This window comes from Exiguobacterium sp. s145 (assembly GCF_018618835.1).
Taxonomy (GTDB): Bacteria; Bacillota; Bacilli; order Exiguobacteriales; family Exiguobacteriaceae; genus Exiguobacterium_A; species Exiguobacterium_A artemiae.
The window spans coordinates 1-55779 of record NZ_JACSMV010000020.1 but is presented as its reverse complement, the minus strand read 5'-3'; the positions used below and the strand labels follow the sequence as shown (position 1 = coordinate 55779).

General features: G+C 44.9%; 45 protein-coding genes. 26 read left to right on the top strand and 19 right to left on the bottom strand.

Annotation, left to right across the window (positions count from 1 at the left end):
- Window positions 1-549: 549 nt before the first annotated feature.
- From KNQ07_RS13210 to KNQ07_RS13190, 5 genes are all read left to right on the top strand, one after another.
- Window positions 550-1929 (top strand): PepSY-associated TM helix domain-containing protein, encoded by a 1380-nt coding sequence (locus KNQ07_RS13210; RefSeq protein WP_012369198.1) that lies wholly within the window; start codon window positions 550-552, stop codon window positions 1927-1929.
- Entirely contained in the window at window positions 1922-2407 is a 486-nt protein-coding gene (locus tag KNQ07_RS13205; RefSeq protein ID WP_214767208.1) for a FixH family protein, read from the top strand. The genes KNQ07_RS13210 and KNQ07_RS13205 overlap by 8 nt, the downstream gene beginning before the upstream one ends.
- A gap of 192 nt (window positions 2408-2599) precedes the next feature.
- Window positions 2600-3973, top strand: coding sequence for a copper amine oxidase (locus tag KNQ07_RS13200; protein ID WP_214767206.1), 1374 nt, complete (start codon window positions 2600-2602; stop codon window positions 3971-3973).
- A 70-nt stretch (window positions 3974-4043) separates the two neighbouring features.
- Window positions 4044-4598 (top strand): copper resistance CopC family protein, encoded by a 555-nt coding sequence (locus KNQ07_RS13195; protein ID WP_214767204.1) that lies wholly within the window; start codon window positions 4044-4046, stop codon window positions 4596-4598.
- Entirely contained in the window at window positions 4526-5614 is a 1089-nt protein-coding gene (locus KNQ07_RS13190) for a copper resistance D family protein (RefSeq protein ID WP_214767202.1), read from the top strand. The genes KNQ07_RS13195 and KNQ07_RS13190 overlap by 73 nt, the downstream gene beginning before the upstream one ends.
- Window positions 5615-5658: 44 nt before the next feature.
- Here the strand turns inward: KNQ07_RS13190 and KNQ07_RS13185 are convergent, their stop codons facing one another.
- The gene (locus tag KNQ07_RS13185; RefSeq protein ID WP_214767200.1) at window positions 5659-7452 is read right to left on the bottom strand and encodes an acyltransferase family protein; all 1794 of its coding nucleotides are present in this window, start codon (window positions 7450-7452) and stop codon (window positions 5659-5661) included.
- Between the two features lie 134 nt (window positions 7453-7586).
- Window positions 7587-8153 (bottom strand): sensor histidine kinase, encoded by a 567-nt coding sequence (locus tag KNQ07_RS13180; RefSeq protein ID WP_012369202.1) that lies wholly within the window; start codon window positions 8151-8153, stop codon window positions 7587-7589.
- Between the two features lie 168 nt (window positions 8154-8321).
- Between KNQ07_RS13180 and KNQ07_RS13175 the strand changes: the two genes are divergently transcribed.
- The 3 genes from KNQ07_RS13175 to KNQ07_RS13165 are packed head-to-tail and all read left to right on the top strand — an operon-like array spanning window position 8322 to window position 10749.
- Window positions 8322-9374 carry a bifunctional transcriptional activator/DNA repair enzyme AdaA gene (locus KNQ07_RS13175; protein ID WP_214767198.1) on the top strand — a complete coding sequence of 351 codons (1053 nt, stop codon included), beginning with the start codon at window positions 8322-8324 and terminating at the stop codon, window positions 9372-9374.
- Window positions 9371-10426, top strand: coding sequence for a DNA alkylation repair protein (locus KNQ07_RS13170; protein WP_214767196.1), 1056 nt, complete (start codon window positions 9371-9373; stop codon window positions 10424-10426). The genes KNQ07_RS13175 and KNQ07_RS13170 overlap by 4 nt, the downstream gene beginning before the upstream one ends.
- On the top strand, window positions 10423-10749 hold the full coding sequence (locus KNQ07_RS13165) for a hypothetical protein (protein ID WP_012369205.1): 327 nt from the start codon (window positions 10423-10425) through the stop codon (window positions 10747-10749). Before KNQ07_RS13170 ends, KNQ07_RS13165 begins: the two co-directional genes overlap by 4 nt.
- A gap of 238 nt (window positions 10750-10987) precedes the next feature.
- On the opposite strand, the gene KNQ07_RS13160 is transcribed toward KNQ07_RS13165, so the two are convergent.
- Both KNQ07_RS13160 and KNQ07_RS13155 read right to left on the bottom strand, forming a co-directional pair.
- Window positions 10988-11323, bottom strand: a complete 336-nt coding sequence (locus tag KNQ07_RS13160) for a hypothetical protein (RefSeq protein WP_251139554.1) — start codon at window positions 11321-11323, stop codon at window positions 10988-10990.
- Window positions 11281-11865, bottom strand: coding sequence for a DEAD/DEAH box helicase family protein (locus KNQ07_RS13155; RefSeq protein WP_214767194.1), 585 nt, complete (start codon window positions 11863-11865; stop codon window positions 11281-11283). The genes KNQ07_RS13160 and KNQ07_RS13155 overlap by 43 nt, the downstream gene beginning before the upstream one ends.
- 138 nt (window positions 11866-12003) lie before the next feature.
- On the opposite strand from KNQ07_RS13155, the gene KNQ07_RS13150 reads away from it, so the two are divergent.
- Window positions 12004-12528 carry an NUMOD4 domain-containing protein gene (locus tag KNQ07_RS13150; RefSeq protein ID WP_188005045.1) on the top strand — a complete coding sequence of 175 codons (525 nt, stop codon included), beginning with the start codon at window positions 12004-12006 and terminating at the stop codon, window positions 12526-12528.
- A 44-nt stretch (window positions 12529-12572) separates the two neighbouring features.
- Here KNQ07_RS13150 and KNQ07_RS13145 read toward each other — a convergent pair whose 3' ends face one another.
- Both KNQ07_RS13145 and KNQ07_RS13140 read right to left on the bottom strand, forming a co-directional pair.
- Window positions 12573-14228, bottom strand: coding sequence for a methyl-accepting chemotaxis protein (locus KNQ07_RS13145; RefSeq protein WP_214767192.1), 1656 nt, complete (start codon window positions 14226-14228; stop codon window positions 12573-12575).
- 117 nt (window positions 14229-14345) lie between these two features.
- Complete coding sequence (locus tag KNQ07_RS13140; protein WP_214767190.1) at window positions 14346-14531, bottom strand: hypothetical protein; 186 nt, start codon at window positions 14529-14531, stop codon at window positions 14346-14348.
- Between the two features lie 157 nt (window positions 14532-14688).
- Between KNQ07_RS13140 and KNQ07_RS13135 the strand changes: the two genes are divergently transcribed.
- The gene (locus tag KNQ07_RS13135; RefSeq protein WP_214767188.1) at window positions 14689-15777 is read left to right on the top strand and encodes a GGDEF domain-containing protein; all 1089 of its coding nucleotides are present in this window, start codon (window positions 14689-14691) and stop codon (window positions 15775-15777) included.
- Between the two features lie 51 nt (window positions 15778-15828).
- Here KNQ07_RS13135 and KNQ07_RS13130 read toward each other — a convergent pair whose 3' ends face one another.
- From KNQ07_RS13130 to KNQ07_RS13120, 3 genes are all read right to left on the bottom strand, one after another.
- A complete protein-coding gene (locus KNQ07_RS13130; RefSeq protein WP_214767186.1) occupies window positions 15829-16821 on the bottom strand; it encodes a DNA/RNA non-specific endonuclease in 993 nt (330 codons plus the stop codon).
- A 229-nt stretch (window positions 16822-17050) separates the two neighbouring features.
- Complete coding sequence (locus KNQ07_RS13125) at window positions 17051-17461, bottom strand: NUDIX hydrolase (RefSeq protein WP_214767184.1); 411 nt, start codon at window positions 17459-17461, stop codon at window positions 17051-17053.
- The gene (locus tag KNQ07_RS13120; protein WP_214767182.1) at window positions 17446-18117 is read right to left on the bottom strand and encodes a Type 1 glutamine amidotransferase-like domain-containing protein; all 672 of its coding nucleotides are present in this window, start codon (window positions 18115-18117) and stop codon (window positions 17446-17448) included. The genes KNQ07_RS13125 and KNQ07_RS13120 overlap by 16 nt, the downstream gene beginning before the upstream one ends.
- 147 nt (window positions 18118-18264) lie before the next feature.
- Between KNQ07_RS13120 and KNQ07_RS13115 the strand changes: the two genes are divergently transcribed.
- Window positions 18265-18642: a hypothetical protein gene (locus KNQ07_RS13115; protein ID WP_214767180.1), complete on the top strand. Its 378-nt coding sequence runs from the start codon at window positions 18265-18267 to the stop codon at window positions 18640-18642.
- Window positions 18642-19019, top strand: a complete 378-nt coding sequence (locus KNQ07_RS13110; RefSeq protein WP_214767178.1) for a hypothetical protein — start codon at window positions 18642-18644, stop codon at window positions 19017-19019. The genes KNQ07_RS13115 and KNQ07_RS13110 overlap by 1 nt, the downstream gene beginning before the upstream one ends.
- Before the next feature lie 38 nt (window positions 19020-19057).
- On the opposite strand, the gene KNQ07_RS13105 is transcribed toward KNQ07_RS13110, so the two are convergent.
- Complete coding sequence (locus KNQ07_RS13105; protein ID WP_214767176.1) at window positions 19058-19447, bottom strand: RidA family protein; 390 nt, start codon at window positions 19445-19447, stop codon at window positions 19058-19060.
- 110 nt (window positions 19448-19557) lie between these two features.
- On the opposite strand from KNQ07_RS13105, the gene KNQ07_RS13100 reads away from it, so the two are divergent.
- The 5 genes from KNQ07_RS13100 (at window position 19558) to KNQ07_RS13080 (ending at window position 28498) form a co-directional block, all read left to right on the top strand.
- A complete protein-coding gene (locus tag KNQ07_RS13100; protein WP_214767174.1) occupies window positions 19558-19881 on the top strand; it encodes a nucleoside triphosphate pyrophosphohydrolase in 324 nt (107 codons plus the stop codon).
- A complete protein-coding gene (locus tag KNQ07_RS13095) occupies window positions 19878-22190 on the top strand; it encodes a DEAD/DEAH box helicase family protein (RefSeq protein WP_214767172.1) in 2313 nt (770 codons plus the stop codon). Before KNQ07_RS13100 ends, KNQ07_RS13095 begins: the two co-directional genes overlap by 4 nt.
- Window positions 22191-22497: 307 nt before the next feature.
- On the top strand, window positions 22498-24087 hold the full coding sequence (locus KNQ07_RS13090) for a type I restriction-modification system subunit M (protein ID WP_214767170.1): 1590 nt from the start codon (window positions 22498-22500) through the stop codon (window positions 24085-24087).
- On the top strand, window positions 24080-25312 hold the full coding sequence (locus KNQ07_RS13085) for a restriction endonuclease subunit S (RefSeq protein ID WP_214767168.1): 1233 nt from the start codon (window positions 24080-24082) through the stop codon (window positions 25310-25312). The genes KNQ07_RS13090 and KNQ07_RS13085 overlap by 8 nt, the downstream gene beginning before the upstream one ends.
- 24 nt (window positions 25313-25336) lie before the next feature.
- Entirely contained in the window at window positions 25337-28498 is a 3162-nt protein-coding gene (locus KNQ07_RS13080; RefSeq protein WP_214767166.1) for a type I restriction endonuclease subunit R, read from the top strand.
- Between the two features lie 52 nt (window positions 28499-28550).
- Here the strand turns inward: KNQ07_RS13080 and KNQ07_RS13075 are convergent, their stop codons facing one another.
- The 3 genes from KNQ07_RS13075 to KNQ07_RS13065 are packed head-to-tail and all read right to left on the bottom strand — an operon-like array spanning window position 28551 to window position 36283.
- Entirely contained in the window at window positions 28551-33227 is a 4677-nt protein-coding gene (locus KNQ07_RS13075) for a DEAD/DEAH box helicase (RefSeq protein ID WP_214767164.1), read from the bottom strand.
- Window positions 33224-34033, bottom strand: a complete 810-nt coding sequence (locus KNQ07_RS13070; protein ID WP_214767162.1) for a hypothetical protein — start codon at window positions 34031-34033, stop codon at window positions 33224-33226. Before KNQ07_RS13070 ends, KNQ07_RS13075 begins: the two co-directional genes overlap by 4 nt.
- A 36-nt stretch (window positions 34034-34069) precedes the next feature.
- A complete protein-coding gene (locus tag KNQ07_RS13065; RefSeq protein ID WP_214767160.1) occupies window positions 34070-36283 on the bottom strand; it encodes a hypothetical protein in 2214 nt (737 codons plus the stop codon).
- Between the two features lie 328 nt (window positions 36284-36611).
- Here KNQ07_RS13065 and KNQ07_RS13060 point away from each other — a divergent pair, with 328 nt between their 5' ends.
- Window positions 36612-39317: an immunoglobulin-like domain-containing protein gene (locus KNQ07_RS13060; protein ID WP_214767158.1), complete on the top strand. Its 2706-nt coding sequence runs from the start codon at window positions 36612-36614 to the stop codon at window positions 39315-39317.
- Between the two features lie 82 nt (window positions 39318-39399).
- On the opposite strand, the gene KNQ07_RS13055 is transcribed toward KNQ07_RS13060, so the two are convergent.
- The 3 genes from KNQ07_RS13055 to KNQ07_RS13045 form a co-directional block, all read right to left on the bottom strand.
- Window positions 39400-43584 carry an AAA domain-containing protein gene (locus tag KNQ07_RS13055; RefSeq protein ID WP_214767156.1) on the bottom strand — a complete coding sequence of 1395 codons (4185 nt, stop codon included), beginning with the start codon at window positions 43582-43584 and terminating at the stop codon, window positions 39400-39402.
- 186 nt (window positions 43585-43770) lie between these two features.
- Window positions 43771-45597: a DUF262 domain-containing protein gene (locus tag KNQ07_RS13050; protein ID WP_214767154.1), complete on the bottom strand. Its 1827-nt coding sequence runs from the start codon at window positions 45595-45597 to the stop codon at window positions 43771-43773.
- A gap of 1 nt (window position 45598) precedes the next feature.
- Window positions 45599-46924: a DUF262 domain-containing protein gene (locus KNQ07_RS13045; protein ID WP_214767152.1), complete on the bottom strand. Its 1326-nt coding sequence runs from the start codon at window positions 46922-46924 to the stop codon at window positions 45599-45601.
- A 135-nt stretch (window positions 46925-47059) separates the two neighbouring features.
- Between KNQ07_RS13045 and KNQ07_RS13040 the strand changes: the two genes are divergently transcribed.
- Window positions 47060-47908, top strand: a complete 849-nt coding sequence (locus KNQ07_RS13040; protein ID WP_214767150.1) for a P-loop NTPase family protein — start codon at window positions 47060-47062, stop codon at window positions 47906-47908.
- 61 nt (window positions 47909-47969) lie between these two features.
- Here the strand turns inward: KNQ07_RS13040 and KNQ07_RS13035 are convergent, their stop codons facing one another.
- Entirely contained in the window at window positions 47970-48398 is a 429-nt protein-coding gene (locus KNQ07_RS13035; RefSeq protein ID WP_131503338.1) for a VOC family protein, read from the bottom strand.
- A 211-nt stretch (window positions 48399-48609) separates the two neighbouring features.
- Between KNQ07_RS13035 and KNQ07_RS13030 the strand changes: the two genes are divergently transcribed.
- The 3 genes from KNQ07_RS13030 to KNQ07_RS16355 all read left to right on the top strand — a co-directional run bounded on the left by KNQ07_RS13030 (window position 48610) and on the right by KNQ07_RS16355 (window position 50181).
- The gene (locus KNQ07_RS13030) at window positions 48610-49623 is read left to right on the top strand and encodes a LacI family DNA-binding transcriptional regulator (protein ID WP_214767148.1); all 1014 of its coding nucleotides are present in this window, start codon (window positions 48610-48612) and stop codon (window positions 49621-49623) included.
- A gap of 205 nt (window positions 49624-49828) precedes the next feature.
- Window positions 49829-49951, top strand: a complete 123-nt coding sequence (locus tag KNQ07_RS16265) for a hypothetical protein (protein WP_256442214.1) — start codon at window positions 49829-49831, stop codon at window positions 49949-49951.
- A gap of 80 nt (window positions 49952-50031) precedes the next feature.
- Window positions 50032-50181, top strand: coding sequence for a hypothetical protein (locus tag KNQ07_RS16355; protein WP_312846456.1), 150 nt, complete (start codon window positions 50032-50034; stop codon window positions 50179-50181).
- A 71-nt stretch (window positions 50182-50252) separates the two neighbouring features.
- Here the strand turns inward: KNQ07_RS16355 and tnpB are convergent, their stop codons facing one another.
- A complete protein-coding gene (tnpB, locus tag KNQ07_RS13020; protein WP_012369233.1) occupies window positions 50253-51425 on the bottom strand; it encodes an IS200/IS605 family element RNA-guided endonuclease TnpB in 1173 nt (390 codons plus the stop codon).
- 91 nt (window positions 51426-51516) lie between these two features.
- On the opposite strand from tnpB, the gene KNQ07_RS13015 reads away from it, so the two are divergent.
- Window positions 51517-52464 carry a carbohydrate binding domain-containing protein gene (locus KNQ07_RS13015; protein ID WP_214767146.1) on the top strand — a complete coding sequence of 316 codons (948 nt, stop codon included), beginning with the start codon at window positions 51517-51519 and terminating at the stop codon, window positions 52462-52464.
- A gap of 157 nt (window positions 52465-52621) precedes the next feature.
- Window positions 52622-53095, top strand: coding sequence for a hypothetical protein (locus KNQ07_RS13010; RefSeq protein ID WP_214767145.1), 474 nt, complete (start codon window positions 52622-52624; stop codon window positions 53093-53095).
- 60 nt (window positions 53096-53155) lie between these two features.
- On the opposite strand, the gene KNQ07_RS13005 is transcribed toward KNQ07_RS13010, so the two are convergent.
- On the bottom strand, window positions 53156-54427 hold the full coding sequence (locus KNQ07_RS13005; RefSeq protein WP_214767144.1) for a M20/M25/M40 family metallo-hydrolase: 1272 nt from the start codon (window positions 54425-54427) through the stop codon (window positions 53156-53158).
- Window positions 54428-54585: 158 nt separating this feature from the next.
- Between KNQ07_RS13005 and KNQ07_RS13000 the strand changes: the two genes are divergently transcribed.
- Together KNQ07_RS13000 and KNQ07_RS12995 are read left to right on the top strand one after the other, a co-directional pair.
- Window positions 54586-55461 (top strand): tetratricopeptide repeat protein, encoded by an 876-nt coding sequence (locus KNQ07_RS13000; RefSeq protein ID WP_251139553.1) that lies wholly within the window; start codon window positions 54586-54588, stop codon window positions 55459-55461.
- Window positions 55454-55636, top strand: a complete 183-nt coding sequence (locus tag KNQ07_RS12995) for a hypothetical protein (protein ID WP_214767140.1) — start codon at window positions 55454-55456, stop codon at window positions 55634-55636. Before KNQ07_RS13000 ends, KNQ07_RS12995 begins: the two co-directional genes overlap by 8 nt.
- Window positions 55637-55779 lie beyond the last annotated feature (143 nt).

The window sequence follows — 55779 nt, the reverse complement described above, 5'->3', positions numbered from 1 at the left end:
TCCTGGTAATACGAGTGCTGCTGCCATGGCTGTTGCTGCGAATTTTTTCGTGTTTTTCATCTTGTCTCATCCTCTCAAATTTGGGTGTTTATTTTAACCAATCTGGTAATTCATTTCCTCATCGTTCTGAACAGCATACGCACCCGGTTTTGAATTGGATTTAAAAAAGATTAAAAAATATGAAAAAAATTCAAAATCATTTAACTCACTTGCAAAGAAACTAAGTGTTTTCTTATTATATGTACGAAATTATTGTGTGGAATTTAACGAAGCAACTACTTAATTAACACGCAGAGATATCACCGGATTGGCAAAAAATCGCCATAGTGTCAGCGGTCCGCAAATTGTGTAACCGCTTATACTTAATAAGCGTTCACCAGCTGGACATATTTTTCACGGATGTACGGAAAACTGAACTCACTGAAGGGGTGGGGAGAGAAAAGAACACGTAGAATAAGACAGCAGACTCGTGACAACACGTGTGCCATCATAACTCATCTTACATATTGTCATGAGAACATCTACTTAACGAAGAAGCGGGGATTGAACATGAATCAACTCGAGACGAGGGGAACAGAACAGAAAACGGAAAACCGTTCCGCATCATCATTTTACCGGACGGTTTGGCGCTGGCACTTTTATGCCGGACTGATTTTTGCACCATTTCTTGTCATGCTTGCCGTGACGGGATCGATTTACTTATTCAAACCACAAATCGAGAATGTGTTATATCAGAAGTATTATGAAGTGACACCGCAAGAAAACCGGATTTCAGCGACGGCACAAATCAATGCTGTCAAAGCAAACTATCCGGACGCAAGTATTACGAAGTACCGCCCCGGAGAAACCGATGCACGGTCGAGTGAAGTGAAGATTGCGACGGCAGAGGCCTCGTCGACGGTCTTCATCAATCCGTACACCGGAAAAATTATCGGCGAACTGGCGGATGATGACCGGATCATGAATAAAGTCGAAGAAATCCACGGCGAATTGATGGCCGGGACAATCGGAGACCGGATCGTTGAACTTGTTGCCTGTTGGGCGATTGTCTTAATCGTAACAGGATTATTTTTATGGTTCCCGCGTAAAAAAGCAGCCGGTTGGAGTGGTGTCTTGATTCCGCGTCTGCGCCAGGGGAAAAAAATCTTCCGACGTGATTTGCACGCGGTGCCGGCCTTTTGGATTACGGCCGGGATGTTATTCCTGATTTTGACGGGATTGCCGTGGTCCGGTTTTTGGGGCGCCAATTTCCAATCAGTTGCAACCAATCAAGGACTTGGTTATCCACCATCGATTTGGGGAGGAGATGCGCCGGTATCAGCCGTTCAAACGAAAGATGTGGCAGAAGTCCCGTGGGCAGCGGAGACGCTTGACGTGCCGAAATCAAACGTCGAAGGACTTGTTCCGGCATCAATCGATGACATTGTATCAATCGCCAAACAACAGGGGATGGATCCAAGCTTCGCGATCAGCATTCCGAGTGATCCGGCAGGTGTCTACACACTGTCGGCCTACCCGGCGAAAGCGGAAAATGAAGCGACGATTCATCTCGATCAATATTCTGGTGCTGTTTTAGCGGATTACCGGTTTGCTAACTATGGGCTTGTCGGTAAAATCGTTGCACTCGGTATCACGCTGCACAAAGGAACGGAATTCGGTCTGATCAATCAATTGATCAGTTTAGCCATTTGTCTTGGAATCATCTTGGTAGCGGTCAGTGGATTCTATCTATGGTTGAAACGGAAACCGGGCAAAGGGATGGGGGCACCGAAAGGACCGCCGGCGAAATCCATCAAATGGTTTATTCTCGTGCTGATTATCCTCGGTGTCTTGTTCCCGCTGGTTGGTCTGTCGTTAATTGTGGTCTGGCTGGTGGATTTCATCATCATCCGGCGAATTGCGGTTCTAAGGAGGTTTTTGAATGCGTAAGTCCATCCAAGGTCTTTTAGTAAGTGGACTGATTGTCACCAGTACCGGTCTTGCAGGATGTAGTGTTACGTCTGACGCGGCAGAACATTACGCAGTCTCAGCACCGCTGTCTGTAAAGTTTGAAATTCCGAAAGTACTGAAAGCTGATCAGGAAAAACAGTACCGATTCGGAGCGACACTGTGGCAGGATCAAAAAGCAATTAAAGAAGCGGAATATGTCCATTTTGAAATCTGGAAAGCAGATGGAACACTTCGGTACAGTATGGAACCGGCAGATGAAACGAAACCGGGAGTTTACTCGATTGAGAAGAAATTGCCGAAGGAAGGTCTGTATTACATCAAGGTCCATGCCAGCAGTAACGGGGCGATGATTATGCCGACCAGACAGTTTATTGTCGGTCAACTGTCCGCCAACGACTTAAAAATCTTGCAAGGCGGTGCGAAACCGGCTGGTGGAAGCAGCGGGCATCATCATTAAAAAAATAGAACAGTCAAACAGGGTAATGGATTTGAATCCATCATCCTGTTTTTTTTTATGGAAATCTGAAGTTAAAAGTATTTGTTTTTCGAATAAAAATATTTAGAATAAAAAAATTAAAAACATAAAACTATTTGTGAACTCCTTACGTTATCTGTGTGTAGTTTAAAAAAACAAAGGGGTGTTCATAAGATGAAGATGAAAAAGTCGTATCTCGCCGTCCCACTCAGTGCCGCATTATTGATTCCGGCAGCAGGCGTCAGTGCCCATGGTCATGAAGATCATAGCAAGATGTCCCACAGTTCAGGCAAAGTATCTCTAGATGTCTCGTCTCCCGCATCGGATTTGCGAGCGACGCTCGATCAGCTTCTATCTGAACATGCGTATCTCGCTGTTGTCGCCATGCAAAAAGGCATTGACGGCAAAAAAGATTTTGATCAGGCAGCTGCAGCGCTGAATCAAAATACGGATGACTTATCGGCCGCTGTCGGATCCGTCTACGGGGATGAAGCCGGCGAAGCGTTCAAAAAGATTTGGTCGAGCCATATCGGCTACTTCGTGGATTATGTGAAAGCAACAGGCGCTAAAGATGAAGACGCGAAACAAAAAGCGTTGAAGGAACTCGATGAATACCGCGTCGAACAGGCCGCTTTCCTCGATAAAGCGACGGAAGGCCGCTTGAAAGCAGCAGATCTAGAAGGTGGATTAAAAGTCCATATCACGCAATTGTTGACTTCATTCGACAGCTACGTCGCCGGTGATTATGACGCTGCCTACAGCAACATGCGAAAAGCGATCGAGCATATGTACATGGTCGGAGAAGGATTATCGGGCGCCATCGTTACGCAGTATCCGGATAAATTCAAAAATACAAAAGTCGATACACCGGCTGCCGACCTCCGTGCCGGACTGAACCGGAACTTCTCGGAACATGCGGCACTCGCTGTCCTCGCGATGCAAAAAGGAATCGACGGAGCGAAGGACTTTGATGCGGCAGCAGGAGCACTTGGTGAAAACACAGACGATCTGACAGCCTCAATCGGCTCTGTCTACGGCAGTGAAGCCGCGCAACAATTCAAGAAAATCTGGTCGAGTCACATCGGTTACTTTGTGGATTACGTGAAAGCAACAGGTGCGAAAGACGATCAAGCCCGCGACATGGCCGTCAAAGAACTGGATGATTACAGTGTGGAACAGGCCGCCTTCCTGGATGCTTCTACAGAAGGTCGTCTGAAATCAAAAGATCTCGAAGAGGGATTAAAGGTCCACATCGATCAATTGTTACTCGCCTTCAACAGCTACAATGAAAAAGACTACGACAAAACGTACCCGGCGATCCGTGAAGCATACGGTCACATGTACGGAGTCGGTGAAGGAACGGCGACAGCTATCGTCGATCAGTTCCCGGATAAATTCAAAGGTGCGCCGGCCGGTATGCCGAATACTGGTCTTGGTGGAACAGCGGAATCGCAATCTTCAAACGGTATCCTCTGGTCATTACTTGGAATCGCAGCTGCTTCAATCCTCGGATTCTTTGGACTCCGCGGACGTCGCTCACAACACTAATCGGACAACCGAACCCGCTGGAAACAGCGGGTCTTTTTCTACACATTTTCGGTCAAAGGAGGAGTTTACGATGAAAATCAAATGGTTTGTGCTGTTTATTCTGGTTTTATTCGTCGTTCAGCCGTTTTCGGTCTCGGCTCACACGAGTCTAAAGAATTCAAATCCTGCAGAAGGGGAAGTCATCAAAGGAGACTTAACAAAAATCCGTTTGAATTTCGATACGGCGATTGAAAAAACCAGTACGGTCGAACTGAAAACAGCTCAAGGTGACGTGATTTCACTTGAGAAACCCCTGATCATCGGTAATGAATGGAGTGCAGCCGTTCAACAAAAACTCGAAAGCGGAACGTATCTCATACGCTGGAAATTGATTTCGGAAGATGGACATCCGGTCGGAGGCACCATTCGTTTTGACGTAAAAGCAGCTGTTGCGTCAAGCGATGCGACGGACGATCAAGTGGAAGCAACAAAACCAGAACCGCAACAATCAAGCATCGTTCCAACCGAATCAACAGAAACCGTCGAACCGGGACTGTTCCCGACGTTCTTACCTTGGCTCGTGGCTGTTTTGGTTTTGGCAATCATCATCACGTTCTTCCTGCTCCGTCGTCAAAAACGATCATGAGTGGCATCATCAGTGAACTGCTCATCTATATTGGTGGGGCACTTTGGGCAGGTCGGCTCCTGCTTCTGTTTGTGGCAGAAGATAAAAAACCGACAATCGGTTCATTAGACGGTCTTGCGTGTGCCGCTCTCATCAGCATTGTAATTGGATCCGTCCTTCCGTTGTGGCGTGTATATTCTTATTTTCAGCAGGAAATGGACTTATCCTTCCGTGAAGCGTTACGGGCAAGCTTATTTGATGTCCGGATCGGTACGTATTTTTTGATGGTGTATTTTTCAGCACTCGTGGCACTCATCATCGTGTTCATGAAACGAATCCGGCTCATCAAACGGTGGTTGCTGCTCGGTGTGACAATCCCGCTGTTTCTGGGAATTTCCGGAACCAGTCACGCCGCAGCGAAGCATGGCCTGCCGGGGCTTGTGTTACAGACCAGTCATTTTAGCCTGATGGCGTTGTGGGTTGGAGTCGTATTCGTCATCGGTTGGTGTGCCCGGGACTCTAACCACTGGTTGTCGTTTTTACGCTGGTTCAGTCCGTTCGCCCAATTGACGTTTTTAGGGGTCATCGTGACCGGCTTCTTCGTGATGCGTCAAAGTGTTCCGTTAAGCGAGTACAGCAATGCCTGGAACGTTCCGTACGGACAGGCATTGCTGTGGAAACACTTGTTGCTGATTCCTTTGCTCGGTTATGCGTTTATCAACGGGACACTCGTCAAAAGGCGGTTACAGAAGGAACCGGATGTTGATCCGCGGCACGGTCTACGCTTTGAGAGTCTGATCCTCTGTTGTGTGTTTCTTGCGACAGCGACCCTCAGTAATCTAGAACCGCCGGATTTGAACACGCTTGGAGCAGTCAAGCCGATTCTTTGGTCGAACCGTGTCCTGCTCTTATCGGGTTGCGTCAGTATCGGATTGTTGCTGTTGACCTATCAAAAACGCCTGCCGTTTCTGCTCGGCAGTCTGTTCTGTCTCCTTGGTGTCAGCCTGCTCTACATCGGACTCGTGTATACGCTCTAAAACAGCCACCTTCTCAACGATCGGAGAATGGTGGCTGTGTTCTGTCATTTTGTGGTGGTCGCGCACCCTGTCGCTTTGGCAAGCAGCTTCGAGTAGGCCCGGGCACCTTTGATGTTCAAGTGGACACCGTCCTGTTCAAAGTACGACGGATGCTTGACGGCGACGGCATGCCAGTCAATGAGTGATACTCGTTTGCGTTCGGCTGCTTGTTTCAGCATCGTGTTGACCTCCTGTTCCCAGGGACGCGGCACCCGCGTCGTCACGAGGTACACCTGATCGGCATGTGCGAACCGGTCGAGCAGCTCCTCTAATTGCTCGGGACGGAAACTGCCGTTTGTCCCGAGGTGCAGGATGACTTGATGGTCGGTTTGATTGTACGCCGCATACTTCGTGCTGAGCGGAATGGCTTCCCGGAGCTGACGTCCGAGCTTGGCATCGACTGTCACGTGTTGAAGTGTACTGCCGAGATAATCTTCGACCCCGAGCAGCACCGAATCGCCGATCGCAAGGGTCGGGCGGCACATCGAGCGTGTGCGTTTCTCAGGCACCGGATTCGTCGGTTTTTTGATAAGCGATGCCGGTTTTTTATGCGGCGCCGCGACTGTCGGAATCGATTGTTGAGCCGGTTCGTCCGATACGGCAAGAATCGATAAATTCCCGATGAAGCTGAGGAGAAGCAGACTGGCGATGGAAACAGAGACCCACTTCGTCCGGGAAAACTGCCGGAAGGTCCGCGGGTGAATCTGAAATTGTCGGATGTATCCAAGCAGACCAAGCCGGCGGACCGGACGTTCGACGAACTGATAGGACAGTTCCGTCACGACGATCAGGATGACGAGAATCCCGAGACTTCGGAGCCAGGAAAATGTTCCGGTTTGTTCAACTGGCGTCATCAAGGTGATCAGCGGGAAATGCCATAAATACAGACCGTATGACCGTTTACCGATGGCGATCAGCCACTGGGCGGCGAACAACCGGCTCCAAAAAGACGCCGGATGAGCAACAACGGCGATCAGTAACGCCGCAAGAACAGCGACAAATACAAACCCGCCATAATACAGAAAACGACCGTACTCACTTGTCACGAGCATCAGCAAAACAAGCACCGGGACAATCACGGCACCGGTCACGTTCAATAACCGGACACCCCGTGACGGAATCTCTTTCTTGAACCGTTCCGGTCGCCAAGCAAAGGCAAGCAGACTGCCGATCAACAAGGCAAACAACCGGGTATCGGTCCCGTAGTAAACACGGCTTGGATCCGCACCCGGCGTAAACAGAATCGCCATCAGGAGTGCGGACAGCAGGGCAAGGAGTCCGATTCCCCGGAGCAACAGCCGTTTTGATCCGAGTCCAAAACTGAGCACGATCGGAAATATCAAGTAAAACTGTTCCTCGATCGCAAGCGACCACAGGTTTTGAATCGGCGACGGTTTGCCGAACGATTCGAAATAAGAGACGTCATGGACGATATACCACCAGTTCGTCGTATACAACAGAGCCGCCACGCTGTCCTGGCGAAGCGAATGCAACAAGTCCCGTTCAAACAACGTGACATAACTGAGGACAAGCACAAGCAGGACGAACAGAGGCGGGAACAACCGGCGGAACCGGTGCACCCAAAACCGTTTTAAATCGATGCGACCGGTCTGTTGCCACTCACTGAGCAACAAGCCGGTAATCAAGTAACCCGACAGGACAAAAAACACATCCACGCCGAGAAACCCGCCGGTCAGCATCGGTACTGACAGATGGTACAAAATGACAGCGATGACAGCGAACGCACACAGACCATCGAGTCCGGGCATATATGTGGTCGAACGGTTGAATGATTTCATAAGTAAGGAGCTCCTTCATGGCTGTGCCTAAAGAATGACATTCTCTAGTGTATCGAATTCCATTTCCGAAGGAGTGTCGAACCAGTAACAACAAAAAAAGATGAGCTCAATTTTTTTGAGTTCATCCTGTACCGTCATCCCTCTTTATAAGCATCCGGCAAGACAACCGAGACGATAAACCGGTTTTGTTCCGACGTTAGTTGCATCGTCCCGTTGTGCCGGGCAACGATTTGTTCGATGATCGACAGACCGATGCCGGATCCACCATTGGACCGTGACATGTCGGACGTGACGAAAGGGGTTGCCAGTTCCGTCAGTTGATGCGGCGTTAAGGTCTCCGGGATAGCATTGGAGCAACGGAAGGTCAAGTGACCGCTTTCTTGGAGCACTTCGAACGACAAATCACCTGTTCCGTGAAGTGTCGCATTACGTACAAGATTTTCGATCAAGCGCCGCAACAGGTTCGGGGCAGCTTGAACGCTCAAATGAGCCGGTCCTGCGTACCGATAAGTCGTTTCCGGGTGACGCGCGCGCAATAGGGCTTGGGTAATCGCCCCGTCACCGGCGCCGACTTCGATGATGACGTCCGGATGATCGGCGACTGCCCGCTGTGCCATCATTTGTGCTAAACGGGGACTGCTTGGGGCAATCGCGCCAATCGTTTTGGGTGATTGGATGGCTTCCTTTAAAAAATCAAACATATGAAACCTACTTTCTTCTTAAGTATATCACCGATGATACAGGTCATATCTTTCACAAACAGGAGAGAATTCTTAAGTTTGTCTTAAGAAAACATCCGTGCCTGATTTTCGGCGACATGACTAACGGCAAACTCGGTATACTGAGGAAAAGAAGGGGAGGGACACGTGATGAATACCTTACCGGAAACGGATTATTATGAAGCGCTCGTCCGTCGTGATGGTTCGTACGAGGGGACATTTTTTGTCGGGGTCAAGACGACGGGGATTTTTTGCCGGCCGACCTGTCCGGCACGGAAACCGAAGCAGGAGAATTGTGAGTTTTTTGAGACGGCGAAAGAGGCGTTACTGGCTTCGTACCGGCCGTGTTTACGCTGTAAACCGCTCGCTTACCCGGGGGACAGTGAGGTCATCACCCGCTTGATTGCAGCGGTCGAAGCAAATCCCGAAAAACGCTTCAAAGACGCCGACTTTCGTGAACTGGGACTCGATGCCTCGACCGCACGACGGCAGTTCAAAAAAAGATTCGGGATGACGTTCGTCGAATATGCTCGGTCACGCCGGATGGGACTGGCGATGAAGGAAATCCGGAAGGGGCAACCGGTCATCGAGGCCCAACTGGCAAGCGGTTATGAATCGAGCAGCGGTTTCCGCGATGCCTTTGCCCGCATTTTGGGCGAGACACCGAAACGTTGGAGTGGAGCCTATCTGCAGGCGAAGTGGCTCGATACGCCGCTCGGACCGATGCTGGCGATTGCCGATGAAGGAGGACTGCATTTACTCGAGTTCGTCGATCGACGCGGACTGGAACGGGAAGTGGAACGGTTGCGGCTGACAGCCCGGGCTGTGATCATTCCCGGCGACGCCCCGGTGTTTGAACAGGTGACGGTTCAACTGGAAGAATACTTTGCCGGAACGCGCGACCGATTTGATCTTCCGCTCGTTCTCTACGGGACGCCGTTTCAACGGCAGGTCTGGGAGCAATTGTGTTTAATTCCGGCGGGCGAGACAATTTCGTATCAGGAACTGGCCGTCCGTGTCGGAAATCCGGCAGCCGTCCGCGCCGTCGCCCGGGCGAACGGCGCCAATCAGCTGGCGATTCTCATTCCCTGTCACCGGGTCATCCGGCTGACCGGAGATCTTGGCGGGTACGCCGGCGGCTTGGCACGAAAAGCGGCTTTATTAAAATTAGAACGGACGAAGAGAGGATTGAATCATAGATGAGTTTGATTAAAGATGTCTTTACGGACGAGTGGCTCGACCGGTTGGGCAAGGCGTTAAACGCTACCGATTTCAGAAAAACGGTGCAACAGGAGGACTGGGAGGAACTGGCGTTTAAACAACGGGTCCGTCGGATTGCGACCCGACTGGAACATCATGTACCGGCTGAATTTGAACAGGCGGCGACCCGGCTCGAGACGATTGCTCCGGACTTTCCGGGATTACCTGGAATTGTGTTTCCGGATTATATTGAAATTCAGGCGAAACACGGCGACTGGGACCGGGCTATATTGGCGCTCGAACGATTAACACCGCATTCGACATCGGAATTTGCCGTCCGTCGGTTTTTGCTCGATGATCAGGACCGATTTTTAGAGGTGGCGACGCGATGGAGTCAGTCGAGTGACGAACATGTCCGACGTTTAGCGTCGGAAGGAACCCGTCCGCGTTTGCCGTGGGGACAGATGATTCCCTCACTGATTGCCGATCCGCGACCGGTCCTGCCGATTCTCGATTCATTGCTTGAAGACGACGCCTTATACGTCCGAAAAAGTGTTGCCAATCACTTGAATGATATCGCAAAGACCCATCCGGAACTCGTCATTGAACGATTGGAGCGGCTCGGAACGCATTCGCATACGGACTGGATTTTACGGCATGCCTCACGAACTCTGTTGAAACAAGGCCACCGGGATGTCTTAAAAGCCTTTGGTCTCGTTACGCGGGGAACCGTGACCGTCGACGAACTGACGGTCACACCGACACTGGCAATTGGCGGAGAACTGGCTTTTTCCTTTCACGTGACGACAACCGAACCGCAAGTCCTACGGATTGAATATGCGATCGACTACGTCAAAAAACGGGGGACGAGTCAAAAAGTCTTTCGGATCAGTGAGCGGCAGGTAACGGGACGGGAGACGTTTGCGAAGCGGCAGTCGTTCCGGAATTTGACGACACGGGTCCATTATCCGGGAACACATCAAGTGACGATTTTAATTAACGGAGAAGCCTATGCGACGACGGAGTTTGATGTCACGAAGGAGGAAACAACATGAAAGGTCGCCATCCGGACTTTACGACATCCCGGTTATCGATTACAGCTACGGATACTGCCAACGGATGTATCTGGGTACTGAAGAAAAGAGAGAACGAACAGGTCGCTCTGATTCAATTAACCGGTCAGCAGCTCAGCTCTGACGCAATTGATCCGTCCGACCGTGACGGCTATATCCAAGAAGCCTTGACCGTCATCCTTTCGTATCTCGCGCGGACGTTGCTGTTGCCATTCGTGACAGGAGAGGGCGGAGAAGCAGAGATTTGGCTTGAGAATGGATTTTATAAGGACGGTCCAGTCTTTCGTCGTGACTTGACGCATTGAAGTGGTGAAAATCATTAAACAAAGAGAGCCAAGAATCGTCTTTCCACCACTCGCTTTTCTCAGGCGGAACGCAAGCCGCGGTCGTCCTCGGACGACCGGGTCTCGCCTGTTCCTGACGGAAGCGCGCTTCCTTTTCCTGTAGAAGTCGAGTGGAGTCGACGATTTTTTTGAATCGATCAAAATAAAACCGTCTCTTCAGAAAATAAGCTTCTGAACAGACGGTTTTTCGTGTGCAGTATTAAGGCTCTGAAATGCCGTTTGCGAGTAACAACATAAAGGTGATGACGGATAACGACAGTAAAAAAGCAATGTTCGCTAAGATGCTAAACCATTTGACGTAGCTGTTCTCCGATCGAAGCCCAAGCACCAGTAAAACGATGTATCCGATTCCGACCAGGAGGTTGAGTCCGATCGGTACCCACAGGCTGAGATTCGGGAAAAACCGTCCACTCAGCAGGTAGGAAGTCAGCATATTGAACAGAAGCAAACCAAGCGTCAAGAAAACCGGCAAATACGTCTGCTTGGACTGGGTCATTGTTCGACCAAACGTGTCGACCAGTTGAAGTGTCGGCAAATGGCGTCGGCACTATCGGCGGCTGATCGTCCCTCGGTATCGAGCCTTAAGTAATTCGGATACGGCAACTCTCCCGGGAGTGAGTGCGTCCGGTATTGTTCAGCTGTTTCGAGCAAGTTCGCTTCCGACGCGGCAATATCCCGTTTCGTAAACTTATGTAGTAAGCGGTTTTCCGTCTGATTCCGGGCAAGACGGGTCGACAGGGCAGCTTCAAGTTCAATGATGAAGACCTCGGCACCGGCTTCTTCAAACAGTTGAACGGTCTTTTCGATGAATTCGATACCTCCGCCTTCGACGCCGAACAGGCACAAAAATGTAAAGATCACCCCTTCGAGATCACTGACGGCCATCTCTTTAAACATCTCCCGCCGGATCAAGTCCTTCAGCTTATGGTGCGCCGGCTTCGTAAAGTCAAAGTACGGATGCAACAGGTCAATCGTCTGATGGTTATGGAATAATTTCATGCTCGTTTTTTGTTCGAGTTCCTGACCAATCGTCATCTTGCCGACGGCTTGCGGACCAAGTAACATCACAAACTTCATCCCTGACACCTCTTCCTTTTTTTGTTAATACTAGCACAGAAATCCGGAGTGTTCCTATTAGAACGTTTGTTCGTAAAATGATATAATGGCAATAGGAAATGTTGCTGTTTTTTCGACCGAATGGAGGTCATTGATTATATGGAACACTGGAAGATGGTAGACGGTTATGAAGGGATGTATCAAGTTTCAACAGCGGGGAATGTCCGCTCGCTCGACCGGATCATCGAGACGAGTCGTGGTGTTAAACAACGGCGACATGGCGTTGTCTTGCGACCGCGGATCAATCAGGAAGGCTACCGGAAAGTGACGTTGTACAAACAAGGACGGGGAGAACGGTTTTATGTTGCCGAGCTTGTCGCCAAGGCGTTTCTCGATTCCGAGGCCGTGCACGACCGGATTATCCGGGCGGACGGTGATCGTCTAAACGATCAGATCGATAATCTGACCGTCAAACCGTCTGTGAGTCAAGCGTATGCGTCGCTCCTCGACGAGTTCGACTTGTTATTGACGCAACATATCGAATTGTCGCCGCGGCAGATTCGGGACATCCGCTACCGCTATCAAGCAGGACAGTCGATTCGCCGGTTAGCGATGGCGTATCAGGTGACGGAAAACCGGATCCGTAACATCATCGATAAGAAGGAAGCCCAGTATATTAGTTAAACAAAAAACAAACCCTGTGCTTTTGGCACGGGGTCTGTTCGTCTTTACTGGGACGGACCGACAATCGTCCTGTTAAGAGACTCAATTTGTTCACCGATGATGTGACCGTGCTGTTTCAGTTCCTGTTGCCGGGTACTGTTGGCCTGAATATTTGCTTCGAGTGATTGGCTGTAGTGGGTCAGCTCAAGCAGAATCGTTTCAATCAGTTGGAAGTGTTGCCGAATCTGCGGCTGTACCGAATAGACGAGCGTACGGTCCGTCTCGACCTGGACGAGCGCGGCTTCAATCTGTTGGGCATGATCAAGGACGGAAGCAATCCGTCGGGTGCTCTGTTCAAGCTGTTCGTGTGTCGTCTCGATTTGGGTCGTCATCTGGACAACATCTTGTTCGATCTGCCCGATGCTGGCCGTCAAATCCCGGTTCGCCTGGTTGATGTGATCGATACTTCGTTTGATGTCGAGCGCAAGTGACTCGACTTCCTTGGCGACGATGACGAAACCGCGCCCTTCTTCGCCTGCTCGTGTTGCTTCAATCAAGGCATTCAGCGATAAGCGGCGTGTCGCTTCCGCCACCTGTTGGATGTAGAGGATCGAGGCATGCATTTGTTGATTGCGTTCGGTCGCTTCTTCCAGTGACTGTGACGTGTTGACAGACAGGGTCCGTAATAACGTTGTATCCTGTTGCAATGAGTCGAGGATTCGATGACTCGTCGTCGCTTCGTCATTAAAGGAGCTGACCCGTTGATGGCTCGTTTGGATCGACTCGTCCATCGTCGCGAGTGCTTCAATCGAGGTCGTCAACAGTTGCCCGGATTCCGTGATGATTTGTTCCATCTGCGTCGACTGGTCCGTCAACGACGTCGCCACTTGATGGACGTCAACGATAGATTCATCAATCGATGCGAGTTGGGACGAAAAACCGGGTTGAGTTGCCTCCAGTCGTTCGCTCGCAATTGCGATTTCTTGCGTCAAGTTCCCGACTTGCTGCATCAGTTGGTTGTATTGGTGCGTCAATTGCTGTAATTCAAACGTCGTCGTTTTGATGCTGATCGGTTGATAGGTCCGCCGTGCATATGCCTCTTCAATCTTTAAGGACAAGACCGACAGCGGAGCCAGTTGTTTTTTGATTCGGGCACGGATCAACAGACTGACGAAACAGAGGACAATGATTCCGAGCACACCGAGTTTCAAGGCCAGTGCCTTAGCGGGTGCGACCAACCGTTCCTGATCGACCGATAAGAACAGGACATCATTTACTTCCGGAATCGACATGGCGAGAACGAACCGGTCGTTACTCGTAAACGTCATGACGCGTGCTTTCTTCAATTGTTGCGTCACGTCTTTTTTTTGTTGTGCCGTCAACGCCAACGGTTGAATAGCTACGTTTTTAGTTGCGAGCGACTGAATGGCCGCATCGTACTCGTCCCTTGCCATATCGGCGAGCTGTTGATTTTTTAATCGTTTGATGGCGCGTGTCCGTTCCTGTTCGTCTTCCGGATACGCCAAGTAGATGGAGCGGATATTGGCATCAAGCATCGTCATTTCGCGTTCAAACCGTTCGCTGACGGACTTCGTCGACGCGCGGTAGAGTTCTTCAACGCTTAAAGCACTGATCAGTAACAGTCCCGCCGCGACGATCGGGATCAGCCAGTTGTTTAATTGTTGGGCCAAGAGTCTTTTTTTCTGTGTAGGTTGCTTCATTTGTTTTATCGCCTCCATGCTTCCTATCGGAAAGGAAGGAGGCATAATTTATGAAGGTAACGTAGCGTTCTTGTAAAGGTTCAGCGCACAAAAAAGGACATCCGAGGATGTCCACTGTCAGCTGGCATGCGACAGGTAAGTCGAGACGAAACTGGTCGTCATCTGCAGGAGCTGTTGTGTTTCTTCTTTTGGTTCTGACGTGACATAAATAATCAGGGCAGCGGCGACGGCGACAAAAATGATAATGACAAGAATGACGAAGAACGGCATCTTGCTTTTCTTTTTTTCCTCTTTCATATCCATGATGCGATTACCCCCTTATGAAGTAGAAACGGTCTCTTTGAAGTGATTCCCTGATGAAAAAAATGGAAACCTGTTAAGCTACTTGAAACAGGTAAGAAACAGTCCGATAAAGAACTATAACGTATAAGGAATTTGTTTTACGTAAGGAGCGTACAGCATGTTGAGTCAGTTTAATCAGTTTCTGTTAAATTTTTCGTTATTGATCACCTCACTGTTATTTGCCTTTTTACCATTACGCCACGTCAAACGAATTTCACCGGCTTCACCGGTCAAGCTTCGTATTTTGGTCGGATTCATTGCCGGATTTATCAGTGTATTGCTTGTCCTCAACAGCATTACGTATGATGGCGCCAAAATTGATTTACGGCTTGTCGCGCTTGTCACGGCGTTTTATTACGGGGGGTGGGTCAGTGGCGGCATTACGACGCTAGCGATTATTGGCGCCCGGTTTGCCGTCACGCCGCCGGGGGCTTACGAAGGGTTGCTCCTGACCGGTTTAATTTGTATCGCTTTACTTATCACGGCAAGCATTTACCGTCGATTTGCGTCGCATACACTCAAAGATTATTTAGTCTTGATCGGTATTGGGATCGGCTACAGTTTACCTGCTCTTTATCTATTAACGGAGACGTTTAACCGGTTTCTTGAAATCGCCTTGGTCTACATCATTTTCATGTTATTGGGCGGCTACGTGACGTATCGTTTCCTGCAGGAACTACGGAAACATTTCCAGTTCGTTCAGATGCAACAGGAACTTGCTTTGACGGATGGCCTGACGAATCTTGCCAACCGGCGGAAACTGGATGAGACGCTGTCTCACTATGACAAACATGGATTTGCGTTTTCCGTTCTGATTGTCGACATCGACTTTTTTAAATCGGTGAACGATACGTACGGACATGACGGGGGTGACGTCGTCTTGCGTCAACTTAGTCATCTGTTGCAACACTGTAGTCCCGACGAAGCCGTTGTCGGACGTTACGGCGGCGAAGAGTTTGTTGTCCTGTTACCGGACACACCGCTTAAAGAAGCCGTTCGGCTTGGCGAAACAATCCGTTTGGCCTGTGCCGATCAGCATTTTGTCTTCAGTACGTATCCGGCGTTTCATGTCACGTTATCGATTGGTGCAGCATCGTCGGATCAGGCGGACACATCGTTTGAAGTCGTTCAAAAAGCTGATCAGGCATTGTATCAAGCGAAACAGACGGGACGGAATAAGGTCGTCGCGCATAGCGAAGAAAACTAAACAAACAGGCGGGCTCCTCGGAGTCCGCCTGTTTCATGCTGCACGTAAAAATTATTCGCCGACCATCCCGTCATGGTCATTGTCCCGCATGTACGGATAGAGCCAATGATCATCCGTGATTGGCATCGCGAATCCGGCGTCTTTTGCTTCCTGGATTGTAACTTGTCCGTTGCCGTTCGCGTCGACGGTTGAGACGTCACCCGTTGCGTCCGAAGCTGGTTCCGGATCGGCAGGAGCTTGTACCGGTTCTTCTTTGTCTTCGGTCAGACCGAGTTCGGCATTCACTTCATCCGGATTGACGTTATCGAAATCATCGACGATTTTATTTCCACGTAGCGTATACGTATAGTGATAATGCGACGGGATTTGTGTGTTCGTATCCGGATACGTAATCGTCGCTTCGAAGTCCGTCACCTCACCGGCTTTACGGATAGTGTTTTCCATATAGGCCTGATCCCCGTGTCGGTTGAGCGTGCTGTCCTGCGGGGTGATGTTGTACGCATTTGAGACCCCGCCGAGCGAATCGGCGATGACGTGTCCCTCATCAAGTTGAGGACTCTCGACGCCGGGGACTTTTGCTTCGTCTGAATAATAGCGACCGGATGACGTCGTCTCCTCCGTATCATTTTGTAAGATGATTTTTTTCGCGATTACTTTAACGAGTTGGGCATGTTCGTTCGTAAACGCCCAATATTTCCGGTTGCCGAATCCGATATTGACGACAGCATTCGGTTCCCGATCACCGGACAGATCGCCCCCGTCGACGTTCAATTTTGTATAGCCCGAAAAAACGGAGTTCTTCGAAGACTTGGCTGTCGCCTCAGCAGTGGCCGTTTCGGTGTTCGCCGGTTTTTTCGTGACGGGTTTCTCAGAGGTTTGGTCTGCTTCGGCCGGTTTGGTTTCTGTTTCCGTCTGCTTCGGTGAATCCTTCTGAATGGTTGATTGGTCGGTCTTTGGTTCTTGCGAAGCTGTTTCTTCACCGGCACATCCCGTTAAGAGAAGGGTAGCCAGTGGTAACGCAAAGTAAGTAAAGGATAGTTTCATAGGTAGACTCCTTAAATGGCATGACATACTTGTTCATTTTAGGAATCTTTTATCCTGAATACAAGCTGATTTTAAATATCTAACTAAATGAGAGATATATTGGCAGGTAATTTATCAAAAGTAGTGTTTCAACAGATAGACATTTCATAATAAAAAACACGCCACTAAAAGTGACGTGTCCGGACGGATGACTGGAATGAAATGGTCAGTTCCATAGGAAGAACTGTCTTTAAGAGGAAATCAACTGTGGGAAAATCTGATACCGCTCAAAATCAGCGAGGATATTGGGTGCAATCTGTTGGCGGAGTGTCGATTCATCTGCCCACATGTAGGCGTCGTGCTCATCGGACAATTCGACGGTCCGAGTCGTGGCGGTGCAGAAGTAGACCAGCAAAATGACTTGGCGGTCCGGGTGCGTCATGAGACTCGAAGCATACGCAATCCGGTCGACGGTGACCGTTAACCCTGTCTCTTCCTGGATTTCCCGAATCAGGCTGTCTTCCGGCAGCTCACCGAAATCGATTTTTCCACCTGGGCATTCCCACGTTCCGCCACCGGAGTCGGCAGCGGCGCGTTGAACGATTAAACTGTGAGTGCCGTATTGAACGATCCCTTTGACGGCAGTTACGATGGTCGGCATGATATCTCTTCCTTTCTTTGCAGGAGGACGGGCGAAGGTCCTTCCTGTTGGACCAGTTGATTGTTCTTCAGATGAATCCCGGCTCGTTCCGGTAAGCCGTAACCGAAGGTGCTGTTCGTTGAACGGAACGCTTGTCGTAAGTTTGCCTCTTCCTGCCACGCGTCGTAATGGACGGAAACTACAGCATCCGTAAGCAGTCCGAGCCCGTTCAAGACAAGTGCGTTCCCGTCCCGTTGATCAATCGCAGGAATCCGGCATTCGTCCGGTGTCAGTAAGGCACCGGCGGAAAAGCCGGCGACCGGAACACCATGCTGAAACCGTTCCTGAATGAGAGCGCCGATCGGTGTGCCGACGATGAACTGTTGGTAACGCTCCGTTTCACCGCCCGAGATGACGATACCGGAGCTTGCTACAAGCTCGGCGAGTTGTTCGTCTGTCGGACTATCCGATAACGGCAAGTGGAAAAACGCTTTCGCACCACATGCTGTTAAGGCATCCGTATAAGTCGGTGCATAATCTGCCCAGGACGAGCCGGGACGCGGAACATAGAGTAATACAATCGGTCCTGTCCCGTTCGAACATGAGACAAACGTTTTACAGAGTCCGGATGTAAACGGGGGACCGCCGCCAAATAAAAAAAGCTGTTGATTGATCATGAATGCTACCTCCTTGCTAAAATCATTCTTTTATCCTAAAAGAAAATTCAAAACAAAGGTACCTTAATCTTTTTTTGGGATAGGTAGAAAACGGAAAATGAATTATACTGGGAATACTAGGGAGAGTTCGAAAAGGAGTGAAGTGAGATGGAGACCATACAACTGGAAAAAATGATATACCGGGAGTCAGGCATGGGGGAGGAACAAACATTTTTGTGGACAAAAGCGACACGAGAACTACGGTTGGAAGATGCGAGGAATAAAGAAAAAAGTGAACAAATTCGCGTCTTGTCGCAGTCGGAGCAAACGGAGCTGGAACAACGTTTTCGTCAAGCAGACGTCATCCACTGGGAACCGGTCTACACGACGGAATGGTTGATTCTCGACGGGACATATTGGGAAATCAGTTGGAGCGAATCAGACAGGAACAGAACGTCTCAAGGTAGTAATGCGTACCCGGACGGCTGGGAATTACTTCGGGATTGGCTGTACCGTCAGTTTGAAAAGGGTGAGGGGGAGTTTTGATGAAGAAGTGGTGGATTGGACTCGTTGTCTTAGCGGGATACAGTATTCCGTTCGTCTATTTGGCATTGCTCGAAGACTTCAAGACAGGAACGTTACTCGGTTATGTCGCGTTACTCATTGGATTCACCGTGCTTGCTTTCATCGGACAGCGGTGGGGTCATCTGCTGTTTGTGGTTGCCGGTAATATCGTGTCCTATTTCGTATCGATATACTTTGCAGGTCAGATGGACACTTTCGGCTGGGACGGTTACTTCAAACCGTTAACCGCCGAACAACTCATCCTGCTAGTCAGCCTCTTAATGCTCATTCCACAGTTGATTGCTATTTTGGTCGCAATATCTAAAGAAAAACAACGGATGAAGAATAAGACGACATAATAAAAAACACGCCACCAAACGTGACGTGTTCCAAAATATTAAACTAATCCTAAAATTTCAACCTCAACCAAAGCACCTTTCGGCAACTCCTTGACGGCGATGCAAGATCGTGCCGGGAAATGGTTATGCGGAGCAAAGTAATCCGAGTAGATATCATTAAACGCAGCGAAATGATCCATACTCGTTAAGTAACAGGTCGTCTTAACGACACAGTCCGGTGTCAGACCAGCTTCTTTTAAGATGGCATCGACGTTTTTCATGACCTGCTCTGTCTGCTCCGTAATGCCACCGACGACCATTTCACCAGTTTCCGGATTGATCGGGATTTGACCGGAAGCGTATAACGTACCGTTGGCGATAAAACCTTGCGAATAAGGACCGATGGCAGCGGGAGCGTTGGTTGTTTCGATTTTCTGGAATGAACTCATGAAAACTCCTCCTCTAATCTAAAATAAATCGTATGTAGAACGTGCTATCTGCCTTGAACTATAGGATAATTTTTACAACACCATCACCATACTTACAAGGAGTGAATCCAATGCCTCTTTATCATAAATTAGTCCGGGATCAGATTCCAACTATCATTGCTCGGAACGGAAAAAAAGCGACGTTCCGGACACTTAACGAGGAAGAATTCCTCGTTGAAGCGAAACGGAAGTTGCACGAAGAAATAGCCGAATACGAAGAAGCAACTACGACCGAAGAAGCGGTCGAAGAATTGGCCGACTTATTGGAACTGATTCACGCGCTGGCCCGGACGCACGGAACGACACCGGAGCAACTGGAAGCAATCCGGCTTGCGAAACACGATAAGCGGGGCGGCTTTGATGACAAGCTGTATCTGATTGAGGTCGAAGATTGATTCCGGCAGCCAAACTGACGACACACGATTTGTATACGTCGTTGGTCGATGCCATTGACCAAGCTGATGAAGTCTATATCGTCGCCGCCTTCGCACAACGCTCGGGTGTTGAACTGTTGTTACCGGCGTTACGTCGCGCCATCGAACGGGGAGCGGATATTCATTTTTTGATTGGCGACTACTTACATATTACGGACCCGGAGGCGTTGGCAGAATTATTGAAACTGGACGGTCTGTCGATCCGGTTTTATCGCTCCGGCGGACGGGCGTTTCATCCGAAAGCCTATTTGTTCCGCAATGCAGAGACCGGTCTGTCGATTGTCGGCTCATCGAATATCTCTAAAAGTGCGTTCCGGACCGGTGTCGAGTGGAACCTCCATTTGCCGCAAGCTGTCGCGCCGCATATTTTGGATGATGCGATTGAGGCATTCATGGACCTTTACTTAAGTGAAGCAGCTCAAGACCTGAATCCGGTCGTCCTCGAAGCGTACCGGCAGGAACATGACGCACGGCAATATGTCGCAGAACCGGAAGTTGACTATGCGGAGCAACAGATCGTCACGTCCGAGGAGATTCTGCCGCACCGGGTGCAGGAGGAAGCATTACAGGCACTCCGGGAAACTATGGAAGAAGGACGGACGCGTGCTTTGACTGTGCTTGCGACCGGTCTTGGGAAAACGTATCTCAGTGCATTCTTTGCACGTGGTTTTAAGCGGATTCTGTTCCTCGCACATCAACGCGAGTTGCTGGAACAAGCGGAACGTTCGTTTCAAAAGGTCGAACCCAATTGGCAGACGGCTTTGTATATCGGATCAGACCGCACGAACGATGAACAGACGGACGTGCTGTTTGGATCGGTCCAGACGTTATCCCAAAACCGGCATCTCGACCGGTTTGCAAAAGACCATTTTGATTTGATCATCATCGATGAGTTTCATCATGCAGCAGCTAAAAGTTATCAAAAGATCCTGGCGCATTTCGAACCACGTTTTTTGCTGGGACTGACAGCGACGCCGGATCGGATGGATGGAGCGGACGTCTATGCACTGTGCGACAATAACGTTGCCTTTCAAATGCACTTCACGTCAGCAATCAACGAAGGATTTCTGACACCGTTCCATTATTACGGGATTCATGACGTCATCGACTATTCGCAATTGCGGCGGATGGGACGGAAATATGATGCGATGGAACTGGAACAGGCGCAGATTGATCGGGCAGTCTCGGAAAACATCTATGCCGCCTGGTCGAAGCACCGGCAGACGAAGACGATTGGCTTTTGTTCGTCAATCGGCCAAGCCGAATACTTAGCGCAGACATTCCGGGAAATGGGACACCAAGCGATCGCTTTGACCGGACAGACCATCAATCGACGGGAGCGGATCCAAGAGTTTGAACAGGGAACGTTAGAGATCGTCTTTACGGTCGATTTGTTTAATGAAGGAGTCGATATTCCGAAAGTCGATACGTTACTGTTTTGCCGGCCGACGGAATCGATTGCAATCTACACGCAGCAAATCGGACGAGGCTTACGTTTAGCGAATGAGAAATCACATTGTGTCATCATCGATTTGATCGGCAACTACAAAAATGTCGAGACGAAGTTGATGTTGCTTGGAACAGTAAAAGACAAACTCCAGCGTGGCGATACGGAGCCGATTACCCCACCAAAGGGATGCATCATCGAGTTTGATACACAAGCATTGAATATCATTCATCGGATGCGTCAACCGAATCAGCGGAAACTACGTTTGATTGAGAGTTACGAACAACTGAAGCTCGATTTCGGGCGTCGTCCGACTTACGTTGAAATCGGTCAATTAACAGCTGTACCGACAGGCTATAAACAAGAGTGGGGATCGTATGTCGGTTTTCTGAAAGAACAAGATGAGTTGACGGACGAAGAAATTGGCACATTTAATACTAACCGTGAGCTAATTGAACAGGTTGAAAAGACAGTGATGAACCGGAGTTATAAGATGGTCGTCTTGCTGGCGATGCTCGAGCGGGGCGAAGAACGCTGGATGGAACCGATTACCGCAGAGGAAGTGGCGCCGTTCTTTTATGAGTATTTGCATGCGGAGAAATACCGGGAAATGAAGGATGCACAGACAGCTGAATTAAAAGGGGCGTTTGATGCAACTAAAGTAGAAAGACTATTGAAGAAGATGCCGTTTCCAAAGATGGGAAAGCCATTTGAATTTGATGGTGACACGTTATCCATCGAAATGCAGACATCGGAATGGAAACTATTTAATGTCATCAAAGACATCATTCATTTTCGGATTCACTTGTACTTTTCAAATTAATTAATTATACAAGTTGTGAGCTGAGGATAAAAAGATTCAAATGAAAACTATTATTCGAGTACTTGATGCAGGCGGAACAATCATTTCTCTAGCAGACTACGATATATATGAAGATGAGGTGTTTTATACCGGGCGAATCATAAATTGACAATGACATAAGTTGAATGGAAATATAACTAATAGGTTCATAAATCAAATAAGGACTGTAATTAGAAGAAAATAGTAACTGATTAATCTATAATGATAGTAGAAGAACATTTTTAAATAGAGCTACTATTGGTTGCTCATGGAATGGAGAGAAATACACATGTCAGTATTGAACCAACAGCTATTTAGCGCAGCAGATAGTCTGAGAAGCAAGATGGATGCCTCGGAGTACAAAAACTACTTACTCGGATTAATTTTTTATAAGTACTTATCAGACAGAGTTTTAGAAAGAGTGGTCACGTTAGCAGATAAGTCTTTTGAGGATTATGATACGCAAGCAAAACAAACATTGTTATATATAGAACTGCTCTCTGATGAGGAGATCAAAGATGATTTAGTGGAAACACTTGTCGATATGCTCGGTTATGAAATTGCACCAGCTTATCTATTTAATGTCTTAGCGGACCAAGCGCAACAAAATACGTTTCAATTACCTGATTTAACGAAAGCGTTTAGTTATCTTTCGACGAAGTATATTCAATTCAATGGCTTATTTGATGATGTCGACTTACAGTCGAAGAAACTTGGGTCGGGTGACCAACAACGGAACATTACGATTACTGAAGTATTGAAGAAATTGAACCATGTCGAGTTGCTGGGTCAAAGTAGAGATGTGATTGGTGACGCGTACGAATACTTAATCAGCCAATTTGCCTCAGAAGCAGGGAAAAAAGCAGGAGAGTTCTATACACCGCATGAAGTTTCAGACATGATGGCGCGGATCGTCACGATCAATCATGAAGATAAAAAGTTATTCAGTGTCTTCGATCCAACGATGGGGTCGGGCTCGTTGATGTTGAATGTACGGAATTACTTAAATCATCCAGATACGGTCAAATATCATGGACAAGAGCTGAACACGACTACATTCAATTTAGCGAAAATGAACTTAATCTTACACGGTGTGAAAAGCGAAGATATGCGTCTTCGTAACGGAGATACATTGAATAAAGACTGGCCAACAGATGAACCCTATACATTCGATGCGGTCTTAATGAATCCTCCATACTCAGCACATTGGTCAGCGGATACAACGTTCTTAGATGATTCACGTTTTAATCGTTATGGAAAATTGGCACCTAAAACGAAAGCTGACTTTTCGTTTCTTCTTCACGGTTTCTATCACTTAAAAGATTCTGGATCGATGGCAATCGTACTACCACACGGTATTTTATTCCGTGGAGCAGCTGAAGGGGCTATTCGTAAAAAGTTATTAGAAGATGGAAGTATCGATGCAGTCATAGGGTTACCAGGAAACATGTTCTTTGGAACATCAATTCCGACGACAGTCGTCATCTTGAAAAAGAACCGTGAGACACGGGATGTTCTCTTCATTGATGCAAGCAATGATTTTGTCAAAGTAAAGAATCAGAACAAACTTTCTACTAAGCATATTGATCGAATCGTTGAGACGTATAAAAAACGGAAGTGTGTAGAAAAGTATGCTTATATCGCGAGTTTTGATGAAATCAAGGGAAATGATTTTAATCTTAATATTCCGAGATATGTTGATACTTTTGAAGAGGAAGAAGAAATCGATTTGGCAGTAGTCGGTAGCGAATTAAAAGAAGTTCGTGAGAAAAAAGCTAAGTTGGAAGCGGACCTATATGAGATGATTTCTTCACTTCAGTATAATAAAGAAGATGAAGAATGGATTCAAGGAGCGCTAGAGGTGTTTATAAATGAATAATTCCCCTTTAATTCGTTTCCACGGATATTCGAATTCATGGAAAAATCTTAAGTTGAAAGAACATTCTAAATTGATAACTAAGGGTACTACACCAAAAAGTAAAACTATTAAAGGTGACATAAACTATATCAAAGTAGAAAACTTACGTAGTGGAAAAATATTTGTTTCTTCAAAGATCTCTGAGAATGATCACTTCTCATTTTTAAAAAGATCTATTTTACATGAAGGAGATATTTTATTTTCAATAGCTGGTACTTTAGGGCGAGCAGCAATAGTTAGAAAATCAATTTTACCAGCTAATACTAATCAAGCTTTAGCAATAATCAGAGGTTACAATTTTAATAGTACTTTTTTGTTGACAGCTCTTTCAGGGAAAGTAGTAAGAGAATATGTTCAAAAGAATCCAACCGTAGGTGCACAACCAAACTTATCATTAGAGCAGGTTGGTAATTTAATTATTTCGTCACCCCTTATAGAAGAGCAAAACGAAATTGGTATATTCTTTGAGAAAATAGACGATACTATCTCTCTTCATCAGCAAGAACTTGATGCCCTTAAACAAACTAAAAAAGGGTTTTTCCAAAAAATGTTTCCGCAAGAAGGGCAATATACTCCTCTTCTTCGTTTTAACGGGTTTGATGGATCTTGGAAAACTAAAAATCTTGGGGATGTATTAGAATCTATTTATAATGGACAAACACCTTCAAGAGATAGAAAAGATTTTTGGAATGGTCAAATAAATTGGTTATCTAGCGGTGAACTCAATCGAGGCATTGTAAAATCAACTATTGAGAAAATAACTAAACTTGGGCAAAGTAATTCTAATCTGAAAATTGTACCTAAAAATACTTTTGTAATTGCAATTACAGGGCTAGAGGCAGCTGGAACAAGGGGAAACTGTGGAATACTTGATATAGATACTACATTAAATCAATCATGTATGGCTCTATTTCCTAAAAAAGATTTATTGGATACTACTTTTCTATTCCAATGGTACAGAAAAGTAGGAGAAAAATATGGCTTACGATTTACTCAAGGTACAAAACAACAAAGTTATAATGCGGAAATCATAAAAAAACTAGAAATATGTTTACCAAGTTTAGACGAACAGATTCAAATCGGTAAATTTTTTAAAGAATTAGATGAAGTTATTGAATTAAAAGAACAAGAACTTGAAGCACTAAAGAATACCAAACAAGGTTTCCTTCAAAAGATGTTTGTATAATCAACTAAGAAGAAAAGAGGAATCGTGGTGAAACTGACATATGATGATGAACTGACTGTTGAACGGCGATTGATTGAGGTCCTCGGCGAAGACCACAATCAATGGAACTATCGTCCAGACTTAAAGTCCGAGGCGGATCTATGGAGCAATCTACGCCATAAGATTACGCGGAATAACCTATCAGAGATTGGGGAACATCCAATCACTGACGCAGAGTTCGATAAAATCAAGACAGAGTTACTTTCTAAGACGCAGACCCCGTTCGATGCTGCGCGCTGGTTAAAAGGCGAAAATGGCATTTCACGTATTAACATCGAACGTGAAGACGCCAACCTGGGATCGATGTCACTCATTCTTTATTCCAACCAAGATATTGGTGGTGGCATATCGACGTATGAGGTCGTCCATCAAATCGCGAAACAGCGGTCGACAGAGGACGGACGCGATCGTCGTTTTGATGTCACGCTCTTGATTAATGGCTTACCAATCGTTCAAATCGAGTTGAAGAAAGTGACGGCGAAGGATGGTGTCTTCCAAGCGCATCATCAAATCAAGAAATACGCGGAAGAAGGCTTGTTCCGGAACAATATCTTCTCAACACTGCAATTGTTCGTCATTTCGAATGAACAGACGACCCGTTACTTTGCCAATGCGCTTCCGAAGGATATGCACCGGAAGTTTATCTTCAGCTGGCGGACAACCAACAATCAGAAAGTCGATAATCTGTATGAGTTCGTCAAACAAGTTTTGAACATCCCTGATGCACACCGTTTGATTGCGAATTATACGATTGTCAGTGAAGATCAAGACAACAAAGCTTTGATGGTCCTGCATCCGTATCAGATTCATGCAATTGAAGCCCTGTTCACTGCGGCGATGCGTCATGAATCAGGCTTTGTCTGGCATGCGACAGGATCCGGGAAGACGTTGACGAGTTTCGTCTCGACAAAGTTATTGGCACGTAAACCAGGTGTCGACCGGACAATCATGTTAATTGACCGGAAAGACCTGGATAATCAAACAACCAGTGAATTCACGAAGTTCGCCTCGGAGTTCAACACGGGCATCTCAACTGGGACAGGTTCCGCGAATAGCTTGATCATTGGCACATCGAGTTCGAAAAAATTGAGCGAGACACTACTGTCTGATACGAACTCCAATACCGTCATCATCACGACGCGTCAAAAGCTCGAGGCCGCATTACGTTATGCCCAAAAACAAGAAGCTGAAAAAGGAACGCAACGGTTCCAAAAGCTGATCGGGCAGCATATCGTCTTTGTCGTCGATGAATGCCATCGTGCTTTGAGCGCGGAAGGAATGGAAGGCATCAAAGGCTTCTTCCCGAACTCGACCTGGTTTGGCTTCACCGGAACACCCATCTTCAACGAAAATAAGAAGCAGGGACAAGGACAATTGGCACGGACGACACGTGATCAATACGGTGAGGTTTTACATACGTATACGATCAAGAACGCGCTCGAGGATGGATCTGTTCTCGGCTTCCAAGTTGAACACGAGGACACGATTGAGCCCATCTCCCTCTACAATCATATCTTTTCGAATCTACGAGCAGATGCTAAGCATGCTGACCGGACTGACGAAGAAATTGGTACCTTGATCGAAGAGATGGATGAGATGACGAAAGAGGCGTATATCCCGAATGACCTATATGAACGAGACGCGCATATCGAGAAAGTTTTGCAGAAGATGTTCCGTCCGGATAATGCCTATACGAAGTTTGACTTCAAGAATGGTCGACCACAAAAATCGGCAATCTTGACGACGAGCTCGATTGCGATGGCGAAGCGTTATTACCATTCCATTCGAGAGATGAAGCAGGATCCAGATTGGATGGAGACACACTTTGCAGGACATCCGATTCGAAAAGGACGAACGATCGACGATCCGGACTTCCCGCGGATCGCGATCACCTATTCGATGCAAGAGAACACAGAGAACGCTACTGAAGTCCAAGAGGAGATGCGCCAGGTCATTCGCGAGTATAACGAATACTACGGAACGGCCTGGTCACTGGAAGACATCGAGCGTTACAACGGCGACATCAACAATCGATTAGCACGGAAAAAAGCGGAGTTCAAGCAATTCGGGAAACAGATTGATCTTGTCATCGTCGTCGACCGATTGCTGACCGGATTTGATGCCCCAACGATTCAGACATTGTTCGTCGATCGGAACCTTAGTTATGCGAACTTGATTCAAGCCTTCTCGCGGACGAATCGCACGTATCCGGACAAGACAAAAGGACTAGTCGTGACGTTTCGTCGACCAGCGACGATGGAAGAGAACGTGAGAGCAGCGACTCGTCTTTATTCGAATGAAAATGAAGACACGAGCCTGATTTATCCAACATACGATGAATCGAAGAAGCGATTCAAAAAAGGCTACAAAGTATTAAAGGATATCGCTCCATCACCAGACGTTATTGATGAACATTCTCCGATTGACGAACGTGTAGAATTCGTTAAGGCTTATCAAGAATTCAATCGAGTATTCGAAGCGCTAGCTACATACGATGAATACAATGATGATATGGAGAAATCAAAAGCTTTAGTGGATCAAGTACAGGTGCTTACGGATTTTGCTGGTATATATGAAACGGTAAAAGGATCTCTGATTGAAGACGAAGATGACAGTGATGAAGAACGAATTGATTATTCCGAAATCGAGTTTTACGCAGAGAACTCGATTAAGCTGTATGACATCGATTCAACCTATATCAATCAATTATTAGGCACGTACTCTGCTAACAGTGAAGACATCCGCTTGGAGATTGAAAAGGCGCTACAAAAACTCGGGAAATCAGAAATCGTGAAGACGGTCTATCATACGATTCTAGACGCGATTGATAACGAAGTCGTCTCATCGGATGAAGATATCTTTGGCGTGAAGCGGCGATACTTCAAACAATCTTATCAAGAAAAAATTGAAACATTTGCTTTAGAATGGTGTGTAGATGAGCAAGAGCTATATACTTCAGCAGTCCAGTATCATATCGGGATGGAGAAGATTCCGAACGTGGGGCGGATTATCGAAAGTAAAGATTTTGCATCTTATAAAGAGACACATCCCGATGCGATTTTATTAAAATACGGACCAGGCATGAAACGTTCGTGGCGTATCGTATTGGATGAGGAAATCATTCCGCTTGATCAAGAGCTTCGTTAATAATGTAAAAAGTCTTCCACATCTGTTTTTCAGGTGTGGAAGACTTTTTTTGTTAGTTAATGCTAAATAGGTCGATGACGTGTTGTCTCTGCAATTGATCATGGAGGAATTGATTACGATACGAACGGAGACATGTATAACAACTTGTTTTCACATCACATGTACAGTGTTGAATACTTGTTCGCACATGATCCATGATTTCTGGTAGTTTACGACTGACTGCTTGGACGAATCCGGCACCTCCCGGGACATCATCATATAAAATCAAATCATACGTGGCTGTAGAAGCTTCGTAATGGATGACACCACCTAAATTATCTTCATTGATTTGTAGGAGGAAACTTGCAGAGCGAATCAAAGCGAATAATAAAGAATAGGATTTATTCGAATCATGAAGTTGACGTCCATTGGAAAAACGGAAAGATAACAGTAACACATCTGTCGTGAACTGATGACCGAGAGAAACAGGTGAATGATTCACCATCATTCGCTCTTTTGAATGACATGTCCCTCCAAAAGGAGTACTGTGTTTCTTCTTGTCCTCGACCTGTGTCCCACACGTCGAACAGATTCGGTATTGTTTCCCTTTATTATCATTAACGACTGAAAGAGTTCCGTAATGAGAATACGTATAGTCCAGTTCGTACCGATTACCCTCCACATGAACCTGCTCTGGCGTGACTTTTTCGTCATATTCTGCGAAGAAGACACGTGAGCCGTAGGCTTTTTCTGGTCGACGTTCTGTACTGAGTGGCTTGGCTTTTCCGTAAAAACCAAACTTCGGAATAGCATAATATTTAACCCGAAGCGGTTCTCCGCATTTCTCGCAGTCCATTTCTCGTTCATCATTGACTCCATATTTACCTACATAACTGTACTTATTACAATTATGACAATGTGTGTAGTGATGTACCGGTAATTGTTTTCCTTCGATTAGCTTTAAACCGGTCGATTCAATCAGCATGCCATTCGCGACTAGTTTACTACCTGGAGCATATTCAGATATCGCTAGTTTCAAGTCACGTTGTAGACGAAGTTTTGAGCGATAGTTAGGATCAAGTAATTTCATTTCAACCGTATCGACAGGGAACCCGTACTTTGGTAAGAAGCCTTTTGCAGAGAGATATCCGATTAGCGGTTCTCCTTGAAGTGTCGCAATCATCCTCCTATAAGACTCTACATTATTACGTTGCGCAGATTGTTCGTTGTAAATCGTATTAAGATTATGAAGATCTGTCTCATATTGAAGAGAAGCACTATGGAATGCTTCGAATGGGTCATCGACCGTGTTTACCCAGCTCCAATCGTCAATACCTAAATCTTGTTGAAGGGTTACTGGAACGATTGATAAAAGTTGACGTTTTAGGTGAGCCGGATGTTCTTTTAACCAAGAGATGAATTCTTCATGTCCTTTCGTACCGCTGTCCTCAAATCGATAGAATCGTTCACAATTACCATAAAAATGTGAATCTTCTTTAAAGAATAAGGAAAGGGCCGTGGCATGGATGTGTCGACGAATAATTTTTTCATTTTCAATAGAAAAAATAGGTGCCTTAATGTCTCCTGCAATCATGTTTTTAGGATTGTCGAAGTAAGTCAAATCATGTGATTTTTTTTGAGCGAATGTCAAAGCGAATGCTGCAGCAGACGAGCTTCGTCCAGCACGACCAGCACGCTGGATGTAGTTACTTGTCTTCGGCGGTACATTTCGCATGAAGACGGACTCCAAGCTTCCGACGTCGATTCCCATTTCAAACGTCGTTGAGCAAGATAAAACGTTAATGTCTTTATTAATGAATTGATTCTGATACTCTTGTCCAAGACGATTCGATAATTGGGCTGTATGCTCCTTGACGACCATATCGACCGGTAATAAATTCTGATACATTTCTCTATAGTCTTTACCCTGGTCAAATAATTCGACCGTAGTCTTTTTCAAATGTCCTTTGCAGTTGCGGGTTTTACAGATACCAGCGTCATGTGTATGAACTATTTTACAAAGCGTACAGACATAAATATAATCTGGAACATATGCTTTGAAGTGATTTGCTTGTAAAAGCCAATAGTCGGAGTGATTTCTCTCAGTGTCATAATGATCAAATACTCTATGAAGTGGCGATTTTTGATTAATTAATACCTTGTTAAATAGATTCATGAGTGAGTTTTTGATAGTTTCTGAAGTATAAGGCACATCATAGCGATCATAATACCGTTCAAACCATTGAAAAAATACATTCGTTCTTTTTGGTACGAAATTTTTTACATATGTTGTTGGATAACCACCTGTTGAGACGATACCGTAGACATGATCTTTTGGAGCGAGTAAGACATGTCTTCTATCAAGGTCCTTCGAAATTCCAACAATAGCCTGAAGTCGTAAATAATAAAAAATTGTCATCAAGAAAGGCCAGGTATGCTCAGGTTTAATTTGCATTTGTTTTGAGATGATGGTTTCGAGCTGATTTTTTTGTGTAGGTTCTAACGGTAAATCAAATGCAATCATTCCGAGGTTCTCTAGTGAAAAATCATCGTCACTCAAAATGAATTCACGGAACAGTCGTAGCTTGATTTCTTGATCAATTGTTAAACCCTCAAAAGGTTGAATCGAACGTGCACCACTTAGGTGAAGTACAAGATTTTTCCATTCTTCAATCGAGATAGGAACAGTTGATTCTTTTATTGCACGCGCGAAGTAAGAGCGCCAAAGTGTATTACGGTACGTTCGATCTAGAAAAGGAGCAAAAAAGGCAGCGTCCTGTCGAGAATCAGAAAAAACGATTAAATTTTGCGTTTCATAGGAGTCTTTTACTTCTTCTGATGTGATAGGTTCCTCACTTACGAACCAATCATCTTCTGGACTGATTACGGGTTGTTCTGATTGTTGCTTAGGATTTCCAAGAACCAGTTCTTGATACAGTTGTGCAGCAAGTGCTGAGGTTACCCCGTCCGCCCCTGTATAGAAACGACGAATTGCATCAGTATTATGAGAAGGAAGTCCACACGACATACAGGAAGGTGATTGTTCCAAAACGTTAATTGTTGAGATACGTCGCAGTGGCACATCACATTTACAAGGTTCATCTTTCTCTGATGAAAAACGTGTTGCTCCGCACGCAGGACACCAATCTTTTTGAGAGGTGACTATTATCTCATCGTCCTCTAAATCAGAAGCGAGCTCATTTGTGGATTGAAAGCTAAAAATCGTATTTAGTTGTTTTCCATCTTTGCTTTTCGGTAAAAGTCGACCAGCGTCCGGTGCGTGACCGAAACAATGCACTTCTCCACAACGTCGACAGACACCCATCTCATAAATCGGATGACCGGATTCCGATTCATGTTTTGGAAACAAATGAAGTTTTTCTCGCGGATAAACTTCAAGATAAGCCCCTTCTAATGCTCGAAAGAAAGTATGATATTTTGCGGGTAGCAGCTTAGGTCGTGTCTCATCTTTGATTAATGTTGTGATATCAATTAATGCAATCAAGCGCTCTATCGCTTTTTGTTGAACTAATTCAGGGAAAATTTCGTTAGCTAAATCGATTAATAAGTGAACTTCACTTAATTTTTTACGCAAGGTATGGAGGCGTCTGTCCTGTGCCAATAACTCATATATGATTTCACGAGGCTGACCAGAATAATTCTGCAAGTAGCCAAAATGTTTCAAATCAGGTATGCGGTTTTGATCATAGCACGTCTGTAATTCAACATAGACGTTAGAGTCAGGAAGTTCGATTGCTGGATAGAGTTCATCATAATCGATACGTTCAGACATGATGAGTTGCTCGTTTTCTAATGAGAACGGTTGATCGAACAATTTACTAGCGAACGACATGACTTCACGTTTAGCTTCATCAGATGAACCGAGTGTCGCAGAAGTAGCAATGAATTGTAAGGGAGTATTTTCTTCCACTTCGGTTTTTAATCGTCGAAGTAGCATAGCTACTTCTGCTCCTGTTGCACCATCATACGTGTGTGCTTCATCTAACACGACGAAACGCCAGTTTTTTTTGAAAATACCTGAGAACAATGTGTTATCTTCTGGTCGCATCATCAAGTACTCCAACATCGCATAGTTGGTAATTAAGATATGAGGTGGATTTCGACGTATTTCTTCTCGCGACAATCGCTCATTGGGTAGCGGATTTTCTTTGTGTTGTGCTTTATAGGCTTGAGCAGCATTAATTTTCTTTTCTTCCGTTTCGCCCGTAAATCGACCGAACGTGATGTCTGGTGTATCTTTTAGTAATTTCCGGAGTCTATCGAGTTGGTCATTAGCAAGTGCGTTCATCGGATAAAGTAAAAGCGCACGTACTCCGTCTGTTAGGACATTTGCTTGTTTTTGTTCCAAAAGATGATTGAAGATTGGTAATATGAAGCTCTCTGTTTTACCAGACCCGGTTCCAGTAGCGACGACAAAGGATTTTTTCGTTTTAGCGAGACGTATGGCACGTTCTTGATGACGATATAAACGAAACGTATCTCCACCAGGCAAGAAACGTGCGATATCTGGATGGACGATATTCTCTTGAATTAGCTCCGTGATCGTTTTACCAGGTTTGTAAGGGAGCGTTGCTTCTAAATAGGGACCCTTTAAAAACTGATTATTAAGACGAAGACTTTGTTTGAACTGTTCGTGCAACGTTTGATTATTGATCTTAAAAAAAGACGTCAAATAATCCATGTATCGATTTTGGAGACGGGCAGTGGCATTTATTGGGTGAATACTCATGTTCGTTCCTCCCAAGCGGTTACAAGATGATAGCTGTCGTGACTCAAGTCTTTAATAGATACAGCTGGAAGCTCTCTTAGCTTTTGATTGATTCGTTGTTTGGCACGTGTGTTTAGACAAGGTGAGAGTCCTAAAGCCAATAGTTTTGTTCGTAAAGTAATGTAAAAGAGTGTCGGAAATTGATTCATGTTGACACTTATCGGAAACTCTCGTTCATTGATTAATTTCTGTACCTTGAGCGGAAGCTTGTCCGCCTTAATCCATTTTTTAATTTTAGAGTCTGCCCACTTGAGCTCACTCTCAATATGCAGTTTATATGAGAAGACTTCGTTCGGATCTTGATAAAAACGATCATCGAGATAAGGATTGCAGCTATCAATGATGTTGAAATCAAGAGGGTGCAGATTTTCAGGATTAAATCGTTTGAATTGCTGACGTAGTGCATGTCGGTCAGATAAATTTAGCTGCGAGAACGTCCTTAAGTGACCAAATGCCTCATCGGTGAGCCTTGTCGTTCCAGTTTTTGTATAGAATGATTGTTGGTGTTTTAATGGCCATAAATAGATACTGAAGGCGTCGACCCAGTATTCCCATGAAACATGATTCGTATCGATTGTAGCGATTGTTAATTCTGCTAGCTTTGAAGATTCTATAATTCGTTTTAATAGGAACGGTTGGATGTCGGTGAGCTGTTGAAAATAGGCTGTCCCATAGGTATTCAATTTATGGATGAAAGATGCCCAATTTGTTTCGTCTAATGAATGAACTAAAGAGATTAGTTTTTCGGTGGATAACGCTCTTTGCAATTTCGGGAAGGTGATGACATCGTCATCTCCCCCGAACTAATCTGTCTCATCCTTGATTCCATTGACAATGACGTCGTGGTCAGAAAAGGGACTCAGGCAGAGATGATTGGAACCTTGAGGTAAAATAAAGATTGCTTCATTTTCGATTAAGCTATATGGATGAAAAACTTTGAATTTAATATCATATTCAAGTCGATGTTCTAGATGGATGGTGAATGATTCATCCATGTGGAGTAAAGGGTGAAGCTCATCTGTAAAATGACAAATGAATTCGGATTGATCATTAATAACGAGTGTGATGCTGCCAGATTCGAAACGTTTTAGTACATGATGGCAAATGTTAAGAGAGATGACATTCGTATAATGATTACGTTTAATCGAAATTGGTATCCGTTCAGATTTTTTTGAATTACTAACGGATAAATAAGCATGAAAAATTTCTTGTGATGGATAAAGTCTAGTGATTCGGATTGAGATATCATCTACTTCTTCTGGTGTATATACTTTACCGATCCCATTTTTAGAGAGGATTTCATATTCGAAAAATACTTTATTGAAGTCGACACTATAAAGAGGGTGACCAGCAATTGTGAATGTCAAAGATGTAGATGCCTTTAAGTAATCATTCGATATATCAATATTCTGTTCTTTTGAACTGAATGTCTTTGTCGAAATACGAATTTTTTGAAGATGTCGTGATGAAAAACGAATATGATCTTGATAACGTCGATAATAAAAATCTCGTGGAAAAAGTACGAAACTTAAATTGTAAGCATGATCTTTATATTGATCTTTTAGATGTAAGGTAACCCGTTGTAGTAAATTCCGATTAATATTTAATTTTTGAAAATCTAAAATCAAATCTTCTCCTTGTTGCATCAAGCCGTCTGAAAATTGTTCGAAGGTGAAGGTCGAATTATTGACCTGTAAAGACCAATTTAATAAATCCTGAAAACTTTCAAGGTCATGGAATCGTAATTTTGGAAATTCCGCATAATGCTTTTCGGTCGAGTAAAAAAGTGGTGGTGTATCTAAAGTGACTTCTACTTTTGACGTTGTGACGAATTGTTTTCTGATGAAACCCTCTTCTGATTGGAAGTAAAGTTCGGTATCACTTTGAATCGAAAAACGTTTATACTCAAAACCACTCCAAGACTTATGAGAAACAGGTCGATAGGATTCATTCGTTGAAAAATTCGATGGTTTGACGATAACCACTTCTGTTCCAGCTTCAACGTAGTTTCCTCGTAATAAATCATAGTGACTCGTCTCTAACTTTTGCTTGAAGTAATAGGGATAAGTTGATGTTAATTCGTAGACTTCTTCCTCTGAGTCAATCATCAGTGTTAGTATTTTTTGGCTTGGAGAATAATCAATTTCAGTATCAACAGGGTGAAAACGAACTGAATGCTCAGTAGCTTCACGTTGACAAGGAATCGTTTGATTTCCAATCATCCAATAGGCGCGACGAGCATTTTCTCGTTCAACGATAGGAAGCTTCAGACGTGGACGGTGACGCACTTCGTCCCAAAAAATAAATTGTCGCCGAGAATGTTTTTTTCGTTCTACTTGAGCAATTTTTTGAATTGCCTTTAGATTTTTATGCATATAGGGTGGAAAAGAGCTAATCGTTCGCTTTTCCATGAAAAATTCTTTTAAGCGAAAAAGAGGTTCTAGGTTCCGTAAACTTTGTTCGATATAAAGGAGGATTGGTTTTTTTAATTGATCTGACCATTGCCATTGTCCGTTTATAACTTGACGAATTGCACTGGGTAACTGTCTTCGTTGTTCAATCACTTGGCTAATAAAATAATTATATATATTTTCCAGAGCATAAATTGAAGTGACACCTGAATGGATTAAAGCCGTTAGATAGTAACGCCGATGATTATCCACAGATCGATAGATTGAGTTTCGGAGTAGGGCGATATCCATCTCTTCTTTCCAATCATTCACGAAATTGCCGTTTACTGAATAGAAGTTAGCGAATAATGTCCAAAAACCTGCATCTTCCTGATCTAGCGCGATAGTCGATGTAGCAAGTAAACAAGTGAAGGGGTAATGACTCCAAAGCCTATTTACAATACGACGGCTTGAATCATGCCATCTACTTTGAAATTGTTTATTCATCCATTTCTGAAGTGCCACGATGTCTTCACTTTTTAAAGGAAGTTCATGCGCGAACTGGAGGTCATGCTCCTGCCAGTAAGAAGACCACTCCGCCTCCTTCTGAGAAACGTGAAATTCCATGATGAAACCCTCCTTCTCAACAAACTACATAATGTATATATATTTTCTATAAATATCTAAAAAGACCTCTTTATTTTCCATCCATAATTAAAAAACTGTCCAACACTTAATATACCATTATAATTTAAATAATGTAATATTAAGGTATTTTAGATTGTAAATTTTCTAAAAAAATAAGTGATAAAAAGCATTGACCTAAAGTTAAAAAATCATTTATTGGGAATTAATTGATAAAGTAATATTGAGTTGTAAATATCTTTGCTTTTGTAGTGAATTCGAATTTCTAAAAAACTAAAAATATGTAAAGAAGAAGGTAGAAAGAAAAATGATGAAAAAATGGATTTCATATTTGTTTTTAATAGTTCTATTAATCGGTTCTATCCCTATGAGAGAAGTTGAAGCAGCGGTTGATGTAACGAAGCCTATTTTCGAAAGTCTGTCGGTAGATAAAAAGGACGTGAAGGTTGGGGAAGAAGTGACGATAACGGTCAAGGCGAATGATGCTGAGAGTGGAATTAAGCGCGTCACGGTATTTTATGACGTGCCCCAGACTGATAAATTGGAGTCCTTAAACATGAGTTACGACAGTGAGAAGAAAGCCTATGTGGCGCGTCTTATGATGACGGAAGACAAACCGTCAGGTGTATGGAAGCCAAGTGCATTGTACATTGGGGATAACGCTGGGAATGAAGCGTCTTTTTATTCCTGGAAGGGCGCATTTAACGATTTAGGTGAGTTCAATTTAAACGATTATCAAAACGATAAAATATCGCCTGAGTTTAAATCAATATCACTCAGTCAATTATTTCTTGATCAAGCACAACCCCTAGAAATAAAAGTTAGTGCAGTGGATGACACGAAAGTAAAAGGTGTCAAGGTGACATATCAACATAGTCCTTCTCAGAAGGAGAAAATCGTTATGCTCGCCCCTTCGACAGAGCTAAATGAGTACCAAACGTCTCTTCAACTGACTGAAGACTTAGATGCTGGTGAATGGAAGATAAGTTCGGTTGAAGTAGAAGACATAAACGGGAATAAAACACTTGTTACCGAAGGATTAAATAGCTATGCGTTTATTGTATTCGAAAGAATCAAACCACTGGCTAAAACATTCTATACCGGAAATACATCTTTATCTTACAGAACGATTTCTGGAGATCTTTATATTGGATCGAAAGCTATCGTGACATTAACCGGAACTACTGTTAATGGGAATATTTATGTGCTTGGAGCGATGCGGGTAACTGGTGGGGTACGTGTCAATGGGACGATTTATGCTAATAGCTTTAGCTATGGCTCAGGCTCACTTTATCAAGGCGGGGTTGTCATGAGTGGGAGCAATAACGTATCGAGTATGACGGCAAGTAATGACCCCCTTAATAAAAAATTACCATTTGAAATCTATAATGAGCCGCTCGTCAAAACAGATGGGAAAGTCACTTTTTCTGGTGCTACTGTTCCCGTTGTTGATGTAACAGTGGAAGGCGAGAAATTAAATATTAATTCCGATGGAACATTCCGCGTCAAAGACTATCCAATTGGAACGAAGCGTCAATTGAACTTTGTATTCCGAGACATTTTCGGAAATACCTGGACTAAATCGTATAATGTCTTAGATCGTTCGAAGCCTGTTGTTACGTCTTCGTTATCTAGTGGAATCTATGTTGAAGGAGAAAAGATTGTCTTAAGTGCAACAAAAGGTGCGAAAATTCACTATACGACAGATGGAACGCCGCCTACGGCTTCGAGTCCGGTATTTATCGATTCGATTCCGATTAAGGATGATATGCAGGTTCGATATATTGCGATTGACGCACTGGGAATCCATTCGGATGTTGGGATGCAGCAATTTTATGTGTATAGCATAGAGGCTTTCTTGGAGGAAGCAAGCATACTTAAAGGAAGTGGTACTCCTGGAATGAGTATCAATGTGTTGAAAGATGGAAAAAGTATCTCGGAAACGGTAATCAATGATTCAAAGAGATTTGAATTAAAACTCGACCAACAAAAAATCGGGACACGATTGACTGTAGTTGCTGAACTAAAGGGTTTAAAAAATAAAGAATATAGTTTCCTTGTTGAGGATCATACACCACCCGAAATACCAGTGATCGATCGTGTAACGAATCGTTCAACCACTGTCACAGGTCAAGCTGAACCTGGTGCTATAATTACGATGCTCATCGGGGAAACGACAGTTGAGTTTAGGACAGATGCATCGGGTCGCTTCTCACAGCCGGTTTCTCAACTTTCGGCCGGGACGATGATTAGTCTCCGTGCAAGCGATGCTTCGAACAATCAAAGTGAAAAAGTAGAGCAACGAGTCAGTGATGTCATCAAACCAATTCTTTCAGGTGTGACGAATCAGACGATTGCCTTGGGACAAGTCTTTAATCCACTATACAAAGTCACTGCGAATGATGAAACGGATGGAAACGTCACAAGTAAAATCAAAACGACAGGAACTGTCGATTCAAAACGATCAGGTGTATATACGATTACCTATACTGTCATTGACCGTGCAGGAAATCTGACAAAAGTAAATCGTCTGATTACGGTAAGAGATACGGTTAAACCAACGATTAGCGGAGTAAGTAACGTCACTATTGGATTAAATCAAAAATTTGATGTAAGAAAAAATGTATCCGCTAAAGATAATGTAGATGGAACACTAACAAAAGTGATTAAGATTACCGGCAGTATCAATGTCAATAAAGTCGGAACCTATAATCTAACTTATAGTGTCAGTGATAAAGCAGGTAATAAAACCACAATCATCCGTAAAGTCACGGTGAAAGATTTGACGAAACCGGTACTCAGTGGTGTCGCGGCTAAAACAGTCAAATACAAAACGTCCTTTAATCCTATGGCAGGAGTAAGTGCCAAGGATAACTTGGACGGGTTATTGACGAAAAAAATTAAAGTAAGTGGAACCATCAACACGAAAAAGAAAGGTTCTTATTATCTGACTTATCGTGTAGAAGATAAGGCAGGAAATTTAACGATGGTGAAACGTAAGATTACCGTTAAATGAATGTAGACAAAGAAAAAAACACCTTTCCAAAGTCGCTTGAGTACTCAACTCAGTCGACAGAAGAAAGGTGTTTTTGTGATTGTTACGCATACTCAATTAATACTGGTTTAATCTCCATCTCTTCAAGCGTCGTCCATAATGATTCCATCGCACGATCTGCATCTTGGTAGAAATGACGACCACGGATACGCCAGAAGTTCCAACCCGCCCGCTCCAAGACTTTTTGTCGGAACATGTCTGCTTCATAAGCATCTGGTCCGTGCCAACGTTCTCCATCACATTCGACGGCAAGACGGTTGTGTTCCCCTTCGACGACAAGGTCAATCCGGTAGCCATTGACTTGGACTTGAGGCGTGACGAGATATCCACGAGCGATTAGGCGACGGTAGACGGCTTCTTCGAATGGTGAGTCAAAGCGATGTTTGACGCTCTCGAAGGAAGCTTGGTCACTAAGTGGATTTTGACAATAACCGAGCAACTTGTAGCGCATACAGTTGCTGTTGCCGATGTCGTTTAATGAGACTGAGTGGAACAGAATCATTTGGTCCCGTGCCCGGCTCGCGGCGACATTAAAGCGTTGGCTATCGGTTTCTTTTGTCATCGCCATGAAGCGTTTGTTTGGGGCGACCACCATTGAGAGCAGCATGACGTCACGCTCGTCTCCTTGGAAGGTGTAGGCATCCCCGAAGCGGACTTGATGCTGCATCAACGTCTCGATTCCGATTTCGGCCGTCGCAATCCGTTCAATCTGATTAGCCTGGGCGTTACCGAGTAAGGAGACGACACCAAACGTCCGATTTTGATAAAGCGGATCTTGGATCATTCGTTTCAGTTCAGCGACGATGGCACGTGCTTCCGGTAAGTTCACCTTGTCCATCGTCGTCTCGTCGACATATCCATCACGAACAAAATGATTTTTGACGGCCGGATTTAGTCGTTCAGCACGTTGAGGCAAGCGGAGCGGGACGATTGTTCCGTCATAGACGTGGGCATTGCTGAAGCCAATGATTTCCGGCACACAGCGGAAGTGTTCCCGTAAGCCGACTTTCGTACTGAACTTGACGGAGGCTAGGGAATAGAGACTACTTGTTCCATCGAATAAAGTCATCGTCGAGTCATCTCCGAAATACGTTTTCCGTTTTTCTTCGACATTGTCCCGGTTATCGAAACTCGTTGGACTGATCTGTCGGTCATCCCCGACGATGATCGCTTTTCGAGCCCGCGACAGGAGTGAAATCGCATCCATCGTACTTTGTGAACTTTCATCAAAAATGATGACGTCAAAGAGATCGCTCGCTGCCTTGAAGGATTCAAGGACACGGTTGACCGGCATAATCCAGACCGGAATCGCGTCTTGGGCCTGCATCATTTGTTTGGCGGCTTCTTTCCGGTAACGTGGTGCATGTTTACCCGTTCCTTTTCCGACTTTTCGAATCAAGGTCGCCCAACTGTTGAGCTGTTCTTGTTTCGAAGGCGTCATCCGTTTGAGCTGTTCTTTCCAAGCGAGCGTCGCACAGAGACGAGCGACGGTCTGTCCTTCTTCTTGCTCAAGACGATGGAGCTGCTCGCGTTCGTCTGCATCACTCAAAGCTTCAAGTCGACTCTTGACGTAAGCGAGGTGCCACGCATCGCGGAGTTCGAGTGCATGAAACGTCGGAGCACTGTTCGTTCGTAATGCCGTGAGCCAGTTCGGGGCAGCTTGTTCTAGAGTCTTACTGAGTGCTTGTAGGAGACTCGCTCGGTGCTCATTCGTTTCCAAGAGTCGTAGTTCTTCATAAATCGCTGTATAGCGAGTAGCATTCCAATCACGAATCGCTTGCTGCAGCTGAATGGTGATGGGGTGGGTGAGTTCTGCTACGTCGAGTAAAGATAACCAGGTTTGTTGCTGCTCATGCAGTTCGTCCAAACGTTTCAGTTCAAAGAGTGCCTCTAGGGCATTGGTTTGAAGTCCAAGCCACTCTGATTCATACGTGAAGTCATGATTTTCATAACTTTCGTGTAATGGACGGAGGACTTGCGTAAAGTGTTGCATGATACTGTCAAGTTGGCGGAAAACATCCAGCGCTTTTCGGTACGTCGTTAAAGGACCAATCGGGATTTCAATGGAATGATGTTCAAAGCGATGCTTAAACGTCCGTTCGAGTTTCCGAAGTGATTCCGTATACGTCAAATGTTGCAAGAGTAACGTAACATCTGCGGCATTAGCCATCTTCTTCCCGTCAATCGTCACTTCATCTAAAAGAAGGGCGTATTTTTTTCGTTTTGTCCATTTAAAGAACATCCCATCGACCTTGTTTGCTTCAAACAGTGGCAAGAGTTCCGTTGCGAGTACAGATACATCTTGATCCGTTGTCGGAAGAGCGAAATCATGCAACGAAACGGACCGCTCGAGCTGCTCAATCTCAAGAAGTGTCTGTTCGAACGTCAATCGATCTTGCTCGAGCTCATCGAAATCAGAAGGATGCGCCAGCCAATGACGATATAAGGCAAGCGTCCAGTCTTCAAGCTTTGTATATTGCCGAACGGATTGCTGGAGCCAGTCGCGCAGTTGATGTTTGGTCTCATCAGACGCAGATTTCATCCATGCAACTGATAAAGCAGTCGGTTCGATCAGTTGAAGTGCTGTTACTTCGGCGACGAGTTCTTCGAAGGTCAGGGGTTCCGCAAACGCCGTCCGTGTTGGTCGACGACCGAGAATCTTGAGTTCGGCAAGTGCTTCTTGATCCTGCATCAATTCATACAGTTCCTGAATATCGACGGCACTCATCGATGCTTCTTCAGACAAAAGCGGCGTCGGAATCTGTGTCAAAATCGTGGATTGACTCATCCATTTTGCCCACTCGAGTGGCGTCTTCGTTTCTTGACCAATCGTAAGACCGTCGTGTTCGATAATGGCTTGATCAAGCATCATCCGACGCGTCGACGCAATTTCGCGACGGATCGTTTCGAGATGATTCCGAATCGTTGTGGCACTTGCTTCTAGTTCTTCAGCTGACGTCTTATTCAAATAGCTTGAGATACCATATAAAGATGTTTCTGTTTGTTTAATCGTCTTGGAATCAGCGCCTAAAACAGAGACTGCCAGTTCACGGATTTCAGCAGGCAACTTATCACGAAGGACCGTTAAGGCATGTTCTTTTTCACTCGTGACAAGGACACGTTTCCCGTGAGCGAGAAGGTGCGAAATCAAGTTGGAAATCGTGTGGCTCTTTCCGGTACCCGGTGGTCCCTGAACGACGACACCTGCGTTGTTACTTAACTGCTGAAGAATTCGTTTTTGTTCCTCATTGTAAGGAAGCGGGAATAAAATCTCTTCACCGACAGCCTGCCACTCGGTACGATCTTGTTGATCAAGGGCAGCAATTGCTGCATCGTCTGAAGTAAAGAACTGTTCGAGAGCAGGCGACAACGGTAAGTCTTGCTCGATCGCTTCCGCAAGATGTTCATGCTCTTCGATCCAACTGTGATTGGATTTTGGACGCCGATAAAGGCGGACACCTGGCATGACGTAAACGTCAGCTTTTTGTGCATAAGCATGGTCCGCGTGTAACAGCCGAAGTACTTGTTCGCTTCGTTCCTGGAGTTGCGTTTCGTCCCAAGGGTTAAAGTCGAAGGCATGGTCTTCCTTGAAATCGAGTTCGTATTCCGAGAGCTCTGCTTTCATCCAGACACTGCCCCAGTTCAACATATCTAACTCAAGTTTCGGAAGTGTTGGTGTCGTTTCAATGCGGAATACACTTTTTTCAGTATCAAAATCAATGACAGCGGGTCGGACGAAAAGTGGTCGTTGAATGGATTGTGTTGGCCAGTGTAGGTGACCGAAGGACCAAACGATTTCATGGGTATCATTATCAGTCGTTTGGAACTGATACATCCGGTACATCAAATCATATAGTGATTGTGCCTTTTCATGCTGACGCTTTTTCTCTTTCCAGTCACGAATCGCTAATTCGTAGGTCGTCCAAAGTGACGTTAATTCTTCTGGAAGAGAAGCCTTGGGTGTAACGTCGTCCCCGGTCGGCACTGTCCATTCACTTAATCTACTCGGTAGGGCAGGACGATCAATCGTGAAGGCAGGATGAAACTTCACTTCGACGATGGTTTGCTGACTGTCATCGCTTGTTGAAGTGACGTTCGGAAAGTTCATCGTCGTCTCATCTAAAATCGTTGTATACGTTTTGGTATCTCGTTGTGTTTTCAAACCAAGCTTCTTGACGGAAGCCATGAATTGAAAAAGGTTGATTGCTTTTGAACGGGTAGTGCTCATTACTAGGTAGCTCCTTATATGTAAATTTAAAAGTTAGGAAATTAGAGGTGGTTTATTGAAAAACAAAGTACTTAATTCCTAGTTTTTAGGACACTATTAGTATACAGGGAAACAGGATGAAGAGAATAGTATGGAGCAGAAAAAAGACTTTCCGAATGGGTCTTCGGAAAGCCTTGTAAATCAAGTTTAAGGTGTTGCTTGTAAGTTTTGAGCGCGTGCAATAATATTTTTCGTTATATCCTTCTTTAAAATAGCTTCCATCTCCATTTGATGCTCATGTGCTTTTTCTCTCGTCCATTTTTCATCATCACAAGTTGTCATGGCTTTCATAATCGTCAATTTCATACTTTGTTTGATTAGGTTTGGATAAGAGTCAATTTTACTAAGCGGGGATAAGTTCGAGAATTTCGAGTTTCCGGAAACCGTTATTAACGCTAGGTTACCTAAGCTATGCAAATCACTGTCATCCCATTTTGTTCCGTCAATCGGATGTTGGGGATAGAAATGCTCGATAGAGTTTCTGAACTGAAACTGCCAGTCATCAGATACGAGTGACTTGTTTTTGTAAGAGTAGCCCTCACGGAAAATTAAGTAGTCTAGATAAGAAAATACGATTCGTTCTATTTCAAATCCTGATTTCGTTTCATAATTAGATTCGCTGACTTTCTCACAGCAGTACTGTTCGAGTAATTTAATAAGATCAGTGGATTCATCATTTAGCAAATGAGAAAGGACTAATGATATCCAGTGCATCGTTTTCGGAGAAGTATAGGTGATACGCAAGCACGATTGAAGAGTTCTTAACTTTTGGTTCTGCTTTTCACGTTTTAGTGTTCCGACATATGCTGGTTTATCACTTTTTCTCTTTGTATCCCGATACTTTTCTAACCGTTGCAAAGACCATTTACCTGTTTCTTTATAATCCTTGGCGAACTCGCGTTTTACAATGTATTTGTCATACAAGACACGACATTTCAATAAAGTGAATAAAAAGTGCTTGGCGTTGTCAGGACTTTCCCAAGACCACTTTAAAGTTTGAAGAAAGTGTTTATCGTCTAAACTAGTGCTTGAGTTAGGATCCTTTAAAACAGCATTAACCTGTAGTAAAAAGTTAGGGAAAGAGATCGTTGATTCGAACCGTTCATTTTCATCTTCAAGTTCTTTGCTCCTCGTTTCAGATGTTTTGCTACTATTTAGGATCTCAAGTAACGATTTTTTAGATTGTGGTGTGTTCTTCTCGTTATCGATTTGATCAACGATTGTATCAAAGTTTTTGATTTCAGTTTGAAGATTACTCCAGTTATAAGTGAAGAGTGTCTTTCTATGATTCGGCTCAAAATTCATTTGTACGTAAGAATTCATATTTGAACACTTCTCCCAAATCATTGCACCGATTCGTTTTTCTTGGTTGGTTTCAAGTACTTCTAGTAATTTTGCCTTTGCGATTTCGTGAAGTTCTAATTGTTCACCACGAGTATTCATGATTTCGAAGTAATGATTCAAATCAATATTTTTTGGAACCTGTACTCGAATTAAAAAGACGTACTCTAGTTTTTTTGAAAATTCATTTACATCGATTGATTGCGAGTCGAAGTAATTTTGAATGATGTGATAACCATTTAAAATTTCAGCAGAAGCTAATTCTTCTGGTAATGTGTCCGCTTTATGAGCGCTAAGATGAGCGAGTGTACGATTTGATGCATCACGCGCCTCGAAGCGAAGAGCGTCTTTTGAAAAAGAAAACTTCAGATAGCGTTCAAGTAAATACAAAGTCGTTAAACGTTGTTGACCGTCAATGACTTCATAAACATTATTGTCGATCTGATTAACGATTAGATTTCCTAAGAAATATGTACGATTAGTATTATGATCAGGAATCGCACTAGCAATATCCTCGATTAACTGGAGGATTTGAAGTTCGTTCCAAGCATAATTCCGCTGATAAATCGGAACTGAATAATTAGTACTTTTAAATATATTTGCTACTGGTATGACTTTTAGATTATCGGTCATATTAGCACCATCCATTCAAGTGAGAGAGTTTGTCATACACTGCTTGATAATTCTCTTTGTTATTTGAATCAACGATTGGTTGTTCTAGTACATATAAATCTAATTCTGTCGGTGTATTCATTTCACTGATGATCGTAAAAATATCGAGTCCTTCGTTGAGACGTTCATGCTTACCTTTCGCGTATTTGTTAGTCGTTTCTTGATAGACAGCATTCATGACTAATCGAAGAGAGTAACTCCAGGTATAGAAGTAATCGAGTACCGATTTATTCAAGCTTTCAATCCCAAAACGATCAGCAAAAAATAGCAATGAGCATTCAAACAACTGCACGATATAAGTATCACCTGTTCCTTTACGTGGTATCTGGTTAGGAGGAACTGCATAGGATTGTTTAATGATCTTTTGAACTTGTTCTAATAGCTGTCCATAATGAAGGATGTAGTCAAAAAATCGTTTTCCGGCAACTAACGGTTGCGTAAGCTGGAACTGATTCAAAGAATTTGAAGCGAGCAGTTCATGATGACCATTTTTATTAAATTGTTCTATGAACAAATTACTAGCTTTATGGTATAACGCATAATTGTAGACATGCGTGCCATCAATACCTTTGAAGGCATCAATTTTACTCGTAGAATAGCCGAGGCCATGCTTTCCTTTATACCATTGAGTTAACGGGTATAAGTAGTTTTTAAATAGATTGCTTAAATCCTCTTGATTGACAGCTTCCCAACGACTAATGACATTCATTTTTTGTGCTTCGTCTTCGGTTGTCATTTCACGGAGATGATAAGATTTAAGGAGATCATGAGGAGCTAACTCTTTCCCACGTGAATTTTGGGAGTCGAAAAATTGAAAAGCTTCTTGTTCGTTGTTTGTGACAATTTGAACTGTTGTGCATTTTTCTAGAAGATAATTTTTAAAGCGAGTTCGTTCATTAGGACTTAACTCATTCGTTTTTCTAGAAAGGATACTATGATTCGTCAGTATCGCATTTGTAGACAACTCGGAGTACGTTGCTTTTAATAGTGGCTGGTTTGTATCGCCTAAACAGTAAAGTAATATCGAAAGTGTAGTGAGTCGTTGTTGACCGTCAACGATATTATATTTTAGAGGTTTGTCTTCTTTAGGTTTATCTTTTTGTAAAATTACGGATCCAAGACGATATTCAGAAAGATCTTTTTTAAAAGCTTCATATGTATCGATGAATAAAAGATTCGTTGATTTTGCACTCCATTTATATGGTCGTTGATAAGAAGGAATACAGAGGGGAATGCTGAATAATTTACTCAATGAATTAATACTCAGCTCATTCATAATTAATGACATTATAAAGCTCCTTTATTTTTTCTTTATTATACCTATTTTTTACATATTTACCTTGTTTTTTATTAAGGATAGCTGTCTTATTAATTAAGTATTAATACATGCAATAAAACTTCTACAATAAGGAGTGCGGTAGCAATGAATTCTAGACTTTATATGATTGAAGGACTTCCGGGTTCTGGGAAAACGACAACTGCAGAATTATTAAAGTGCTTATTAAAAGAAAAACAAGTTGATGCGCGTCTTCATATCGAAGGAGACGTATATCATCCTGCAGATTATGAGAGTGTTGCTTACTTAACAAATGATGAATGGACGATTTTCCAAGAAAAATTCGCTCTGCTGGATACAAGACTATTTGCTGAATCATATGAAGACCATACCTTAATGTTTTATCGCAAGTGGCAATCAGAAAAAGAAGTTCCAAAATCAGCAATTGAGTTTCTACAAGCAAGAGATATATATGAACTACCATTCGAATTGCATCAAGCATTAATCCTGAAGAAGTGGGAGGCGTTCGTCAATCAAGCCTTAGAAGCTGATACTCCATATATTTTTGAATGTTGTTTCCTACAAAATCCGTTAACGGTGGGTCTGATCAAATATGATCTGTCTGAAGCAACGCTACAGGCGTATATCACACATTTAGCGGCGATCATTGCACCATTGCGACCGGTCTTGATCTATGTGAATCAATCAGACATAGAACGGAGTTTCCGTAAAGCACTACAAGAACGTTCGAGAGAGTGGGCAGAGGGGTTCATTTCATATTACACAGAACAAGCCTATGGCATGAATCGTTCGTTATCAGGTGTAGAAGGGACGATTGCCATTTTGCAGGCGCGGCAAGCAGTGGAGCGTCAGTTGTTAGAAACATTCCCGTTTAGAGTAGAGGTATTCGGAAATGAAGACTTTTCAGCAGAAATGAGACAAGCGTGGTTGGAGCAATTAATTACATCGGCTATGCATTCAACTTTTTTAGGTTAGAGCTAATCAAAAGGCGATTCCGCAAAATGGAATCGCCTTTTGATTAGCATAAAATATGAGATTACGCCGTCACTTCACTCACTTCATGGTTCAACTGCCACTGAACACCAAACGGATCTTCGACAATACCATAGGCTTCACTCCAAAACGTTTTTTGAATCGGCATGATGACGTTGCCGTCTTGCGCGAGCTTGTCGAATGTCTCATGAATGACCTGGATGTCCGGCAGATGCAGAGCCAGCGTGACATTTTGTCCGATCGCCACCGGATCATGTGGCATCGCATCGGAAAACATGACGCGTGTGCCGTGAACAATCAATTGTGAATGCAGGACAAGCGACTGGACGTCTTTTTCAAATGGTTGACCGTCGGGACCATTGCCGGGACCAAACTCCATGATGTCGGGGAGGTCCTGTCCGAAGACTTTGGCATAATAATGGATCGCCTCGCGGGTGTTGCCGTTAAAGACCAGATAGGGGGTAATCGGCATAATAATCTTCCTCTCCATTTAAACACGGCTGACTGATGCTTATAGTATACCAAACGTTTGTTCTTATTTAAAGGTTTTTGGGATAAATAATGAAAGCGGTATCATTTATTTTTCGAATTCCGATTAAATTCTAAAAAAATGGTTGTATCTTTCCAAATCGCAGTCTATACTAAATTTATCGAAAGCGCTTTCGGTGAAATGGAGTGGTTACATGGGTACAATTTATGATTTAGCGAAAATAACCGGTTTTTCGATCACGACGGTCTCAAAAGCCTTAAATAATTATTCCGACGTCAGTGAGAAGACAAAAGCAAAAATCGTTCAGGCGGCAGCCGATATGGGCTACTTGCCGAACGCCCACGCCCAGTCGCTCTCGACGAAACGATCCTGGACGATCGGGGTCATGTTCTCGGAAGCAAACGAAGTCGGGATGATGCATCCATTCTTCAACGCGATTATCGAAAGTTTCCGGAAAGCAACGGAGCAGCAAGGCTATGACTTAATCTTTGCCTCGCGGAATCTCCGCAATCGGGACATGAGTTACCTCGAGCATTTCCAGCATCGGGCGGTCGACGGCATCGTCGTCATCTGTTCCGATCAAATGGATAAGCATGTTCAGGAACTGATTCAAAGTTCGATTCCAATCGTTGTCGTCGACATGGACAGCACCGATTGCAGTGTCGTCTTCTCGGATAACTTATCCGGCGGGACACTCGCCGTCAACCATCTCTACGAACTGGGACATCGTTTAATTGCCCATATCGCAGGTGATATGACGATCGATGCGGGACTCGCACGAATCGAAGGATACAAACAAGCGATGGATCGACTGGCGTTACCGATTCCGGACGGCTATCTGATCAACGGCGGATTTTTCTCGGTCGAAGAAGGAAAACAGGCAATGCAGACGTTGCTTGCTTTACCAAAACGTCCGACCGCAGTCTTCGTCGCAGGTGACCAAATGGCGATCGGGGCGATGGAAGCGATTCATGAAGCGGGCCTTCAGGTGCCGCAGGACATTTCCGTCGTCGGTTACGATGATATCGAAATGTCGAAATACGTCACACCCAAGCTGACGACGGTCCGGCAAGATACGGAACGGATCGGGCAGCATGCAGCAAACCTTTTGATTGAACAGATCGTCAACAAGAAGCGTGTCATGACGACGGATATCATTCCGGTCAACTTGATCGTCCGTCAGTCGACGGGACCTGTCAAAGCATAATTACTTTTTCGAAATCGCTCTCGCAGGTTGTCTTCGAGAAAACGCGAGAGCGGTTTCGAAATCCATACTATATTTTTTTGTACGTTTCCGAAGGGGCTTTCGGAACTTTTTTCAGACCATTTACGAAAGCGCTTTCGATATTTTTGAATAATAAATGAGACCGCTTACTTAGGGGACTACTAAAACCAGACAAGGATGGGATGACATGAAGAAGAAGTTTGTCAGCGTATTAACAATCGGCGCATTAACAGCAAGCGTTTTAGCAGGATGTTCAGGCGGCGAAGAGGAAAAAACGAGCGGTGGCAATCGCCACAATGTGGATCTTTAAATTCATCGGTTCGTGGAAGAACTACATCATGCCGCTCGTCCTGTTTTTCTCACCGAAAAAAATACACATTACCGGTCTTGATGGGCTTCCTTAAAGAATCACAAGTCGCAGAAAATCTCGGCTCGTTTTATCTTGGGATCGCGATTTTCGCCGTACCGATTATGATGGCTTTCTTGTTTCTATCGAAATACATCGTCAGCAGCATCTCAGCTGGTGCCGTCAAAGATTGAACTACCTCCACCTACGCTGCGCTTAGATGTGGAAGATTCCTGATTTATCCGACCTATCGATCGAAACTTGATCAGGCTAACCCCGTCGTCCCGACGGTTGAAGAAGCCAAGATACGCTCGGCCTCTTGTTTGAGATTCAGTCCTGCGTTCACATCACGGTCGTGATGGATCCCGCAACTCGGGCATGTCCATTCACGCAAGCCAAGATGTTTCACGTCCTTGTGTTGATGGCCGCAACTCGAGCACAGTTGGCTCGAGGCGAACGTCTTCCCGACCTTCACGACGGTCTTCCCGTACCAATCTGCCTTGTACTCGATCATACGGAAGAACTCCGACCAACTGACCTCAGAGATGGACTTGCTTAACTTGCGGTTCTGCTGCATGTTCTTCACCTGCAAGGTCTCGATGCCGATGATGTCGTGGTTTTTGACGATTTCGGTCGAAACCTTGTGCAGGAAATCGGTCCGCTTGTTGACGATCTTCTCGTGGATACGGGCGACCTTCCGCTTTTGTTTTTGATAGTTATTCGCCTCGGACAGCTTCACTTTCTTGTTCAGGGCGATGAGCTGACGACGGGACAACTTACGTTGTTCACGCACTAGTCTCTTCTCGAGCGTGCGGAAGTAGCGGTCGTTCTTGTACACCGTGCCGTCCGACAGGATGGCAAAGTTCTTGAGTCCGACGTCGACTCCGACGGATGAGCCCGTCTTCGGCATTTCGTTGATTTCCTGCTCGACGAGCAGGGAGACGAAGTATTTTCCTGAAGCATTACGGCGTATGGTGGCGTTCAAAATGCGTCCTTCGACCTGCTTGGAGTGGGCGAAACGAACCCATTTAAGCTTAGGAAGTTTGAGTCTGCTTGCATGAATCGAGATTTCAGGAAGTTGAGACTTTCCTTGGATATTCGTCTTGTAGGATTGAACAGGTTTTCGCTTCGACTTGAATCGAGGTCGTTCGTTCTGTTTCTTGAAGAAGCGATCATACGCATCAGCCAGATGCTTGACGCTAGTTTGCACGGAAGTGCTGTCTACTTCCTTTAACCAGTCGAACGCTTCCTTTAACATCGGAATTTCTTTGGAACAAGAACCATAAGATAGTCCTTTCCCTGTCGCTTTGTAGGTTTCTTCCCACTTCGCTAAGAAGTGGTTGAAGACGAAGCGTGAACAACCAATCGTTTTGGTAATCAGAATTTTTTGCTCTTTTGTCGGGTATATTCTGAATTTGTAAGCCTTGTATTTCAACATGATTTTCACCTCCTTAAAGAGAATATACCCGAAATGAAAGCTGGTGATTCATCTCCCGCTTTCATTTGGGCTTCGCCCTTAACGCTTAGAAGTGAGAGTATCCTCACCTGATTTTAATAAATACACCGGTAAGGACTACCACTTCCCGGACAGCGGACAGCTTGAACAATGGCATACGTATGCTGTCGATTATGTCCGGGTCTATGATTTGACGAACCGCGACTACCGTGAACCGGTCGACCCGGTGACACGTGACTTTACGTTCAAGGCAAAGGCACAGACGAAAAAGGGACAAACGGCGACGCTGACGCAACGTGGTGTCCAACTGCAAGAAGACCATCAGTATGTGCTTCGCTTCAAGGCGGACAGCAAGCGAAGTAAACAGATTCAAGTCAAGGCGAAAAATGCGGACGGAACAACAGCCTACTTGCCGACGCATGACGTGCCGTTGACCAAACAAACAACGACCGTTGATATTCCATTTACGATGACACAAGCGACGGATTTAAACAGCCAACTTCAGTTCAACTTCGGAACGGCAAAAGGCGAAGTGACGCTCGATGACGTTGAGTTGATGGATGTCACACCGATCGAAGTCGATCGGTCACCGCTCAAAAATGGTTCGTTCACGGACGGACTGAACTTCTGGAGTTCATACGTCCATTATGATGCGCAAGCGGTCGTTTCAACGGTCAATGACGCCGCGAAACTCGCCATCGCATCAGAAGGACAGGAACCATGGAGCGTTCTGCTCGAGCAAGGGAACTTGCAGCTCGTCAAAGGGCAGACGTACCAACTGACATTTAAGGCACCGTCGACAGTTGCCCGACCACTTGAAGTGACGGTCGAAAATGCAGCGTACACACGTTACTTCAGTCAAATCGTTGAACTCGGAACGGAAGCAAAAACGTATCAGTTTGACTTTACGCTCGGTCAAGACGATACAGCCGGACTGAAATTCCTGCTTGGGAAAGCAGCCGGTTCTCCGTTTGCGGCCCATGACGTAACGATTGATGATGTAAAACTGGAAGTGAAATAACACGAATTAAATTGCTTTATACAAAACGTCCAGAATAACTTCCTCGCTTGTTGAAGGGGAAGAGAATTCTGGATGTTTTTATTTTCATGTAAAAAAGGAATTTAAATCCAATTCGGAGAAAGGATATACCATGCAATTTTAGAGGGGGAACACCATCATGGTTCGTTCGACGAAACAGTATGTCGCGTTGTTTGTCGTGCTTTTGATCGCAATAATCAGTATCAATGCCTGGCCGGCGAGTCTTTATCCGGACGGTTCGATTGGTCTGCTTCAAATCGCAGCATCCTTTGTTTGGCTGATCTTTTTGACGGCTTCCGTTGTTCTTATTCGGGAAGAAAAGACGCTTTTGTTTGTTTTCTATTATCTAAGCTTCGGGTTTGTTGCCGGCACCGTGGTCTATTTGATCACGTTCTTTGAGCGGTACTGGTTAGGGGACCTTTGGTTTGATATCGTATCCGCTATTCAATATCCGTTTTATTATCTGTTTGCGGTCCCGCTGTTTGGGTTCAATGCCTGGTTTGACGTCTTGTATGGACAGTTTGCGCTGTTTGCCGGGTTTGCTTATATCGTGCTGGCGATTGGCGTAAGTGTCCAATCTAAAAAAATAGAGGCGAAGCGGTTGCGGTACTGATTGCCAGATAGTTGAAAAGCGCGCCGCGGCGCGCTTTTTTCGGTTACTTCTGTAAGATGCTCAGGTACGGAGCGGAATGAGCTGATGGTGTAGGACAGATTCAATCAAAGTGACCGTCTCGAAGGTTGCTGCGTAATCAACCGTTTCGTGTTCGGTATGCTCATGCGTGTATCCGACAGACAGATTAACAGAAGGGATGCCGAAGCCGGCAAACACCTTGGCATCACTTGATCCGCCGTTCGTTGTCGTTTGCCAGTCGGTCATTCCAGCGAGACATCCGGCTTCCTCGAACAGCTGACCGAACTCTTGTGTGCAGAACGGTATTTGATTTCGGCAGGCCGTGACAATATCGCGTGTTCCGCGGCGGTCGACAACGATGGCGCCATCCACATCATGGAGGAATTCAGGATCAATTCCTTCCGCGCCGCGGCATCCGATTTCTTCCTGAACGGTAAACGCGAGTTTCAGCGTTCCGGAGAAGTTTGTATTTTGAACGCGGTCAAGGGCTTCAAGGATCGCTGTGATGCCGGCCCGGTCGTCGGCTCCAAGGATGCCGCTTGAACTGCGGAGTGTCGTCTCGTCTTCAAGAATTGTACGGTCTTCTTCGATTAATTCCACGGTGTCCATATGAGCAGACAACAGTACGGTCGGACCAACGCCGCACTGGATGGTCGCCAGTACATTTCCACGCTTGTCGGTGTAGAGGAAATCTGTGCTCGATCTTAAATGATTGCGGAGGTGCATTGCGACCAATCGTTCCCGTTTGCTGACGCCCGGGATATCGAGCCATGTCAACAAACGGTGCTTAAATTGTTCGAGTCGTAAGGTTTCGAGATAAGTCCGGTCTTCGGTCAACCGGTAAAGACGTTCAGCCAACAACAATAAAGAAGGAAATCCGCTTTTCCGGTAGTCAAGATGTAACGTCAGTTGCGTTAATCCCATCGTCATCTGATAGGGCAGGGCAAGCTGAAGAAGTTGCCACTGCTTAAGCGACGGGGCTTGTTTCAACACAACTGATGCCCGCCCCCGACCATGGCCGTCACAACAAGACAACGTTGGGATATCGAGTGCGTTCAGCCAACGGACGATTCCCCGAATGTATGGATCAAAGGATTGATACGGTAAATCATTCGTCGAGGGATCAATCATTGCTTCACGACCGGGTAGGTTCTCGAAAGGGACCTGCTGAATCCACTCGATCAGCTGACGGTCGTTCCAGTCTACTACCGGATATTGTAAAATGGAGTCAGTCAAACAAGCGACGTGTGTTTTATTGAATTGATCGTCCCGGCTCAGACCATGTCGTGCTAACAGAATCGTTGCGTTTGTCATATAAAAACAGCTCCTTGTTGGATAAGTTGTTTTCAGTTTAGCAAGGGAGCTGTGACAGGCTGTCACACGTCAAAAATAGGAGGAAAAGCATGGAACAATCCGAACATCTCAAAGAAAAACGGCCTGGACACAGATTTCCGAGAAGGACAGTTGAAGAGATGGAACTCCGACGTAAGATGAGACTTAACCATTTTGTCCGGCAAGCCGAGTTTTTTAAGCTGTCGGAAACACCGGATTTTGTTCAAGCAAAGAAGTGGTTGTTACAGGCACTACGTATAGAAAAGAATCATCCGATCGCCAATTATCGACTGGGATATCTTCTTTATCGTGAGCACCAGTACGAACTGGCGGTTTATCATTTTAAGACGGCGCTTGACGGAACGGAGACCGATGTCTTGAGTGAGACACAGTTGATGTTAGCCAATACCTTTCTCGTTAATTGCGGAATGGCGATTACACGGGAGGCCTTGCGTGAGTTAGAGGACTTGGAACTTCGGATCGAAGGAGAGATAGACCAGGAACGCATTGAACGCTACCGGGCTGAAATGCTTGTCCAGGAAGAAAATATGTTAGACCGTTTGTATTATCGGAAAATCACGGCAGCCCATGAAACGATTATCAATGAAGAACAGTTTTACGACATCCGTCCGGATAAAGGAGAGCTGTTACTCCGAAGTTCGGATGATGGGAAAACATTGCAGGTGTTCGGAAAACCAGCTGAATCATTAAAACTACATATGTTCTTGACCCTCGTGTTACTGAATCAAAAATCATTTCAACCGTATCCGGTTTTACAGGATGCCTTGTCTGAATTAGGGGGACAAAGGATTTCTTACAACTATATGCGTCAGTTAATCCGGAGAATTCGTGATCAGTTTGTTACGTTGAATTTGATTGAATCGACATCTATTTCTTCTCCTGATTCTTCGCGTCCTGTCCAAGGATTCCGGATTCACCCGAACTGGTCGGTGACGATTCTTTGCCGGGCAGATGATTTCATTCATCCGATTCAAAAGGAGAGAAGCGATGTTTAGTCCAGTCAGTGAACGTGAGGAAAAAAGCGGGGAACGAAAAGCAAAGTCCCGGAAGACGATTCGATTACGTGATTCGGGTGCTTTTGCATTAGGGTTGTGGTTGACGCTTTTGATCCTCTTGGTAACCCCGTTAATCTTGATGTTTGTCATCATGTATTTAGCAGGAACACGATAATTCAATTGGATGTTCAAGAGAGGTCTGTCGCGAAGCGATGGATCTTTTTTTGTTCGACGAATTGTAATATTAAGTGCAACACCTAGCTGAAAACACAAAAAAAACCCATAACGGCCTCGTGTAGAATAGAGTTACCACACAAA

Excerpts from the sequence above, each read along its gene's own strand:
- KNQ07_RS13210 (WP_012369198.1), top strand. The coding sequence starts at position 550 with ATGAATCAACTCGAGACGAGGGGAACAGAACAGAAAACGGAAAACCGT.
- KNQ07_RS13205 (WP_214767208.1), top strand. The coding sequence starts at position 1,922 with ATGCGTAAGTCCATCCAAGGTCTTTTAGTAAGTGGACTGATTGTCACC.
- KNQ07_RS13200 (WP_214767206.1), top strand. The coding sequence starts at position 2,600 with ATGAAGATGAAAAAGTCGTATCTCGCCGTCCCACTCAGTGCCGCATTA.
- KNQ07_RS13195 (WP_214767204.1), top strand. The coding sequence starts at position 4,044 with ATGAAAATCAAATGGTTTGTGCTGTTTATTCTGGTTTTATTCGTCGTT.
- KNQ07_RS13185 (WP_214767200.1), bottom strand. The coding sequence starts at position 7,452 with ATGAAATCATTCAACCGTTCGACCACATATATGCCCGGACTCGATGGT.
- KNQ07_RS13180 (WP_012369202.1), bottom strand. The coding sequence starts at position 8,153 with ATGTTTGATTTTTTAAAGGAAGCCATCCAATCACCCAAAACGATTGGC.
- KNQ07_RS13175 (WP_214767198.1), top strand. The coding sequence starts at position 8,322 with ATGAATACCTTACCGGAAACGGATTATTATGAAGCGCTCGTCCGTCGT.
- KNQ07_RS13170 (WP_214767196.1), top strand. The coding sequence starts at position 9,371 with ATGAGTTTGATTAAAGATGTCTTTACGGACGAGTGGCTCGACCGGTTG.
- KNQ07_RS13165 (WP_012369205.1), top strand. The coding sequence starts at position 10,423 with ATGAAAGGTCGCCATCCGGACTTTACGACATCCCGGTTATCGATTACA.
- KNQ07_RS13155 (WP_214767194.1), bottom strand. The coding sequence starts at position 11,865 with ATGAAGTTTGTGATGTTACTTGGTCCGCAAGCCGTCGGCAAGATGACG.
- KNQ07_RS13150 (WP_188005045.1), top strand. The coding sequence starts at position 12,004 with ATGGAACACTGGAAGATGGTAGACGGTTATGAAGGGATGTATCAAGTT.
- KNQ07_RS13145 (WP_214767192.1), bottom strand. The coding sequence starts at position 14,228 with ATGAAGCAACCTACACAGAAAAAAAGACTCTTGGCCCAACAATTAAAC.
- KNQ07_RS13140 (WP_214767190.1), bottom strand. The coding sequence starts at position 14,531 with ATGGATATGAAAGAGGAAAAAAAGAAAAGCAAGATGCCGTTCTTCGTC.
- KNQ07_RS13135 (WP_214767188.1), top strand. The coding sequence starts at position 14,689 with ATGTTGAGTCAGTTTAATCAGTTTCTGTTAAATTTTTCGTTATTGATC.
- KNQ07_RS13130 (WP_214767186.1), bottom strand. The coding sequence starts at position 16,821 with ATGAAACTATCCTTTACTTACTTTGCGTTACCACTGGCTACCCTTCTC.
- KNQ07_RS13125 (WP_214767184.1), bottom strand. The coding sequence starts at position 17,461 with ATGCCGACCATCGTAACTGCCGTCAAAGGGATCGTTCAATACGGCACT.
- KNQ07_RS13120 (WP_214767182.1), bottom strand. The coding sequence starts at position 18,117 with ATGATCAATCAACAGCTTTTTTTATTTGGCGGCGGTCCCCCGTTTACA.
- KNQ07_RS13115 (WP_214767180.1), top strand. The coding sequence starts at position 18,265 with ATGGAGACCATACAACTGGAAAAAATGATATACCGGGAGTCAGGCATG.
- KNQ07_RS13110 (WP_214767178.1), top strand. The coding sequence starts at position 18,642 with ATGAAGAAGTGGTGGATTGGACTCGTTGTCTTAGCGGGATACAGTATT.
- KNQ07_RS13105 (WP_214767176.1), bottom strand. The coding sequence starts at position 19,447 with ATGAGTTCATTCCAGAAAATCGAAACAACCAACGCTCCCGCTGCCATC.
- KNQ07_RS13100 (WP_214767174.1), top strand. The coding sequence starts at position 19,558 with ATGCCTCTTTATCATAAATTAGTCCGGGATCAGATTCCAACTATCATT.
- KNQ07_RS13090 (WP_214767170.1), top strand. The coding sequence starts at position 22,498 with ATGTCAGTATTGAACCAACAGCTATTTAGCGCAGCAGATAGTCTGAGA.
- KNQ07_RS13085 (WP_214767168.1), top strand. The coding sequence starts at position 24,080 with ATGAATAATTCCCCTTTAATTCGTTTCCACGGATATTCGAATTCATGG.
- KNQ07_RS13075 (WP_214767164.1), bottom strand. The coding sequence starts at position 33,227 with ATGAGTATTCACCCAATAAATGCCACTGCCCGTCTCCAAAATCGATAC.
- KNQ07_RS13065 (WP_214767160.1), bottom strand. The coding sequence starts at position 36,283 with ATGGAATTTCACGTTTCTCAGAAGGAGGCGGAGTGGTCTTCTTACTGG.
- KNQ07_RS13060 (WP_214767158.1), top strand. The coding sequence starts at position 36,612 with ATGAAAAAATGGATTTCATATTTGTTTTTAATAGTTCTATTAATCGGT.
- KNQ07_RS13055 (WP_214767156.1), bottom strand. The coding sequence starts at position 43,584 with ATGAGCACTACCCGTTCAAAAGCAATCAACCTTTTTCAATTCATGGCT.
- KNQ07_RS13050 (WP_214767154.1), bottom strand. The coding sequence starts at position 45,597 with ATGACCGATAATCTAAAAGTCATACCAGTAGCAAATATATTTAAAAGT.
- KNQ07_RS13045 (WP_214767152.1), bottom strand. The coding sequence starts at position 46,924 with ATGTCATTAATTATGAATGAGCTGAGTATTAATTCATTGAGTAAATTA.
- KNQ07_RS13040 (WP_214767150.1), top strand. The coding sequence starts at position 47,060 with ATGAATTCTAGACTTTATATGATTGAAGGACTTCCGGGTTCTGGGAAA.
- KNQ07_RS13035 (WP_131503338.1), bottom strand. The coding sequence starts at position 48,398 with ATGCCGATTACCCCCTATCTGGTCTTTAACGGCAACACCCGCGAGGCG.
- KNQ07_RS13030 (WP_214767148.1), top strand. The coding sequence starts at position 48,610 with ATGGGTACAATTTATGATTTAGCGAAAATAACCGGTTTTTCGATCACG.
- KNQ07_RS16265 (WP_256442214.1), top strand. The coding sequence starts at position 49,829 with ATGAAGAAGAAGTTTGTCAGCGTATTAACAATCGGCGCATTAACAGCA.
- KNQ07_RS16355 (WP_312846456.1), top strand. The coding sequence starts at position 50,032 with ATGGGCTTCCTTAAAGAATCACAAGTCGCAGAAAATCTCGGCTCGTTT.
- tnpB (WP_012369233.1), bottom strand. The coding sequence starts at position 51,425 with ATGTTGAAATACAAGGCTTACAAATTCAGAATATACCCGACAAAAGAG.
- KNQ07_RS13010 (WP_214767145.1), top strand. The coding sequence starts at position 52,622 with ATGGTTCGTTCGACGAAACAGTATGTCGCGTTGTTTGTCGTGCTTTTG.
- KNQ07_RS13005 (WP_214767144.1), bottom strand. The coding sequence starts at position 54,427 with ATGACAAACGCAACGATTCTGTTAGCACGACATGGTCTGAGCCGGGAC.
- KNQ07_RS13000 (WP_251139553.1), top strand. The coding sequence starts at position 54,586 with ATGGAACTCCGACGTAAGATGAGACTTAACCATTTTGTCCGGCAAGCC.
- KNQ07_RS12995 (WP_214767140.1), top strand. The coding sequence starts at position 55,454 with ATGTTTAGTCCAGTCAGTGAACGTGAGGAAAAAAGCGGGGAACGAAAA.